Origin of the sequence: uncultured Vagococcus sp., assembly GCF_963518325.1 — a bacterium.
In the GTDB taxonomy this organism is placed as follows: domain Bacteria; phylum Bacillota; class Bacilli; order Lactobacillales; family Vagococcaceae; genus Vagococcus_D.
In genome coordinates, this window is record NZ_CAUQJB010000013.1 from 57,672 (window position 1) to 113,587 (window position 55,916).

At 41.3% G+C, this 55,916-nt stretch carries 51 protein-coding genes and 1 other annotated feature (1 of these 52 only partly in view); of the genes, 42 read left to right on the plus strand and 9 right to left on the minus strand.

The window, feature by feature from the left end; genetic code table 11:
- The 6 genes from RWN13_RS12250 to fumC all read left to right on the plus strand — a co-directional run.
- On the plus strand, window positions 1-243 hold the 3' portion of the coding sequence (locus tag RWN13_RS12250; RefSeq protein WP_314063910.1) for a substrate-binding domain-containing protein. 711 nt of this gene lie to the left of the window's left edge; the window shows 243 of its 954 coding nt (coding positions 712-954); its start codon lies off the left edge, out of view; the stop codon is at window positions 241-243.
- Between the two features lie 35 nt (window positions 244-278).
- Entirely contained in the window at window positions 279-1,817 is a 1,539-nt protein-coding gene (locus RWN13_RS12255) for a sugar ABC transporter ATP-binding protein (RefSeq protein ID WP_314063913.1), read from the plus strand.
- Window positions 1,818-2,831 (plus strand): ABC transporter permease, encoded by a 1,014-nt coding sequence (locus tag RWN13_RS12260; RefSeq protein ID WP_314063916.1) that lies wholly within the window; start codon window positions 1,818-1,820, stop codon window positions 2,829-2,831.
- A 97-nt stretch (window positions 2,832-2,928) separates the two neighbouring features.
- Window positions 2,929-3,321, plus strand: coding sequence for a tautomerase family protein (locus tag RWN13_RS12265; protein ID WP_314063919.1), 393 nt, complete (start codon window positions 2,929-2,931; stop codon window positions 3,319-3,321).
- A 490-nt stretch (window positions 3,322-3,811) separates the two neighbouring features.
- Complete coding sequence (locus tag RWN13_RS12270) at window positions 3,812-5,002, plus strand: malic enzyme-like NAD(P)-binding protein (RefSeq protein ID WP_314063922.1); 1,191 nt, start codon at window positions 3,812-3,814, stop codon at window positions 5,000-5,002.
- 2 nt (window positions 5,003-5,004) lie between these two features.
- The gene (fumC, locus tag RWN13_RS12275) at window positions 5,005-6,369 is read left to right on the plus strand and encodes a class II fumarate hydratase (protein WP_314063925.1); all 1,365 of its coding nucleotides are present in this window, start codon (window positions 5,005-5,007) and stop codon (window positions 6,367-6,369) included.
- A 64-nt stretch (window positions 6,370-6,433) separates the two neighbouring features.
- Here the strand turns inward: fumC and RWN13_RS12280 are convergent, their stop codons facing one another.
- The 5 genes from RWN13_RS12280 to RWN13_RS12300 all read right to left on the minus strand — a co-directional run bounded on the left by RWN13_RS12280 (window position 6,434) and on the right by RWN13_RS12300 (window position 10,156).
- Window positions 6,434-6,913, minus strand: coding sequence for a PTS glucose transporter subunit IIA (locus RWN13_RS12280; RefSeq protein WP_314063927.1), 480 nt, complete (start codon window positions 6,911-6,913; stop codon window positions 6,434-6,436).
- A 79-nt stretch (window positions 6,914-6,992) separates the two neighbouring features.
- Window positions 6,993-8,447: an N-acetylglucosamine-specific PTS transporter subunit IIBC gene (gene nagE / locus RWN13_RS12285; RefSeq protein WP_399553661.1), complete on the minus strand. Its 1,455-nt coding sequence runs from the start codon at window positions 8,445-8,447 to the stop codon at window positions 6,993-6,995.
- 89 nt (window positions 8,448-8,536) lie between these two features.
- Window positions 8,537-9,382 (minus strand): PRD domain-containing protein, encoded by an 846-nt coding sequence (locus RWN13_RS12290; RefSeq protein WP_314063929.1) that lies wholly within the window; start codon window positions 9,380-9,382, stop codon window positions 8,537-8,539.
- Window positions 9,383-9,722: 340 nt separating this feature from the next.
- Window positions 9,723-9,968 carry a GNAT family N-acetyltransferase gene (locus RWN13_RS12295; protein WP_314064036.1) on the minus strand — a complete coding sequence of 82 codons (246 nt, stop codon included), beginning with the start codon at window positions 9,966-9,968 and terminating at the stop codon, window positions 9,723-9,725.
- A complete protein-coding gene (locus RWN13_RS12300; RefSeq protein ID WP_314063932.1) occupies window positions 9,929-10,156 on the minus strand; it encodes a hypothetical protein in 228 nt (75 codons plus the stop codon). Before RWN13_RS12300 ends, RWN13_RS12295 begins: the two co-directional genes overlap by 40 nt.
- Before the next feature lie 133 nt (window positions 10,157-10,289).
- Here RWN13_RS12300 and RWN13_RS12305 point away from each other — a divergent pair, with 133 nt between their 5' ends.
- Both RWN13_RS12305 and murB read left to right on the plus strand, forming a co-directional pair.
- Window positions 10,290-11,219, plus strand: coding sequence for a TraB/GumN family protein (locus RWN13_RS12305; protein ID WP_314063933.1), 930 nt, complete (start codon window positions 10,290-10,292; stop codon window positions 11,217-11,219).
- A 162-nt stretch (window positions 11,220-11,381) separates the two neighbouring features.
- On the plus strand, window positions 11,382-12,287 hold the full coding sequence (gene murB, locus RWN13_RS12310; RefSeq protein ID WP_314063935.1) for a UDP-N-acetylmuramate dehydrogenase: 906 nt from the start codon (window positions 11,382-11,384) through the stop codon (window positions 12,285-12,287).
- Window positions 12,288-12,513: 226 nt separating this feature from the next.
- Here murB and chbG read toward each other — a convergent pair whose 3' ends face one another.
- The 3 genes from chbG to RWN13_RS12325 form a co-directional block, all read right to left on the minus strand.
- Window positions 12,514-13,278: a chitin disaccharide deacetylase gene (chbG, locus tag RWN13_RS12315; RefSeq protein ID WP_314063938.1), complete on the minus strand. Its 765-nt coding sequence runs from the start codon at window positions 13,276-13,278 to the stop codon at window positions 12,514-12,516.
- A gap of 177 nt (window positions 13,279-13,455) precedes the next feature.
- On the minus strand, window positions 13,456-14,064 hold the full coding sequence (locus RWN13_RS12320) for an ECF transporter S component (protein ID WP_314063941.1): 609 nt from the start codon (window positions 14,062-14,064) through the stop codon (window positions 13,456-13,458).
- Window positions 14,065-14,167: 103 nt separating this feature from the next.
- The gene (locus RWN13_RS12325) at window positions 14,168-15,172 is read right to left on the minus strand and encodes a YhdH/YhfP family quinone oxidoreductase (protein WP_314063943.1); all 1,005 of its coding nucleotides are present in this window, start codon (window positions 15,170-15,172) and stop codon (window positions 14,168-14,170) included.
- Window positions 15,173-15,412: 240 nt separating this feature from the next.
- On the opposite strand from RWN13_RS12325, the gene RWN13_RS12330 reads away from it, so the two are divergent.
- From RWN13_RS12330 to RWN13_RS12455, 26 genes are all read left to right on the plus strand, one after another.
- Window positions 15,413-15,955: an XRE family transcriptional regulator gene (locus tag RWN13_RS12330; protein WP_314063947.1), complete on the plus strand. Its 543-nt coding sequence runs from the start codon at window positions 15,413-15,415 to the stop codon at window positions 15,953-15,955.
- A 27-nt stretch (window positions 15,956-15,982) separates the two neighbouring features.
- Entirely contained in the window at window positions 15,983-17,074 is a 1,092-nt protein-coding gene (locus tag RWN13_RS12335) for an ABC transporter ATP-binding protein (RefSeq protein ID WP_314063951.1), read from the plus strand.
- Window positions 17,075-17,081: 7 nt separating this feature from the next.
- On the plus strand, window positions 17,082-17,894 hold the full coding sequence (locus RWN13_RS12340) for an ABC transporter permease (RefSeq protein ID WP_314063953.1): 813 nt from the start codon (window positions 17,082-17,084) through the stop codon (window positions 17,892-17,894).
- A complete protein-coding gene (locus RWN13_RS12345; protein WP_314063956.1) occupies window positions 17,891-18,718 on the plus strand; it encodes an ABC transporter permease in 828 nt (275 codons plus the stop codon). The genes RWN13_RS12340 and RWN13_RS12345 overlap by 4 nt, the downstream gene beginning before the upstream one ends.
- Window positions 18,715-19,788: an ABC transporter substrate-binding protein gene (locus RWN13_RS12350; RefSeq protein WP_314063959.1), complete on the plus strand. Its 1,074-nt coding sequence runs from the start codon at window positions 18,715-18,717 to the stop codon at window positions 19,786-19,788. The genes RWN13_RS12345 and RWN13_RS12350 overlap by 4 nt, the downstream gene beginning before the upstream one ends.
- A gap of 623 nt (window positions 19,789-20,411) precedes the next feature.
- Window positions 20,412-21,716 (plus strand): 2-hydroxycarboxylate transporter family protein, encoded by a 1,305-nt coding sequence (locus tag RWN13_RS12355; protein WP_314063961.1) that lies wholly within the window; start codon window positions 20,412-20,414, stop codon window positions 21,714-21,716.
- A gap of 71 nt (window positions 21,717-21,787) precedes the next feature.
- On the plus strand, window positions 21,788-22,690 hold the full coding sequence (locus RWN13_RS12360; protein WP_314063964.1) for a ribokinase: 903 nt from the start codon (window positions 21,788-21,790) through the stop codon (window positions 22,688-22,690).
- Entirely contained in the window at window positions 22,687-23,583 is an 897-nt protein-coding gene (locus RWN13_RS12365; RefSeq protein ID WP_314063967.1) for an ABC transporter permease subunit, read from the plus strand. The genes RWN13_RS12360 and RWN13_RS12365 overlap by 4 nt, the downstream gene beginning before the upstream one ends.
- A gap of 9 nt (window positions 23,584-23,592) precedes the next feature.
- On the plus strand, window positions 23,593-24,483 hold the full coding sequence (locus RWN13_RS12370; protein ID WP_314063969.1) for a carbohydrate ABC transporter permease: 891 nt from the start codon (window positions 23,593-23,595) through the stop codon (window positions 24,481-24,483).
- A 27-nt stretch (window positions 24,484-24,510) separates the two neighbouring features.
- The gene (locus RWN13_RS12375; RefSeq protein ID WP_314063971.1) at window positions 24,511-25,965 is read left to right on the plus strand and encodes an extracellular solute-binding protein; all 1,455 of its coding nucleotides are present in this window, start codon (window positions 24,511-24,513) and stop codon (window positions 25,963-25,965) included.
- 64 nt (window positions 25,966-26,029) lie between these two features.
- Entirely contained in the window at window positions 26,030-27,181 is a 1,152-nt protein-coding gene (locus RWN13_RS12380; protein WP_314063973.1) for an ADP-ribosylglycohydrolase family protein, read from the plus strand.
- 17 nt (window positions 27,182-27,198) lie between these two features.
- Window positions 27,199-29,301 (plus strand): ADP-ribosylglycohydrolase family protein, encoded by a 2,103-nt coding sequence (locus RWN13_RS12385; RefSeq protein ID WP_314063976.1) that lies wholly within the window; start codon window positions 27,199-27,201, stop codon window positions 29,299-29,301.
- A gap of 126 nt (window positions 29,302-29,427) precedes the next feature.
- Complete coding sequence (locus RWN13_RS12390; RefSeq protein ID WP_314063977.1) at window positions 29,428-30,405, plus strand: LacI family DNA-binding transcriptional regulator; 978 nt, start codon at window positions 29,428-29,430, stop codon at window positions 30,403-30,405.
- A gap of 332 nt (window positions 30,406-30,737) precedes the next feature.
- Entirely contained in the window at window positions 30,738-32,420 is a 1,683-nt protein-coding gene (locus RWN13_RS12395) for an extracellular solute-binding protein (RefSeq protein ID WP_314063979.1), read from the plus strand.
- Between the two features lie 19 nt (window positions 32,421-32,439).
- Entirely contained in the window at window positions 32,440-33,876 is a 1,437-nt protein-coding gene (locus tag RWN13_RS12400; protein WP_314063982.1) for an alpha-L-fucosidase, read from the plus strand.
- A gap of 1 nt (window position 33,877) precedes the next feature.
- Complete coding sequence (locus tag RWN13_RS12405; RefSeq protein ID WP_314063984.1) at window positions 33,878-35,551, plus strand: DUF4091 domain-containing protein; 1,674 nt, start codon at window positions 33,878-33,880, stop codon at window positions 35,549-35,551.
- A 206-nt stretch (window positions 35,552-35,757) separates the two neighbouring features.
- Entirely contained in the window at window positions 35,758-37,140 is a 1,383-nt protein-coding gene (locus RWN13_RS12410) for a metallophosphoesterase (RefSeq protein WP_314063986.1), read from the plus strand.
- A 47-nt stretch (window positions 37,141-37,187) separates the two neighbouring features.
- Window positions 37,188-37,426: a binding site (T-box leader), on the plus strand.
- A 79-nt stretch (window positions 37,427-37,505) separates the two neighbouring features.
- Window positions 37,506-39,152, plus strand: a complete 1,647-nt coding sequence (locus RWN13_RS12415; protein WP_314063988.1) for a peptide ABC transporter substrate-binding protein — start codon at window positions 37,506-37,508, stop codon at window positions 39,150-39,152.
- 30 nt (window positions 39,153-39,182) lie between these two features.
- Window positions 39,183-40,409 (plus strand): peptidase T, encoded by a 1,227-nt coding sequence (pepT, locus tag RWN13_RS12420; protein ID WP_314063990.1) that lies wholly within the window; start codon window positions 39,183-39,185, stop codon window positions 40,407-40,409.
- Window positions 40,410-40,563: 154 nt separating this feature from the next.
- Window positions 40,564-41,421, plus strand: coding sequence for a 4-(cytidine 5'-diphospho)-2-C-methyl-D-erythritol kinase (gene ispE, locus RWN13_RS12425; RefSeq protein WP_314063993.1), 858 nt, complete (start codon window positions 40,564-40,566; stop codon window positions 41,419-41,421).
- Window positions 41,422-41,661: 240 nt separating this feature from the next.
- The gene (locus RWN13_RS12430) at window positions 41,662-42,345 is read left to right on the plus strand and encodes a metal ABC transporter ATP-binding protein (protein ID WP_314063996.1); all 684 of its coding nucleotides are present in this window, start codon (window positions 41,662-41,664) and stop codon (window positions 42,343-42,345) included.
- A complete protein-coding gene (locus RWN13_RS12435; protein ID WP_314063999.1) occupies window positions 42,318-43,145 on the plus strand; it encodes a metal ABC transporter permease in 828 nt (275 codons plus the stop codon). The genes RWN13_RS12430 and RWN13_RS12435 overlap by 28 nt, the downstream gene beginning before the upstream one ends.
- A 230-nt stretch (window positions 43,146-43,375) precedes the next feature.
- The gene (purR, locus tag RWN13_RS12440) at window positions 43,376-44,191 is read left to right on the plus strand and encodes a pur operon repressor (protein ID WP_314064000.1); all 816 of its coding nucleotides are present in this window, start codon (window positions 43,376-43,378) and stop codon (window positions 44,189-44,191) included.
- Window positions 44,192-44,311: 120 nt separating this feature from the next.
- Entirely contained in the window at window positions 44,312-45,685 is a 1,374-nt protein-coding gene (glmU, locus tag RWN13_RS12445) for a bifunctional UDP-N-acetylglucosamine diphosphorylase/glucosamine-1-phosphate N-acetyltransferase GlmU (RefSeq protein WP_314064003.1), read from the plus strand.
- A 90-nt stretch (window positions 45,686-45,775) separates the two neighbouring features.
- Window positions 45,776-46,750 carry a ribose-phosphate diphosphokinase gene (locus RWN13_RS12450; protein WP_314064005.1) on the plus strand — a complete coding sequence of 325 codons (975 nt, stop codon included), beginning with the start codon at window positions 45,776-45,778 and terminating at the stop codon, window positions 46,748-46,750.
- Window positions 46,751-46,930: 180 nt separating this feature from the next.
- Entirely contained in the window at window positions 46,931-47,446 is a 516-nt protein-coding gene (locus RWN13_RS12455; RefSeq protein WP_314064007.1) for a helix-turn-helix transcriptional regulator, read from the plus strand.
- A 182-nt stretch (window positions 47,447-47,628) separates the two neighbouring features.
- Here RWN13_RS12455 and mscL read toward each other — a convergent pair whose 3' ends face one another.
- Window positions 47,629-48,090 (minus strand): large conductance mechanosensitive channel protein MscL, encoded by a 462-nt coding sequence (gene mscL / locus RWN13_RS12460; protein WP_314064010.1) that lies wholly within the window; start codon window positions 48,088-48,090, stop codon window positions 47,629-47,631.
- A 293-nt stretch (window positions 48,091-48,383) separates the two neighbouring features.
- Here mscL and yfmF point away from each other — a divergent pair, with 293 nt between their 5' ends.
- The 8 genes from yfmF to RWN13_RS12500 form a co-directional block, all read left to right on the plus strand.
- A complete protein-coding gene (yfmF, locus tag RWN13_RS12465; RefSeq protein ID WP_314064013.1) occupies window positions 48,384-49,646 on the plus strand; it encodes an EF-P 5-aminopentanol modification-associated protein YfmF in 1,263 nt (420 codons plus the stop codon).
- Window positions 49,646-50,944: an EF-P 5-aminopentanol modification-associated protein YfmH gene (gene yfmH, locus RWN13_RS12470; RefSeq protein ID WP_314064014.1), complete on the plus strand. Its 1,299-nt coding sequence runs from the start codon at window positions 49,646-49,648 to the stop codon at window positions 50,942-50,944. Before yfmF ends, yfmH begins: the two co-directional genes overlap by 1 nt.
- A gap of 252 nt (window positions 50,945-51,196) precedes the next feature.
- Complete coding sequence (locus RWN13_RS12475) at window positions 51,197-51,484, plus strand: SDR family oxidoreductase (RefSeq protein ID WP_314064039.1); 288 nt, start codon at window positions 51,197-51,199, stop codon at window positions 51,482-51,484.
- Between the two features lie 24 nt (window positions 51,485-51,508).
- A complete protein-coding gene (locus tag RWN13_RS12480; protein WP_314064016.1) occupies window positions 51,509-52,390 on the plus strand; it encodes a RodZ domain-containing protein in 882 nt (293 codons plus the stop codon).
- Window positions 52,391-52,427: 37 nt separating this feature from the next.
- Entirely contained in the window at window positions 52,428-53,006 is a 579-nt protein-coding gene (gene pgsA / locus RWN13_RS12485; RefSeq protein ID WP_314064019.1) for a CDP-diacylglycerol--glycerol-3-phosphate 3-phosphatidyltransferase, read from the plus strand.
- 166 nt (window positions 53,007-53,172) lie between these two features.
- Entirely contained in the window at window positions 53,173-54,426 is a 1,254-nt protein-coding gene (locus RWN13_RS12490) for a competence/damage-inducible protein A (protein ID WP_314064022.1), read from the plus strand.
- 176 nt (window positions 54,427-54,602) lie between these two features.
- On the plus strand, window positions 54,603-55,646 hold the full coding sequence (gene recA / locus RWN13_RS12495) for a recombinase RecA (RefSeq protein WP_314064025.1): 1,044 nt from the start codon (window positions 54,603-54,605) through the stop codon (window positions 55,644-55,646).
- 41 nt (window positions 55,647-55,687) lie between these two features.
- Window positions 55,688-55,916: hypothetical protein (locus tag RWN13_RS12500; protein WP_314064027.1), on the plus strand; the 229-nt coding region annotated here is incomplete at its 3' end.

Genomic DNA, 55,916 nt, shown 5'->3' on the forward strand with positions numbered 1-55,916 from the left:
CAGGCAGCCAAGAAAAATAACCGGTCCGATATTTTGATTACAGGCGTGGATGCCATTCCAGATGCGTTAGATGCCGTTGAAGCGGGTGATTTGGCAGCAACTGTCTTTCAGGATGCTGTTGGTCAAGGGTCAGGTGCGGTCAAACTAGTGGCAGCCTCTCTTAAAGGAGAAGCGCCTAAGGATCAAGTGACCTATGTGCCCTTTAAGCTAATTACCAGTGAGAACGTCAGTGAGTTTAAATAAGGCATGAAAGACAGGGGAGAAAAGAGGGCGGATGTATGAGTTACGATGACTACGTATTAGTATTAGAAGACATGAGTAAAGAGTTTCCCGGAGTCAAAGCGCTGGATCATGTCCAGTTAAAAATTAAGCCAGGTGAAGTTCATGCCTTAATGGGAGAAAATGGAGCAGGTAAATCCACCCTAATGAAGTGCATCATAGGCATGTATACGCCGACCTCAGGGAAAATTTGGTTTAACGGGGACTACATTACTAATTATTCGATCATTCAAGCTTTAACGATGGGCATTTCAATGATTCATCAGGAACTGAGCCCCGTTATGGAAAAAAGTGTGATGGAAAACATTTGGCTAGGACGGGAGCCTAAAAATAAAGTCGGCTTAATCGACCATAAAAAGATGTATCAAATGACCATGGATGTGCTAGAGCGAGTTAATGTTAAGATCGATCCTAAAAAGTTGATGAAAGAGCTGACGGTTGCCAACATGCAGATGATTGAAATGGCTAAGGCTATTTCATATGATGCAAAAGTAATCATCATGGATGAACCGACCTCGTCCTTAACTGAAAAAGAAATTAAGCAATTGTATAAAATTATTAGACAATTAAAAGAGGAAGGGCGCAGTATTATTTATATTTCCCATAAGTTGGATGAAATTCGCGAAGTTTGCGATCAATTAACGATTTTTCGAGATGGTAAATACATTACGCAACGAGGAGTAGCTGAGACGACCGAGCAGGAAATGATCAATTTAATGGTTGGTCGCGATATTGATCAGCTGTTTCCTAAAGGAAAAACTGAGATTGGTGAGGTTAAATTTTCTGTGGAGAATCTGTCCAATGGCAAAGATTTTTATGATATTAGCTTTGATGTGAGAGAAGGAGAAATTCTGGGCTTTGCCGGACTGGTTGGAGCTGGTCGTTCAGAAGTGATGGAAGCGATCTTTGGTGTCCGCAGTAAACTTTCAGGAAATATCCGTTTAAATGGCCAGCCCTTGGTCATTAAGTCAGCTGCTGATGCGGTTAAAAATAAGTTGGCTTTTTTAACGGAAGATCGCCGTAAAACAGGGATATTTCCGATGCTATCCGTCAGCTATAATATTGTGTCCAGCTCGATTGAGTCATTTAAGAATAAAGTAGGTTTGCTGAATAATAAACGGTTGGATGATGAAGCTATGCATTATATCGACACATTAAATGTGAAAACGCCGTCTTATAAAACAGCCATTCGTAATTTAAGTGGTGGCAATCAGCAAAAAGTGCTGATTGCCAAGTGGTTACTGACAAAACCTGATTTGCTAATTTTGGATGAGCCGACTCGAGGGATTGACGTGGGCGCAAAAGCCGAAATTCACCGCAATATCTCCACCATGGCCTATACGGGGAAAAGCATTATTATGGTCTCATCTGAGTTGCCGGAAATTTTAGGGATGAGTGATCGAATTGTCGTGATGCACGAAGGTCGAATTACAGGGATTTTGGACAATCGCAACTTAACCCAGGAAGAGATCATGCTTTATGCAAGTGGCATGAAAAATGATTTTGTAAAAAAAAGCTTAAGTGGAGGGCATAGATAAATGGAAGAACAGAATAACGTGCAGATGAAGCAACACTCACAGTTAAGACGCAAGGAATTTATACAAAAATATTTAATTATCTTTGTGTTAATTGCCATGTTTGCAGTGCTAACAGGCATGAATGGTAATTTTTTAACCTTAAATAATATTTTGAATTTACTGACCCAAACATCAATTTATGGTATTTTAGCTCTGGGATTATTTATTGCCTTAGTGTCTAAGGGCATTGATTTGTCAGTTGGCTCGACCTTAGCCTTTGCTGGAATTATGGTAGGGACGATTAGTCAGACAAAGGATGCCGTTGATAAAATTTTTCCCTCTCTAGGTCAATCCCCCTTGATCGTGACCATTGTCTTAGCTCTTGTGATTGGTGGGTTTATTGGGCTGATAAATGGCTCGCTGATTGCGTATACGGGGATCCCACCGTTTATCGCCACATTAGGGACACAAATCGCCGTTCGTGGGGCTGCGCTAATGATCTCCAACGGCAAACCGGTCAGTAATATTAACCCGCAAATTAATGTGTTAGGTGATCGGCTTTTTGGTTTTTTACCAGTCCCCGTTTTGATTTATATTGGGGTGATCATCTTTATGGCGGTGCTGATGAACTATACGTCATTTGGAAAAAGCATTTATGCCATTGGCGGTAACATTGAGGCCGCTGAAATCTCTGGTATTAAGGTCAAACGGAATATCGTTCTAGTGTACGTTATCTCAGGCGTTTTAGCTGGGATTTCTTCCCTGATTTATATCGGTCGGACAGGTGGCTCCATTCAACCAGCTGCAGGAACGATGTATGAAACAACAGCCATTGCTGCGGCTACGATTGGCGGAACCAGCCACAGCGGTGGAATTGGGACGGTCTGGGGTGTTGTGGTAGGGGCTTTGATTTTAGGTACCTTGACTAATGGCTTTACCTTATTAGGGATTGATGCCTATGTTCAACAAATTATTCAAGGGGGCATCATTATAGGTGCCGTTGTCTTAGACATGAGAAAAAATCGAAAAGCATAATTAACCGGCAAGGCGTCGTAAAAGAAGGGGAAAGTTGACTTCTTTTAAGGCGTTTCTTGTCTTTAGTGTCAGGATAAAAAATTAGGAGAGTGTTAGTATGCCAATGATTCATTTTGATGTGTATAGAGGGAGAACACCAGCCGAAATTAGCCAGTTGTTAGAAGTGGCTCATAAGGTATTTGTGGAGGTTTTGGAGATACCAGAGGGGGATCGTTATCAAGTGGTTCACCAACATGAACCTTATGAGATGGTGATTCAGGATACCGGTCTAGGCTTTACCCGCAGTCAACAAGTGGTGGTGATGTCCATCTTTAGTAAGGAACGAAGGGAAGATCAAAAGCAACGCCTGTATCGGGAGCTAGTTGAAGCGCTAGAAACGAGATGTGGCATTGCTCCGAATGATGTGATGATGTCCTTTTTTATTAATGGCGATGCTGATTGGAGTTTTGGCTTTGGTCGAGCTCAGTTTTTAACAGGTGAATTAACCTGAGGGACATCATTATAAAAGCTAATAGCATAAATTTAACAATAAACTGGTTTTAAAGTACTCAATAGTCGACTAAGTTGTTATAATAAGGTGGAAAGACATACCCTCTTCTTTCGAAGAGGGTTTTTAAGAATACAGGAAAGTATCTAACTTTCTCTATATTCTAATCGGTGTCTAGCTTAGCTCATCAACCTTTCAGAAAAAGACTAAAAAGTTTTAGTGACAAAAGCCTCTATGCTTAATGCTTTAGCCGTTATTCTTGCCAATTTATTGGCTTAGAAATAAGGGACATCGAAGAGCATTTAGCGATAGCGGACAAGGTCGCAACGCGTAGAGCCTTAACTCTTGCAGGTTTACCTGCTTAGAAGTTTAGGACAACGTAGCAACGCGTAGTAGCATCACGTAACTATTTCTCTATTTTCTTTCAAGGCTAATCGATTCGCTAAGCTTTTCTTATCGACAAAATTTATTGAGGCAAAGGGAGCTGGAATGAATGGATCTAAAGGCAGCAGCACTAAAGTTACACGCGGATAACAAAGGGAAAATCTCGATTGAGAGTAAAGTACCGGTTAAGACGAATGAGGATTTAGCACTAGCTTACACGCCGGGAGTGGCAGAACCTTGTAAAGTGATTTATGATAATCCTGAAGCAGTGTATGACTATACGGCTAAAGGCAATCTTGTTGGATTAATTTCCGATGGTTCAGCGGTATTGGGCTTAGGTAATATAGGACCAGAAGCAGCGATTCCAGTTATGGAAGGTAAATCAATTTTATTTAAAGAATTCGCCAATATTGACACAATGCCCCTTTGTTTAGCTACTCAGGATACAGCGGAAATCATTAAAACGGTTCAGTATTTAGCCCCGACTTTTGGTGGGATTAATCTGGAAGATATTTCCTCGCCTCGTTGTTTTGAAATTGAGAAAGTGCTAGATGAAACCTTGGATATTCCAGTCTTCCATGATGACCAACATGGCACGGCAATAGTTGTTGCGGCCGGAGTGATTAATGGCTTAAAGTTAGTTGGCAAGGAACTACCAGACGTTAAAGTGGTCTTAAATGGCCCAGGTGCAGCAGGTACGGCAATCATCAAGATGCTCTTGAATATGGGTGTGACAGAGGCCTTAATTTGTGATGAGCACGGTATTCTAGCCGTAGGTCGTCCGGAACCAATGGACCCTCACAAACAAGAGTTAGCCCAGGCCACTAATCCCGAGAATCGCCAAGGAGATTTGGCTAAAGCAATTCAGGGGGCAGACGTTTTTATTGGGGTGTCGGTTGCCAATGCCCTTTCGGCTGAGATGGTTAAAACCATGGCAGTTGACCCCATTGTGTTTGCTATGGCGAATCCAGTGCCAGAAATTATGTATGATGTGGCGAAAGAGGCGGGTGTTAAAGTCATGGGAACTGGCCGCTCAGATTTCCCTAATCAAATTAACAATGTGCTAGCATTCCCCGGTATTTTTAGAGGCGCTTTAGATGTACGGGCGACGACGATCAATAATCAGATGAAAATAGCGGCAGCTGAGGGGATTGCAGCCTTGATTTCAGCAGAAGACTTACGTGAAGATTACATTATTCCCAGTCCCTTTGACAAACGGGTGGTGGAACAAGTGGCTAATTATGTGGCGCAAGCAGCGATTGAAACCGGGGTTAATCGGTTACCTCAGAAGGGAAGATAGATATGACGACTTATCGAATTGAACGAGATTCAATGGGAGAAATCCGTGTGCCTAAGGACGCCTTATGGGGGGCTCAGACTCAAAGAAGTTTAGAAAATTTTTTAATCGGCCAAGAAAAAATGCCTCAAGAGCTAATTAACGGGTTAATCGCTTTGAAAAAAGCGTGTGCGCAAGCCAATTTTGCGGAAGGGAAATTAAGTAGCGAACAGTGTCAGGGAATTGTTGAAGCTTGTGAGACCTTACTGGCAACGGATAATTCGCTTCATTTTCCACTTTGCTTATGGCAAACGGGTAGTGGCACGCAAACCAATATGAATGTCAACGAAGTGATTGCTAATTTGGCTAGTCAGAAAGGGTATGGGGATATCCATCCTAACGATCAGGTTAACATGTCTCAGAGTTCAAATGATGTGTTTCCTACGGCTATGCATATTGCGGCGTACCATGAGTTGCAGCAACAGCTGATGCCAGAGTTGGCCAAGTGGGTCATTCTCTTAGGTCAAATGGAAGATCAATATCGTGACGTTCTAAAGATTGGCCGAACACATTTACAAGATGCGACTCCTTTGAGTTTTGGTCAAGAAATTAGTGGCTGGAAAACGATGATTGAGCGCAGTCTTAAGGCGATTGAGGAAAGTAGTCGCGGATTATTGTTATTAGCGATCGGTGGGACGGCTGTTGGCACAGGCATCAATGCATCGGCAGCCTTTGGTGAGTCCGTCAGTCAGCGGTTAGCAAAGGAGTATGGTCATTCATTTATCAGTGATCCGAACAAATTTTTTGCCTTAACCAGTCATCAGCCGATTTCCTATGTTCATGGAAGCTTGCGCAGTTTAGCCAGTGACTTAATGAAAATCGCCAACGATATTCGTTGGATGGCGAGTGGACCGCGATGTGGCATTGGGGAAATCAGTATTCCGAGTAATGAACCAGGCAGTTCCATTATGCCTGGGAAAGTGAATCCTACTCAAGCTGAAGCCCTAACGATGATTGTGGCTCAGGTCATGGGAAATGACACGACCATTCAAGTGGCGGCCAGTCAAGGGAACTTTGAGTTAAATGTCTTTAAGCCAGTGATCAGTTTTAATTATTTACAAACGGTGACATTATTAACAGATGGCATGCGCTCCTTTAGAGAAAAATGCTTAAGTGGCTTAATTCCTAATCAGGAAAAGATGTCGCAACTATTGACTGAATCCTTAATGTTAGTGACGGCTCTTAGTCCTCATATCGGTTATGAGAAAAGCGCAGAAATCGCCAAAAAAGCTGCAGCAGAGGAGGCCACATTGACGGAATCTGCTTTGGCTTTAGGGTACGCTACAGCTGAAGAATTGGCTGACTGGCTGGATCCTCGTAAGATGTTATAAAAAAAAGACCGAGTCGCGTAAGAAATTCTTACTCCGACTCGGTTTAAATATAAAATCTGTTCTCTTAGACTTCGACCGTTAAGGCTTCTTCTGATGCTTTGACGGTTCTTTCGGTGACCTCAGAGATTTTTTTAACAGCGTCCATGTTGGTGATCACAACAATAACCGTTGACGTTGTGTCTGTTTTAGCTAATTCCTCTAAATCCATGTTGGCTATTTTTGTTTCAGGTGTAACAGTTTGACCTTCAGAGACGAAGATTTCAAAAGGTGCGCCTTTCAATTCAACTGTATCAATTCCCATATGAACTAAAATTTCTAAGCCGCTATCAGTGGTCATTGTGATGGCATGTTTAGTTGGAAATACACTAACAATTTTTCCTTTTACTGGAGCAAATATTTCAGACGATGTGGGTTGTACTCCGTAGCCGTCTCCTAACATTTTTTCTGAGAAGACATTGTCTTCGACTTTGTTAATAGGAATTAAGTTTCCTTCAGCTACTGCGTGAAAGGTTGTTTTGTTATCTTTTTTTAAGAATTTAAACATGGTTGTTCCTCCGATATGTTATAGAATAGTATAAGTTCAATTATACCATAGATTCCAGTTGTTGAAAGTAATTATCCAATTACTTCTTAAGTTTACTCATTTCATCTGCCACAAATTGAACTTCTGTGCCAACAATGACTTGAATGTTTTGGTCATCGATTTTTTTGACGCCAGGGACATTTGTTGACTTGATCTTGGCTTCGTCAACCTTATCCATGTCTTTCACCACTAGACGTAAACGGGTCGTACAGTTGTCAATTGAGACGATGTTATCGTTGCCGCCTAAACCATCAAAAATACGCGTCGCCATTGCAGTAAATTTATTACCACCATCAGCAATTTGTTCTTCGATTTCTTCTTCAAGAGTGGTTTCTTCACGACCAGGGGTCATCAAGTTAAATTTCTTAATAGCGAAATCAAAGGTAAAGAAGTAAAGAGCTGCCATGACAAGACCTTGAACCAGTAGCATCCATGGTTGGTTGGCAATAGGGTTACGCAAGCTTAGGACGAAATCCACAAGACCAGCGCTGAAAGCAAAACCAGCTGTCCAGTGGAAGAGAGCTGAGATTAACAGTGAAATACCTGTTAGAGCAGCATGCAAAACATATAAAGGCCAAGCTACGAACATAAATGAGAACTCTAAAGGTTCAGTAATACCTGTAAAGAAAGCCGCGAAACCAGCTGCAATCATCAATGAAGCTGTTGCTTTTTTCTTTTCAGGACGAGCGTTACGGTAAATCGCATAACCACCAGCAGGTAAACCAAACATCATCACTGGGAAGAAACCAGCTTGATACATACCAGTGACACCTTTTGTGCCTTCGCCAGAAAGGAAGTTACCAATATCATTAATGCCAGCAACGTCAAACCAGAAAACAGAGTTTAAGGCGTGATGTAGACCAGTTGGAATCAATAGACGGTTAAAGAAGCCATATAGACCAGCTCCGATTGCCCCCATACTGGAAATACCAGTACCAAATGAGACTAAACCAGCATAAACAACGGGCCAGATAAATAATAAAATAACTGAGACAACCAACATGGCCAAGGAAGTCATAATTGGCACCAGACGTTTGCCACTAAAGAATGACAAAGCCATCGGCAATTGAACATGGCTGAAACGGTTATACATCGAAGAAGCGACTAAACCAGATAAAATACCGATAAAGGCATTATCGATTTTACTGAAGGCCACGTTAACTTCTTCAAGGGGAATCCCTTTCATAGCGCCAACAGTGCCAGACGCTAGCAAGGTTGTGACAACCAGAAAGGCCACCAAACCACTAAGAGCAGCTGCCCCATCTTTGTCTTTTGACATGCCCAAGGCTAAACCAACTGCGAACAAAACTGGCAAGTGATCAATAATTGCGCCACCCGCTTTAACTAAGAATACCGAAACAAAGTTTGGATCGCCCATCCCTGTCATAATATTTGGGTCAATCCAATAACCAATCCCCATCATGATCGCTGCAGCAGGTAGCACCGCTACCGGAAGCATTAACGATCTTCCCATTCTTTGTAAGTATGTTTTCATAATACTTACCTCCTTATAAAATTTTTTATAGTTCAAGCTCCCATTATAATGATCAAAAAATAAGGACAAAGAGCTGAATATACATCATTTTAGTCAAGATTGCGTCCGAGTTGATCAGATAAGCGTTCGATATGCAAAGTGATATAACCTAACTCCTCTCCTGGGATGGTTAAGCCATAATCAACTTTGGTCATTCGGGCAACTTTTTCGGCAACCGTATAACTACGTTGATACTTGGTTTTGACTAACTGAAAAACGTCGTCGTCCATGGAGTGGAATTTACTTTGGTAAACCCGTTCCACAACGTAACGCAAATGGACCACTAGGCGCGAATAATTCAGGCCCATGCTCATTTTAGTGAAGTCCACATCAAGTTCTTCAGCTATGGTTGTCACCATGGCTGAGATGATAGTGACCTCGCGGATACTTTTGTTGGTAGTCGATTGGCCAGAACTGGCACTGTGGAAATGAATGGCAATATAAGCCGCTTCATCAATGGTAAAGTCCAAGGCAAATTTTTCTCGTAAATAATTGACAGCCCACTCAGCAGCTCGGAATTCATCAGGATAAAGAATCTGAATTTCATTTAGCAATTTATTCTGAATGATGATGCCATCGCGAATCCGATCAATGGCAAAGGCGATGTGATCGGCTAAAATAGAGTGAATATGCTCGTTGAATTTGGTGTTCAACATCTCTTCTGCTTTGTCGATGATTTCCTCGGAAGCGATGAAGTATTCAGGGTCGATGCTTTGCAGCAATTGTTCCATCTTACTTTTAGTTTCCGTTGCCACATATTCTCGCTCAATTTGATTTCGTGGGACGATGTCATTTTGCTTTTTACTAAAGCCAATCCCTTTCCCAGTCACAATCTTATCTTGCCCATTATCTGAGACCAACACGGCGTTTTGATTAAATACTTTGATTATTTTCATCTTTTTCCCCCTGTTTAATTAAAAATAGGCATGGAAAAAGATGACGCAAGTATCTACGCGTATCCTTTTTCCATGCCTAGTATTATCTAGTCACATGAACATTCATATTTCGATTTCTAATATATCATACATGGTGATGGAAAAAAACGCAACCAAAAAGTTTGTTTAAATCAAAAATTGAATAAACCGTTCCTTAATTAAGTCTAAATGTCTCTTCTTTTTCCAAATTGTGGATAACTTTTAGTTTTAAACAGCAGATTGTGGATAAACCTGTGGATATGTGTATAAGTCGAAAGTTTGTTCGCCGAACAGGGGATAACCCCTTTCTAGATAGTCGTCGTTAAACTGATAAGTCCTTCTTCCACAGAAAAGTCATTTTTTCATAAAATGCCTGAGCGGAGAAACTTTGACGAGTCGTTAAAATAATCGCAGAACGTTGATGAAATCGACCTTCTTCTTTAATGTAAGCCGTTAAATTCGAACCGATGCTTTGCCAATGACAGTCACGATCTATGAAAAATTGATCGATGTCAGACTCCATGCCCCTTAGCCACGGCTTCGTAAAACCAGGGCTGATGCCAATAATTCTGTTCCCCTCTTTGCCACGTAACCAACAAAATAGTTGTTGATAACAGGGTTGTGGAAAAACTGGTACATGACTTTAGCTGATTCCCAGGATTCATTCCATGGTGGTTGTGCATAAACTTTTTGAGAGAGGCGCCCACAATCTGGAATCATGGAGGCATCTAGTGACTGAAAGGTGAGTTCTTTCATGTTAGTCACGTCCTTTTTTAGTTTTTGACACAATCAAGCGACTAAAATCCAATCATGAGGAGTTAATCACAAGTCGATATGGTATTATAATAGCATAATAAAAAAACGAGCTTATAATGGAAGGAAGTTAAAGATGAACCGACAAAAACAATGGCACTGGTTATGGCTACTCAGTCTAGTGGTTATTTTATTAATAGGCTGTCAAAGTAAACCCGCTACAATTAATTCAACTACCTCTTCGACACAAGAGGAAGTATCAGTGGATTGGCCTTTTTATGAAATTTCCAAGGATAATCAAGTGGTGGGGCATGTTTTAGGCACGATGCATATAGGCAAAAAAGAAATGTACCCATTTCCAGACACTATTTTGGAACCTTTGCAGAACAGCCGTGTATTGTTGACGGAGGTTAAAATGGCTGATTTGGAAGCGCCGGATATGACGTTAATGATGGCGGTGATGGCAGGGGAGCAACCTATTACCGATGGTATGAATGAGGAGAGTTTGGCTCTTTTCCGTCAGCGCTTAAAAGAATACGGATTTGAGGAAGAGGCAGTTAAGAATCTCAATCGTTTGGGTGTCGATCAATTTTTACAAACAAAATATATGTCACCTACAGCGACAACCTATGGCGTTGACATGCAACTATATGGCAAAGCCAAACAGATATCAACCCTTAAAAATGAAGGACTGGAAACAATCGAGGAACAGTTTGACCTGCTGTTAGAGACGTATAAGGAACCGGCTGATGTGAACGAGTGGGTAGCACTAATACCAACTCTTAAAGAAGGCAAAGAATCAACGGATGAGTTGGTCAAAGATTATATTGCAGGAGATGTTTTTAAGTATTTTGAAGCTGAGGCGAAAGATAGCCAGATGAATGCCGCCCAACAGGCCATCCTAATTGATCAGCGAAATGCCAACTGGCTGAAGGTCATTCCTAAAAAGTTAGCAGAACCAGGAGTGTTTATAGCGGTTGGTGCGGGACATTTACCTACGGAAAAAGGTGTGTTGCATCTACTGGAAGAGGCAGGTTATCAAACGACAAAAGTCTCTTTTAACTAGTTAGATAGATAGTTGCTGTTGATTAATCATCACTCTTGCGGTCTAATTAGTTAACACAATGGATAATAAAAATAAGACTTTTATAAAATTACGTCGAGACTGGTCTTTTCCTAGTCTCTCATGATAGAATATAAAAGATAGTGAATTGAAAGGACTAGAGTCGTGAATAGAGAAAAAATTATGGCAGATTTGCCAACAATAAATATGCTGTTTGAAGAGCCACTTTCTAATTACACGTTTACTAAGACTGGCGGACCTGTTGATGTCTTGTTGTTTCCCAAAACAAAGGAAGAAGTTAAAGTCATTGTGGATTATTGCTTGACTGAAGATCATCCTTGGTTAGTTTTAGGAAATGCCAGCAACTTAATCGTTCGTGACGGCGGAATCGCCGGCTTTGTTTTAATGTTAACAGAGATGAAAGAGATCGCTATAGAAGGTCAAAGGATTGTCGTCGAAGCAGGGGCAAAATTAATCGATACCACTTATTTTGCTTTAGAGCAAGGCCTCAGTGGACTTGAATTTGCCTGTGGTATTCCTGGAAGTATCGGTGGTGCGATCTATATGAATGCTGGAGCTTATGGTGGTGAGGTCGTAGATGTCTTTGAATCGGTGGATGTTATTTGGGAAGATGGTCGTTTTGAACGTCTAACTAGAGAGCAGATGGACTTCTCTTATCGCCACAGCCTCATGCAGCATCGCAAGGGCGTTGTTCTCGAAGTGACCTTTGCTTTAGTGCCTGGGGATAAAGAGCTGATTTCAGCTAGAATGAAAGAGCTGACGGCATTACGAGAAGCCAAGCAGCCTTTGGAATACCCCTCATGTGGCAGCGTCTTTAAACGTCCAGAAGGCCATTTCACTGGGAAACTGATTCAGGATGCCGGTCTTCAAGGTTTGATTTGGGGCGGCGCACAAATCTCCACCAAACACGCTGGTTTTATCGTTAATATTGACCATGCGACAGCAACCGATTATGTGGAATTGATTCAGCATATTCAAGGAGTTATCTTTGAACAGTTCCAAGTGAAATTGGAAGCCGAAGTTCGGATTATCGGACGGGAAAAAGCCTAAAAAACAAGCTGGGACATAAAGTCGTTTTGCTCCGAGCAATCTCGAAGAACCCAAACAATCGGCTTTTTCGATTGCTCGGGTTTTGAGAAATTGCCGAGAGAGCAGACTTTTGGAGCGCGTCTATCGCATAATGTTCGTAAAAATATCGGAGGCTGGGATTATTATCCCAGCCTCCGATATTTTTACTATTGTGGAATAAACACGCTTCAAAAGTCTGTTCGTTCGTTTATAAATCCTTGAAACTGATTAACTCAATGCCTAGCCGCTCAATTTCGGCTTTGGTTTCATCAGAGTTTAGGACCTCAACTTCGGTGATGCGCTCATTTAAATAAGAGGTGCGTTTAAGTAATTCAGGATCCAGATAAGCTGGATGGCACATGATTTCCCATGTTTCGTCAATCATAGGTAAGGACTCAAAAAAATTAACAGCCACTTTCTCTTCGTAAAAGTCACTTGAAAAATAATCGGCGCGCTTTAACTCTTTTAGACTGTCCTCAGCCGCGGCTGTTTCGGCTGCTGTCCAGCCCCAACATGGATGGAAACGGACACCTAAGCCATATTCGTGTGCTAGTTGCGTATAGATGGGAAAGACTAATGGCAACATATGCAAATGATGGTGGGAGTCGATATGACTTGGTTTGATGCCATTTTCAATGGCTGTCTCCAATTGGTTTTTCCATTCAGCGTAAATTTCATTTGTGGGGACACTTGTGGCACTTGTCCAGTGCTCATAAGTGTGGAACTCCCCATTACCTTGAATCAAACCAGGAACCTTTTCAGCACCTAAGGTAGGTCGTCCTAAGTCAATGGTCAAATGGATGCCAATATCCAAGGTTGGGTGTTCTTTTGCCAATTCATAAGCATGTTGGCTACCAGGCATAGTGGTTAATAATGTGGTAGCGGTCACAATCCCGTCTTTAAAACTGTCGACGATTCCGTGATTGACGCCTTTTGAATAGCCGAAGTCATCGGCATTAACGATTAATTTCATGTAAGAGTGCTCCTCTGTTTAATGGATTGTTAGAACGTGGCTGGGATAATCATCCCAGCCACTTATTTTTTTAAAAATCGAGTAATCGAAACTTGTGCAATGCTCGGAGGATGTCTTTATCTGTGACGAGTTGTCGAAGAAACAAAACGACTTTATGTCCTAGCTTCGTTAGTTGTCTTAGATACGTGTGTCCGGGTTTAGTTTGGTTGCTGCAAAGATGGCTCTGACAATTAGCGGTGTAATAATGACAGCCGCAATGATTTCAGGAATCCCGTTGGTGCCAACGACAACCAGTAAGACAGAAAATAAACCAGTTGAGGTCGTGCCATAAGCTTCAGCAACAGGAGCTGTGTAAAGTAAACCCATTAAGCCAAGAACCAAAACCGTATTGGTTAAGGTGCCAAGAGCTGCTGCCACAATGGTCGGCAGATAAAACTGTTTGGTGCGTTTGTACAGGACGGTGAAAACCACGCCGGCTACCAGCCCCACCAGCACCCGAGGTAAAACGGACACAATTGGGTTCGTAAAAATCAAGGTATCCAAAGGTGTCGTTGGCGCGGTCCAAGCTCTAATCATGGTCATAAGGCCCCAAACTAAGCCGATAAACATGCCATCTTTAGTGCCCAAGGTAACGGCTGCCACTATTACCGTAATATGGATGATCGTTAAGCTGGTTGCCAGAAGCGGTATATATCCGAGAAAAGGTACCATGGTTTGGACGATAATGATGGCGATTAATATACCCCGAATGGTTAAACGATAAGCTTTGCTTTTAGTATCTGTCATTTGTTTCTCCCCATTTCTTCAAAACCTTTATCAAAGTATTGTTTATATAATATGAAGAGCAGAGCCTAAAGTCAAGTTTAAAAATCGCAAAGTCTCAAGATGACTATGGGGCAATTCGGACCAGATTCCGTCCGGTCATGGTTCCTGCTAATAATTGCTGGAAGGCAACGGGTAATTCCTCAAGAACAATTTCGTTTTTAGCAAACTGTTGAATAGTAGCTGGCATCATATCTGTTGCCAGACGATTCCAAATATACAAGCGGTGTTCGTTGGATATGTTAACGGAATCAATGCCCAGAATATTAACACCTCGCAAAATATAAGGCAGTACCGTTGAAGAAAAGGCAATCCCTCCAGCATTTCCACAAAGGGAAATACTGCCATCGTACGCAATTTGCGGAATGATAGTTTCCAATTGACGGCCGCCAACGGTGTCCAAAACAAAATTGTAGACTTGCTTCATTAAAGGGCGTTGTTTATCTGGTGAAATTTCTTCAGCCGTCACCACGGCCTTAACACCAAGTTCTGTAAAATAGGCTGCTGACTGTTCTTTTTTTCGTGAAAGGGCAGTGATATTGTGGTAACCAAGGCTTTTTAATATTCCAATAGCCAGACTGCCAACACCCCCAGAAGCGCCTGTCACCAGAATTTCAGCTTCTTTGTGCTGGCGTAACCCTTGCTTTTCAAGGGCATTTACTGATAAGGCCGCCGTTAGCCCTGCTGTTCCGAAAATCATTGCTTCTTTTAACCCCAATCCAATTGGTAAGGGAATGACCCATTCGGCAGGAACCCGCGCGATTTCACTATAGCCACCTGAGTGACTGACTCCCAGACCGTAACCGGTCACAATCACCTCTTGCCCCACTTTAAATTCAGACGGACCTGGGTCAATAATTGTGCCACTTAAGTCGATCCCGGGGATAATTGGATAGTGACGTACGACACCAGAGGCTTCTTGACTGGCTAGTGCATCTTTAAAATTAACACTGGAATAGGCCACTTTAATTAAAAGATCGCCTGCTGATAATTCGTCGAGATGGGTCTGGCGATAGCGAGGGATCAGCTCACCCTCATGTTTTTCTAACCATAAAGCATTAAAATTTTCCATTATTAAGCTCCTTTAGCAGAAAGAGTGCGAGTTAGACTCACACCTGTCAGTTGCTAGATTTATTTGACATACTTTCAGTATAGGAAAGATATTAAAAAAAAGCGACTAAATTCTAGTTTTTTTCTTGAAATTTTCCTTAGATGCCTGTATACTTGCTCTTGTTTGTAAACACGAAGTTTACTTATATCAAACTTTTATCTTTTGAGTTTACTTATACTATACTTTCGAAAGAGGTTCAACATGGATATTGGCAGTAAAATCAAAAATTTACGGATACAAAAAAATTTGACTCAAGAAGAACTTGGTGAACGGACTGACTTGACGAAAGGTTACATCAGTCAGCTTGAACGCAATTTAAGTTCACCTTCCATGGACTCTTTTTTTAATATCTTGGAAGTGCTAGGGACAACACCTCGAGACTTTTTCAATGAAGAAGCCAAAGATCAGAAAGTGGTCTATGATGAGAGTGACCGTACCATTTATTTTGATGAAGACAAACAGTACCAAGTGGAGTGGTTAGTTCCAGATTCCAATGAAAATGAGATGGAACCAATTTTTTTAACTATGGAAAAAGCTGGGGAATTCAAAGAATTTGCCCCATCATTGTCAGATACCTTCGCTTATGTGCTAGAGGGGGACGTTTGTGTGGAAATTGGCTTACGTCGTTATTTTGCCAAAGAAGGCGAAACCATCTATTACCGGGCAACTGATAGTCATCAAATAAAGAACAATCATTCAGGCCAAAGCCGTCTGTTAATCGTGGCAACAGATTCATATTTATAAGCAAAGAGATAGGAAAGGTTGGGAGACATGGCACAACATATTATTACATTCGACAACGTTCAAAAGACATACGACGACACGGTGGTCTTAAAAAATGTCAGTTTTGAAATAGAACAAGGAAAATTTTATACCTTATTAGGTCCGTCAGGCTGTGGCAAAACGACGATTCTGCGCTTGATTGCTGGCTTTATTGAAGCGGATCAAGGTGATATTCGTTTGGAAGGGAAACGTGTTAACGACACCCCAGCCAATAAACGAAAAGTAAATACCGTTTTTCAGGACTATGCCTTATTTCCCCATTTAAATGTCTTTGACAATGTGGCATTTGGCTTGACCATTAAAAAAATGCCTAAAAAAGACATTGAAACGAAGGTCAAAGAGGTCTTACGAATGGTTCAATTATCAGGCTTTGAAGATCGGGAAATCAGTGAGATGTCAGGTGGTCAACGTCAGCGTGTAGCCATTGCTCGCGCTCTTGCCAATGAGCCAGAGGTCTTACTGCTAGATGAACCCTTGTCAGCTCTCGATTTAAAACTACGGACGGACATGCAGTATGAATTAAGAGAACTGCAACAGCGCCTAGGGATTACCTTTATTTTTGTCACTCATGATCAGGAAGAAGCACTGGCAATGAGTGATGAGATTTTTGTTTTAAACAAAGGCGAAATCATCCAAAGCGGCACGCCGGTGGATATTTACGATGAGCCAATTAACCGTTTTGTGGCAGATTTTATTGGTGAAAGTAACATTGTTGACGGCTTGATGGTGGAAGATAATGTGGTTCAGTTTGTTGGCCATCGTTTTGAATGTGTTGATGGTGGCATGCGTCCCAATGAACCGATTGAAGTGATGATTCGACCGGAAGATATGACCCTGACAACAGTTGAAAAAGGGAAACTGATCATGAAGGTTGACAGCCAGTTATTCCGTGGCGTTCATTACGAAATCGTTGGGTATGATGGGGAAGGCAATGAGTGGGTGGTTCATTCTACTCGTAAAGCCGTAGAAGGCACAGAAGTCGGCTTGTTCTTTGAGCCAGAAGATATTCATGTCATGCGTTTTAATGAATCAGAAGAGGACTTTGATGCTCGTTTAGAGAGTTACGAAGAGGAGGTCTAAATCAATCATGACATCTACTAGAAGGATTTATTCCATTCCTTATGTTTTGTGGCTCGGATTATTTGTGATTGCACCGGTAATGTTGATTATCTATCAATCTTTTAAAGGGATTGACGGCACTTACACGTTGGAAAATTATCGAATTTATTTTTCATCGTCGACCTATTTGATGATGACTCTTAACTCTGTCTTGTACGCGTTTATTATCACGGCCATGGTCTTATTAATTAGTTATCCAGCCGCATATTTTTTAAATCAGCTAAAACATAAACAACTGTGGTTAATGCTGATTATTTTACCGACATGGGTTAATTTGCTGTTAAAAGCTTACGCTTTTATTGGGATTTTTAGTGCTCATGGTAGCGTTAATCAGTTTCTAGATTTTGTGGGAATCGGTAGCAAACAGATATTGTTCACGGATTTTAGTTTCATTTTTGTGGCAGCGTATATTGAAATTCCCTTTATGATTATGCCGATATTTAACGCCTTGGAGGAAATGAACCCTTCTTTGATTAGCGCCAGCCGGGATTTAGGAGCCAACTCCTTTGACACCTTCCGCAGAGTGATTTTTCCCTTATCGATGAACGGAGTTAAAAGTGGGGTTCAAGCCGTCTTTATTCCGTCCCTAAGTCTTTTTATGCTAACGCGTTTAATCGGCGGCAATCGGGTGATTACCTTGGGAACGGCGATTGAGGAACACTTTTTAGTGACCCAAAACTGGGGCATGGGGTCAACCATTGGTGTCATTTTAATTATTGCCATGGTGCTGATCATGTTAATTACCGGTGAGAAGAAGAAAAAAGGAGGACGTGCAAAATGAAGAAAAAATTTGTATGGTCTCGTCTTTATTTAGTCTTTGTTTTTGTGTTACTGTATGTCCCGATATTTTATCTGATCTTTTACTCGTTTAATGCCGGTGGTAGTATGACGAGTTTTACCGGCTTTACCCTAGAGCATTACGCGGCGGTTTTTGAGGATAAACGGTTGATTGGGATTGTGTTAAACACTTTTATGTTGGCCTTCTTATCTGCGTTAATTGCCACGACAATTGGAACATTTGGGGCAATGATGATTTATTATACCCGCAAGCGCAAAAGCCGTAACGCTCTAATGAGTTTAAACAACATTTTAATGGTCTCGCCAGATGTGATTATTGGGGCTAGTTTCTTGATCTTCTTTACTATGTTGGGGTTAAGCTTAGGTTTTTCATCGGTGCTATTGTCTCATGTGGCTTTTAGTATCCCGATTGTGGTGTTGATGGTCTTACCAAAATTACAGGAGATGAACGATTCCATGATTGATGCTGCGCGAGATTTAGGGGCAAACAACTGGACGGTTATTCGCAAGGTGATTTTACCTTTTATTACACCAGGGATTATTGCTGGTTATTTTATGGCCTTTACTTATTCCCTAGATGATTTTGCAGTGACTTTTTTCGTGACAGGGAACGGCTTCTCAACCTTATCAGTGGAAATCTATTCTCGTGCTCGCCAAGGGGTGAGTTTGGAAATAAATGCCTTAAGCGCCTTGCTGTTCTTGTTCTCACTGTTTCTAGTGATTGGTTATTATTTTATTAGTCAGGGCAATCTTTCCAAGGGTCAAAAACGGCAACGAAAAGAGCATACGGCGGTGAGTGAGCTATGAGAAACTTAAAACCATTGCTTATCGGTATTATGGCCATCGTAGTGATTCTTTTTGTGGCTAACCGCCAACTGGAAAAAGCTCAGGGTTTTTCTGGCGGTAATACCTTAACAATCTATAACTGGGGCGATTATATCGATCCGGCTTTACTAAAGAAGTTTGAAAAAGAAACAGGTTATAAGGTCAGCTACGAAACCTTTGATTCCAATGAAGCGATGTTTACTAAGATTCAACAAGGCGGCACAGCTTACGACTTAACGATTCCCAGTGAGTACATGATTCAGAAGATGATGAAGGAAAAGATGTTAATCAAGTTAGATTACGATAAAATCAAAGGCATTGAAAACATTGATCCTCGTTTTATGGATATGGAATTCGACCCGGAAAATCGTTATTCAATTCCGTATTTCTGGGGTACTTTGGGGATTATCTATAACGATAAATTCATCGATGAATCAAAGATTCAAGAATGGGATGATCTATGGCGGCCGGAATTGAAAAATAACTTAATGTTGATTGACGGTGCTCGTGAAGTTATGGGGCTGTCTTTAAACAGTAATGATCACTCGCTTAATAGTAAGGACATGGCTGAGTTGACAGAGGCAGCAGATAAGCTCAAGGGATTAACGCCGAATGTTAAAGCGATTGTGGCAGACGAAATTAAGATGTACATGATCAATGAAGAAAGTGCGGCGGCTGTCTCCTTTTCAGGCGAGGCGGCGGAGATGCTAGACAATAATGAGCATCTTCACTACGTTATTCCCAGCCAAGGAACCAATCTATGGTTTGATAATATCGTGATTCCTAAAACAGCTAAAAATGTTGAAGGTGCCTACGCTTTTATTAATTTTATGTTGGAACCAGAAAATGCCGCTCAAAACGCGGAGTATATTGGCTATTCGACCCCTAATGAAAAAGCAATGTCACTGTTGCCAGATGAGATAACGGAAGATGAACAGTTTTATCCAAGCGATGAAACCATGGCAAATTTGGAAGTGTATGAGGATCTGGGCCCTGAGTTTTTGGGGATTTACAATGATTTGTTTTTGGAGTTTAAGATGCATCGGAAGTAGTGGAGGACTCAGTGGAAATGGTGGTAAGTCAACAATTTCATAGAAGCATAAGCTGTATTTCCTTTGAAAATAATATTTTTTTTCGTATGAATTACCCAACAGCAAAAAATAACATCGCTAGAGAGGAAATCCTCATTTTAAATTAAATGGTTCAGGCAGAGACGTCTAGGTTAAGGGCGTCTTTTTGCTTGCTTGAAAAGGAGACGTAAGGTTGTTATTATGATTGAACGAAAAACATAGGCCAGTCCCCAGCCTATTAATCCCATCTCAAGGAAGAATCCTACTGAGTTACTAAAATTGAAAAGCTGAGATAGACTTAATATTGAGCACTAAAACTAATGATAAATAAGAGGTGTTTAAGAGTGAAGTCGGAATGTTAGGAAAGACGGTTAAGTGTGGCTATAAAAGGGGTTTGAGAGTTGCATATTCAAGGTGACAGGTAGGCATAGAGTTCTTTTTTTTGTATCTAAGTCAAAGAAAGGGGTTGCAACTAATTTAAATTAATGCTATGATATGTGTAATCGGTTACACCTGTTAAGAAATATCAGCAGTCGTAGCCATTTTAATTACCTTTTTATGTAACCCGTTACATATTGATTACATAAAAGAATGGAGTGGTATTTGTGGAAAAACATCCCGTAAGGCTAAAGGAAAAAATATCTCGCTATAAAATTGGCATTATTCCGTTACCCATCTATTTATTACTTAGTTTCTTTTATGTTCTTTTGACGTATTTAGATGCAATCCCAGATGATATGCTTGGGGCCTTAGGTGTCATGATTGTGTTTGCTTTTTTGCTCGAACATATTGGTAAAAATATTCCAGTGTTAAAATCATTAGGAGGAAAAGTGCTGGTTGTGACTTTTTTTCCAGCCTATATGGTGTATAAAAGTTGGCTACCTCAAGGCTCGATAGACGTGATTACCAACTTTATGACTAACAATAATTTTTTAACCTTTTTTATTACGTGTATCGTCGTAGGAAGTATTGCTAGCATGAATAAAACCACCCTTATTAAAGCAACATCACGGATTATTGTGGCTTTAGTGCTGTCTGCAGGTGGCGCAACATTGGTCGGACTGCTAGTGGCTAAGCTGTTAGGAATTGATCTATTTTATGCGTACTTCTTTATTGTTGTCCCAGTAATGGCAGGAGGGGTTGGAGAAGGTGCATTGCCCTTATCAATCGGTTATTCTGCGGTGTTGAACATGACGCAACCAGAAGCCTTTGGGAAAATAATTCCTTGTGTCTTTATGGGTGGGCTTATAGCTGTTATTTTATCAAGTGCCTTAAATAAACTGGGTCAAGATAAACCCCATCTTTCAGGCAATGGCTCCTTATTAGATAGTGATCATTTGGATTCCTTGTCTGATAGCCGAAAAGAGTCATCCTTTATTAATTTGGAAAAGGCAATTGTAGCAGGTGTATTCGCAATAGCCTTGTATTTTGTTTCCATGTTTTTACACCAAGTCATGACATTACCGGCGCCGATTATTCTTTTACTGTTGGTGATGGCACTAAAAGTCTTAGGTTTTATTTCAGAAGACTTGATTGAAGGTGGTGTCGGGTTATATAAATTTACCATTTCAGCAATTACGCCAATTCTATTGTTTGGTGTGGGAGTGGCATTAACTCCCTGGGAAGATATTGTCTCAGTGTTTACGAATGTGCCCTTGCTGATTGTCTTGGTTGCTACGGTCTGTACAGTAGTGTTGATTAGTTTCTTTGTGGCAAAATTTACAGGGCTCCATCCTGTTGACACGGCTATTGTCATCTCTTGTTGTAGCGGTCAAGGAGGAACAGGAGCATTGGCCATCTTGGCTGCAGGGAACCGCATGATTTTGATGCCATTTGCTCAAGTCGCAGTTCGCCTAGGTGGGGCGATTACCGTCACGATCGCTTTAACTATATTAAAATTTATTGTCTAAAAGATAAACCGCCAGTCGTTGTTAAGCTGTTGGACTGCCGGTAAACGCTCATAAGAAAGAGGAGAATTAGGATGAAAAAAATAGCGGTTGTAGGGAGTATTAATATGGATCTGGTTGTAGAATCAGACAGCCTACCAAAAAAAGGAGAGACAATTTTAGGCAATAATTTCTTCTCTGGTCCAGGAGGAAAGGGGGCTAATCAGGCTGTAGCAGCTGCTAGATTGGGAGGAGATGTCGCGTTCTTTGGAAGTTTGGGGAAAGATTATTTTGGGTCAGAACTCGAAAAAAATTTAACTGATGAACGGGTTAAACCTTATATCAGGTATGATGAAAATCAAAGTACAGGAGTGGCGTTGATTAACGTTTACGATGATGATAACAGTATCATTGTCGTGTCAGGCGCTAATAATATCTACACTGAAGGTTATTTGGCTCAACTTAAAGGAGAGTTAATTCAATTTGATATTGTCTTATTTCAACTGGAAATCAATGATTCTCTCGTTTTTGAATTAATTGATTATTTATCAAATCACCATAAGATCATTATTTTAAATCCTGCACCAGCAAAAAAAATTGCACCGAGCATCATTGATAAAATCACTTATTTAACACCGAATGAGCATGAGTGTCAAATCATATTTGATTCCCAAGAATCTATCGAAACCTTAGTGCAAAGGCATCCGGAAAAGTTAATTGTGACATGTGGTGAAAAAGGGGTTTGTTATTACGACGGGCAAGTACAAGTGGTTCCTTCCATGGATGTGGCAAATATTGTCGACACCACTGGAGCTGGTGATACTTTTTCGGGAGCTTTTGCTTACGGTATTGGAAGAGGGGATACATTAATCAAAGCTATTCAATTTGCTAATGTGGCTGCGGGGTTGTCGATTACTAAAAAAGGTGCTCAAGCAGGTATGCCACAATTGTCAGAGGTTGAGAAAGAGACATTAGAATCGAGAGTGAGGAAACCATGAAAAAGAATTTAGACTTTATCAGACGAAATTGGATACTCTACGCCTTTATGTTGCCCGTTATGATCTACTTTATTATTTTTAGAATCGTCCCATTAATTGGGATGAAGCTAGCTTTTGAGGATTATCGTATTATTGGTGATAATGTCTGGGTGGGAATGAAGCATTTTCAGACACTGTTTAGTTCGCCGGCGTTTATCTCGGTTTTAAAAAATACGATTATTATTAGTTCAATGAAGATTTTATTTTTCTTTCCAGTTCCCATTGTGATTTCGTTTTTACTCAACAGTATGACCTTTATTAAAACGAGAAAAGCCGTACAATCGATTATTTACCTTCCCCACTTCTTATCCTGGGTTGTGATTGCCGGGATTTGGATCAGCATTTTAAATCCTGAATCGGGTGGTGTTAATCAGCTTCTTAATTTTTTTCAACTACCAAGTGTTGATTTTATGACAAGCAAAGGAGCAATTCGTTGGGTCTTAGTTTTCTCTGAAATGTGGCGGAGCGCAGGGTGGGATTCGATTATTTACTTGGCAGCAATTATGAAAATCAGCCCCGCTCTTTATGAAGCCGCATACATGGATGGTGCTTCAAGTATTCAGCAAGCCTGGTTTATTACCTTACCAGCGCTTAGAACCACTATCATCACTGTATTTATCTTGAATTTGGGATTCTTTATGAATGCCGGCTTCGATCAGGTCTTTAACTTAATGAATGACTCTGTTATTAGTGTCATTGATATTCTGGATACGTATGTCTATCGAATTGGCTTGCAAAATGGTCAATACTCAATTGCTACAGCTGCCAGTTTATTTAAAGGTGTAATTGGGATGTTCTTGATTATCTCCACCCATTTTGTGTCTAAAAAAATCTCAGGGAAAGGCGTTTGGTAGGTGAATGCAATGAAAGTTAAGAAGAAAAAACAAACGGGCCTCAATTGGGTTAATATGCTTTTCCTGGTTATTATTTCTCTAACCATGTTAATTCCCGTCCTTAATATCCTAGCCCAATCTCTAACAAGCCCAGAAGAAATGGCGAATCTATCAGGGTTAAGCATTTTGCCAAAAGGATTCACATTAATGAATTACAAAATCCTGTTTGCCAATCCAAATATTATGAAAAGTATTGGAATATCGGTATTCTTGACAGTATTTGGCACAATTATCAGTTTGGTATTTACCGCAATTGCGGCCTATATTTTGACACGACCGAAATTTGTTGGAAAAAATCTCTTCATGATTTTCCTGATTATTATGATGGTCTTTGAGCCAGGTTTAATTCAAGAATATTTTGTTGTAAGAGATCTTGGGCTCTTGGACTCACTTGCCTCAATCATCTTATATAAAACGATTGATGTGTATTATTTAATTATTCTAATGCGTTTCTTTGAGGAAATTCCGGAATCGATTATTGAATCGGCTGAAATTGATGGGGCCTCTCATATTAGTATTTTCACTAAAATAGTCTTACCGCTGTCTAAATCCGCGATGGCCACCATGGGGTTGTTTTACGGTGTTTTTCGCTGGAATGAGTACTTTCGTGCTTCAATATATATTACGAGCCCAAGTAAATGGCCCTTGCAAGTCTTGATGCGCCAATTTGTCGTGTTGAACGATACGTCATCAATGATGAATACGGCAGGTGCCTTACCTGCAGAAGTACTGAAGTCAATTAATTTTGAGTCACTTAAATCAAGTACGATTATTGTTTCAATCATTCCGTTGCTTCTTTTGTATCCGATTATTTTAAAACATTATACCAAAGGGACACTTGAAGGCGGAGTTAAGGAATAAAAAATATCCTTTGAAAGGGGAATTGTGATGAGAAAGAACGTTAAAATCTTAGTAGCAGCAAGTATGTTAGGTCTAGTATTAGCAGGGTGTGGCAACAAGAAAGAAGAGGCTGCTAAGGGTGGTGGGAAAAGTAATGTTATCCGTATTGCTTACAAAGATGAAAATAGCTCCAATCCTAATACCAAAAAATATTTTGACCAACTCAGTCAGTTAATGAAAGAAAAAGAGAATGTCGATGTGGAATTTGAGGTAATTGATTTACCAAGTGAAGGGTATGGAGAAAAGCTTAATCTCCAATTAGCTAGTGGGGATATTCCTGATCTGATTTACTTCCAAGGAGGGGATACAACTGTAGCCGAACAAGGACTACTGGAGGACTTAACACCTTATATTAAAGACTCTAAATACATCAAAGGAATAATGGAGCCGCAAAATACTAAACGAATGGAAAACTATCCTTATCTCTTGTGGATTAAAGCTTTGTCCGCTTCAGTGCCAGTCGTGAAGAAAGATATCTTTGAGCAAACAAAATCAGGTCCAGCATTAATGGCAGATCCGTCTATTGCCAATTACGAAGCTTTCTTCAAAGAATTAGTTGGCAAAAAAGGTTCAGATGGTAAAGAAGTCAAGTACGCCGTGACCACATCAGGCAATACATTGGAACTTGATAACATGTTTGATATGGCATTTGGCAATACTCAAACATGGTTAAAAACAGCAGATGGATACCAATATAAACGGGTCTCTGCGAATGAAAAAGAGAAGATTACCTTCTATAAAAAACTCTATGATGAAAAATTATTGGACTCACAATTTATTACCAAAAAGTGGGATACGAAAGAAAATGCCTTTTATGAAGGGGAAGCTGGATTAATTTCAGGAACATCGGGGAAAGTCATTGACATGTATAACGATAAAGTAGAACAATTAAACGAAACTGAGCTAGTTGTACTGCCGCCTGCAAAAGGAGAAGGTCAAGGATATGGCGCCGTTGATCTGTCAAAAGAAAATCGTGGTTTAGCGATTTCCAGCCAATCATCGAATAAAGAACTAGCCTTTAAAGTATTGGATTTCTTGGGAAGTCCAGAAGGTCAATTATTAGATCGTCTTGGTTTTGAAGAGGAACATTATAAAATAGTCGATGGCAAAATTACCATCACCGAAGAAGGTAGTCAGTGGTACGCTAAATTTTGGGAACCTCGCAAGCTAGAAGTAGGCAAAGAATTGACTGAGCCAGCTTTAAGTCCCGTTGCGGAAGACTCTCTTGATAAAGTGGCTGAATTTTATCAAGAAGATAACGCCTTTATTATTCCGGATGAATTAGTTGCGAAATGGGATGCGACTGAAAACTTATACCGGGAATACGTGGCAGATATGATTACAGGTAAAAAAGACCTTTCAGAATTTGATCAATTCGTCTCAGAATGGGAAAAATCAGGCGGTTCTGAGATAACGGAGTATGCCAACAAAACATTAAAATAGTCATTCAGGCATTGATTAATGGTTTATCAATAATCAAACCGATACTAGGAAAAGGAGCAATGAAATGCTGTCATTTGAAGATAAAGTAGCAGGAGTGTTTTATGGAACGGCTTATGGGGATGCTTTAGGTGCGACGATTGAGAAATTGACCGCTCAAGAGATTGAGGAACGTTATGGCTACGTCACGGATATCCGCAATCGCTGGTATAAAGAAAGCTGGCCTGCTAGCGAGCGTAATCATCGTATGCGCGGCAATGGGATTATTACCGATGACACATTGATGACCATGGCGTTGATGGATGTCTACATAGAATTGGCACGGCACGTAGACGCCTATGATATGGGCTCGGAGTTTGTCAAACAAGTGGTTTATACCAAGCGCTATATCCCGGAATTTGGACGGGAAGCAACTATTCAAGAGCGTTTATTTTATCCAGAGCAGTACATATTTATGCGACATGTCTTAGCGAATTGTGAGCCTCGTGAAGGTGGTATTGGGAATATGATCAACTGTGGTGCGGCCATGTATATCGCCCCTATTGGGATTGTCAATGCAGGTAACCCTAAAGCAGCTTATAACGAAGCCATACTATTTGCACAAGGTCACCAAGCTAGTTATGGCTTGGAAGCTGCGGCTGTTTTAGCGGCTTGTGTGGCCAAAGCCTTTGAAGAAGAAGTTACCATCGAAGAGATTGTCGAGGTGGCTTTAAATTTAGCTAAAGATGGCACGAAAGCGGCTATTTCCGCCATTGTCGCCAAAGCCAGAGGTTTGCAGGACCAAAGAGACAATCGTTCATTAGTTATTGCCGAGTTTCAACGGATTATGAAAGAATTTTCACCGATGGAAGATGACGTTCATCGAAAAGTGGAGAAATTAGGACAACCGTCCAATCATTACACCCCATCTCGTTTATTTAGTATTGAGGAATTGCCTATGGCCCTGGGATATTTAGTGCTCCATCAAGGTGAGTTTAAGAAGGCTGTCCAAGACGGTGTAAATTCAGGCCGCGATACCGATTCGATTGGTGTGATGGTGGGAGTTATTGCCGGGGCGATGCACGGAAAGCGGATAATCTCAGAAAACGATTGTCAATTGTTAGGAGATGCTAATAAGATTGCCTTTGATCAGTATGTGACCGACTTTTCTCAAGTGGCCAAACAGATTATTCAAGAGGATATCGAACAGAATAAACAGCAAGAAAAATTGCTTAGATAAGGATGGATTAAACGATTATGGAACAAGTAAAATTAGTCGAAAAGATGTATGCAGGTTTTCTAGGAATGTGTGCTGGAATACGTTTAGGAGCACCAGTTGAGCCGACGTGTTGGACCTTTGAACGAATTAAAGAAGTATACGGTACGATTGATCACTATACAAAATCCTATAAAAATTTTGCAGCAGATGATGATTCCAATGGACCTGTTTTCTTTATTAGAGCACTCAAAGATTATGCACAAAATCGTGAGATGACCGCAGAAGATGTTGGCAATGCTTGGTTGGATTTTGCCCGTGAAGGCATTGGGATGTTTTGGTGGGGGGGTGATCAAGTCAGTACTGAACACACAGCCTTTCTTAATCTAAAAAAAGGAATGAAAGCACCAGAATCAGGTTCTGTGGCTGTTAACGGGGAAATTATGGCGGAGCAGATCGGTGGTCAAATCTTCATTGATACTTGGGGCATGTTGTTTCCAAATGATCCTGAGAAAGCCGCTGATTATGCCGAAAAAGCCGCAAGTGTTTCCCATGATCGTAATGGCTTATATGGAGCCCGTTTTATGGCTGCCTGCGTCTCGGCGGCATTTTCAGCGGAGACGATTACTGAGATTATCGAAAAAGGAATGTCGGTTATTCCAGGCGACAGTCTCTATATGGACTTAATTCAAGAGGTCTTGGCATTTTATCATCAAGAGCCACATGATTTTGAGAAATGCCGCCAATTTCTTGAAGACAATTGGGGCTATGATAAATACACAGGCGTATGTCACATCATTCCGAATGCTGGGATTTGTGTGCTAGCTCTGTTGTACGGAGAAGGGGACTTAGCCAGAACCATTGAAATTGCGACTATGTGCGCTTGGGATACGGATTGTAATGCAGGAAATGTGGGGACTATTTTAGGTGTCTTTAACGGTCTTGCAGGTGTTCCAAGAAAATATCGGGAACCAATCAATGATTTCATTGTTACATCAAGTGTCGTTGGGAGTTTGAATATGTTGGATGTTCCAACGTTTATTAAAGAATTGGCTGTTATGAGCTTCACATATAACAAACAAGAAATTCCTGAATTCTTGCAGGGAGAGCCGAAACAAGGACAAATTAACTTTGATTTTGAACTGGCAGGTAGCACTCATGGCTTCAGGACAGACAATGCTTTCAAGACGGAGTTGCAACATGCCAATAATCAGGGGGATAATAGTCAGGGCTCACTGGAAATTCTGTTAGATCGGATGGTTGACTCGGATGCTAGTCATATTTTTTACAAACCGTTCTACCGTCGTTCCGATTTCAGTGATGAACGTTATAAACCAACCTTTGCGCCTCAAGTTTTGAGTGGGCAGGTCCTAGAGTTTTCAACCATGCTGACAAAATGGCAGGGGGAAGATTTAGTGATTCAACCATACATCAGAGAGACCTATGGGAAAACCCGTTTATACGGTGAGCAAGTCACGGTAACAACAGATACATGGGAAACTCATCGTTTCGTTGTACCAGACTTAGCAGGGACGTTTGTGGATGAAATTGGCTTTAAGCTTGTGACGAATTCACCTATCGCCAATCGTTTGTTTGGGCGTTTGTACTTGGATAATTTTAAAGTCAGTGGTGAGGCTGCGTATACCATTGATTTTGCTAAACAAGCGATTGAGTTTCTGTGCGTTACGCCGTTTTCTCATAATCTGGGTGAGTGGGCTTTGGAAAATAATAAAATGTTAGCTAAATCGTCCGAAGGCTGTTCAGCTTATACTGGCAACTATTATGCTAAAGATTGTGTAGTGGCGACGACGCTGCGCCCTTTAGCAGGAGAGTCACACATGCTCCATCTCCAATCAAAAGGGATTCAGCGAGGTTATTATTTAGGGTTTAATGGTCAAGGAAAGGTTCAGCTCCTTAACAATCATTTTGGTCAGCACTTGATTCAGGAAGTGCCTTATGAGTGGGAGTTGGGCAAAGAATATCAGATCACAGTTGAAGCAAAAGGCAGTCAACTTACACTGACGATTGACGGCAAACAGGTCTTAACTGCGACAGACGACACCCACTCAGAGGGAATGTTTGGTTATGTTAGTTTAACTGCTGGTGAATGTGAAATCGGCAACTTCGAAATCATAGAAGGTTAAATAGGAGTGGAGAATTGACTAAAGTTGATTCTCCAGTTAATTATAGGTAAGATAAGAGAGAGAAATTCTCATAAACGTTTCAAATGAAGGGACGACTCAAAGAACGTATGGAAAGAGGAGAAATCAATGGCAACCATTAAAGATGTCGCAAAGCTAGCCAATGTATCTGTCGCAACAGTCTCCAGATATATGAATAGTAACGGTTATGTCAGTGAAAAGGCAGCTAAGCAAGTGGCTAAGGCGATTGAAACCTTGGATTATCAGCCAAATGAAGTAGCTAGATCGCTATTTCAAAAAAAATCAAAGCTTATTGGGCTACTTATTCCAGATATTACCAACCCTTTCTTTCCATTGTTGGCTAAAGGAATTGAAGATGGTCTCAATGACTTGGGCTACACCTTGATTTTAGGAAATGTTGAAGAGAATGAGCGCAAACAAGAATCGTATTTATCAACCTTTATCAACAATCAGGTAGCTGGAGTCATCTCCGCCTCTTTTGTTAGAAAACCATTACTAAAGGGGATTCCCTACGTCGTAGTTGATAGAATCAGCCAACGAGATAAGTATTCAGTAGCTTCTGATGATTTTTTAGGAGGAAAGCTGGCAGCCGAAGCGGTTTTGGAGACCGGCTTCAAGCGAGTGACTGTCATGGTTGGTCCCCGGGAATTACCGGGTAGTGAAAAACGTTTAGCGGGTATTGAGCATGTTTTTTTAGAGCATGGTGTCTCGTATCAGTTGTTTGAAACCAAAACATTTGAATTTGGTAGTGGCACACTGATTGCTCAGGAATTGTTCGAAAAATTTCCTGAAACGGATACGGTGATTGCTTCCAATGATGTTTTCGCCTTATCAGTTATTCATGAGGCTAGGAAACGAGGGCTGAGTGTTCCTGAGGATTTACAGATTATTGGGTATGATGATATTCCGTTTAGCGCCATGACCTATCCGCAGTTAACTACGATTTCTCAACCTGCCTATGAATTGGGGATTCAGGCAGCAAATCTGCTTCACAAAGTAATCGAAGATGAGACGTACCACAAAGAAAACATCGTGTTGCCAGTACAATTTGTTGAACGACAGACCTTAAGAAAAAAAAATAAGTAATCATACTCTGCCTTTGGTTCAAATCAAAGGCAGATTTTTATTTTTAAAGGAAAAGCATCCCCTATCATCTGTCCATTTACTGATAAAGGAAGTGACAAAAAATGTCATTAGCAGAATTGTAAGCGTAGTCAAATGTTGCTAAAATAGGTACCAAATTAGAAAATAAAGAGATGAAAGTCTCTCAGTGACTCGGTCTGGATAAATGGGTTGAACATAAAATAACCATTTGTTCGTTAATCTAGGTTATTTTATTATTTCTTCAATCCTTTTTTTGGAATAGATGGCTAATTAAAAGAAGTGTTTGGACAGGAAGTTATGAAAGGAGAATAAGGATGAGAGGGAAAAAAAGAGTGTGGGCGTTACTGTTTGTCTTAGTGAGTATGGGGTTAGTTTCTTGTGGAAAGCAAGCCGAAAAAAGTGAGGAAAAACCGAAGGACGCACCAGATACTTGGATAGCGGATCGGAAAATGACAGGGTTGATTTTTATGAGTGGTGGAGATGCTGAAACCAAATTAAATCCAGAGGTAATGGCAGAAATAAAAAAAAGAACAGGGATTGAACTGACATTGGAGTCATCATCTGCCAGCTCTTCCATAGAAGGGCTCACTGCGGGCTTGGCAGCCGGGGATTTACCTGATTTTGTCGCTTATTATTTAAATCACAGTGGTCGTCCAGAAATGCCAGTGCTATTAAAGGCTGCTAGAGAAGGAATGTTTACAGATTTAACACCATTGCTGAAAGAAACCACTATTTACAGTAAGTATTTTGAAGAAGGGTATTTACCTCGTGATACTAAGGACAATATTATGTTCCCAAAAGAATTTAATGGCAAATCATATGTTGTTCATATGGAGATTCCAAGATATCCGGGAACGGTTAAGAAAAAGTATGTTGGAGGCGTGTTTATTTTACAAGAGCTTGTGGATCAGTTAGGAATAAAACCAGAAGAAATAACCACGTCGGCTCAAGTTCATCAATTATTGCAGGACATTAAATCGTTAGGCTTAAAAGATAGCAATGGTCGCGAAATAACGCCTTTAGGCCCAACTATCTGGGGTGGATCAGAGCGTAACACTGTTTATAACGATTTGGCTTGGGGCAGTAGTGATGAACACTTTTTGGAAAATGAGGCTGGGAAATTAACCCATGAAAGTCAAACAGATTATCCAGAAAAACGCATTGCGTATGTTCGTGAATTATTAGCAGAAGGGTTAATGCATAAAGAGTTCTACACGATGGAAGAAAATAAGGCGACGGAAGGCATTATCAATAAGTCTTTCGGTGTAATTGCGGATATCCACAATTACATGCCACAAAATAATGATTTAAAATATGTACCCTTAGGTCCGTTAAACACTCCTAAAGGACCTTATCGAATGGAGCTGGCCTATAAGAGTGGTTATAATGGTTGGTCTATTCCTGCAACAACGAAAAATCCTGAAGATATTGTCAAATTCGCTGATTTTTTAGCAAGCCGTGAAGGCAAGCTGCTCACCACTTATGGCATAGAAGGCCGAGATTATGAATTGGATAAAGCTGGTAATCCCATTATCAAAGAAGAGGTTAAACAATTGTTAAATGAAAAACCTGAAGAAGCTAAAAAATTGGGCTTTGGAGGTGTTGGAAATCGCTGGGCTGAAATTCTTGGGAATACAGATATCGCGTTTGAAGAAGATTTTGGGGAAACTGAGTGGGGGGCTAAAGAAGAGGAAGCCAGCGCCGCTCAAAAATTAATCGAAATGTCTCATTTTGATGAAAAATTCGCACAAGCAGAGGTGCTGGATGGGTTATCACCAAAAACCTATCTATCTGAATGGGACAAAGATGGCAAATTGAAAATTGCTTTTGACAGCTATAATGATAATATTTTGCGGGCCTACTATGCTAAAAATGAGGATGAAGTGAAAAAAATCTTAAAAGAGACACGAGAGCTATTAAAAAATGCTAACTTGGAAGATTATATTGCGTATGTTGAAAAGAAAGTAAACGATGAAAATTTAGTGTTGAGATATTAACAGGTAAGGAGTGAGTCGATTGAGGCAACGTCGTCAGGAGGTAGCGCAAGTTAGGCCATCAGCTAGGCAGCTGGCGTGGCAGCAAACAGAATTTTATGCTTTCTTTCATTTTGGGATCAACACATATACAAATAAAGAGTGGGGAGACGGCACGGAAAGCCCCAGTTTATTTAATCCGGTGGCGTTTGATGCTCAACAATGGATACATGCTGTCAAGCAAGGGGAAATGAAAGGTGTGATGTTAACGTGTAAACACCATGATGGTTTTTGTTTATGGCCAAGTCAGTACACAGAGCACTCAGTTAAAAATAGCCCGTGGAAAAAGGGGCAAGGGGATGTCGTTAAGGAAGTAGCTCAAGCTTGCCAGCAAGCCGGTATTAAATTCGGTATCTATCTGTCTCCTTGGGATCAGCATGAAGAGTCTTATGGTCATGGTGAGAGGTATAATCGATTTTTTATGAATCAGTTACGGGAATTATTAACGAATTATGGCGATATTTTTTCAGTTTGGTTTGATGGTGCCAATGGAGAAGGGGTTGATGGGAAAAGGCAAGTGTATGATTGGCAAGGTTATTATCGTCTTATTAGAGAACTGCAACCGTTAGCGGTTATAAGTGTAGTGGGCCCCGATGTTCGCTGGATTGGTAATGAGGCTGGCAAAACTCGAAAATCGGAATGGAGTGTTGTGCCGAAATATTTACAAGATGCAGAAAAAATTCATGAAGCCTCACAACACGAAGATAGTCCAGCTTTTCGAAAACGTCGCAACTCCTCTGATGAGGTGCTTGGTGATTGGTCTGTCGTGGTCAAGGCGGAGCCCCTAAGTTGGTTTCCAGCTGAGGTCAATACTTCTATTCGGCCGGGATGGTTTTATCATCCAGAAGAAAACAACCAAGTGAAATCCTTAGCTGATTTAATGAGGATATATTTAGCGTCAGTGGGAGGGAATGCTTCCTTCTTGTTAAATTTAGCACCTGATAAAAAAGGACGGCTACCCCAACTTGATTGCGAACGGTTAGAGGAACTTGGTGAAGAAATTCGCCAGTTGTCTCAGGAAAATATGGTAGTAACTGCCGATTTGAGCAGTAGTGTTACGCTAGGAGCTGATTATTCAATTGAGAGGGTCAAGAAAAAAGACGGCCTTTATTGGAGCAGTCTTGAGGGTCAGGAAGAAGCGGTCATTAAGATTCAATGGCAATCAGAACAATGCTTTAACATGGTTGAATTGCAGGAGCATCTTCCTTTAGGACAACGAATCGAAGCTTTTACATTGGAAGTCTTTCTAAATAATCAGTGGCATGCTGTGTATCAGGGGACGGTTGTTGGCTATCGGAAGATTTGTTGTTTTGAGTCAGTTAGGAGTGCCAAATTAAGAGTCACAATCGATCAGTCTCGTTGGTGTCCAACTCTTAGTTATATAAGCGTTCGCCATTACGACATACCAAGGAGGGCGTAGGGTGCAAATTAAATTAATCAGTTCCTTAGACAAAGTTTTTGTTGAAGGGCCGATCGAACAGTTGGAGATAGACTCAGGGGAAATTTTCCTTGATGAACTGTATGGCTTTCAAGTGGCTGTCCAAGGCTGTGAGGGAATCTCGGTGGAGATTAGTTCACCGACCATTCCTGTTCTAAGTCTTTATGAGGTGAAACAAATTCCATCAGGGCTGCCAGTTCGTGAGAACCATGACGAGGATATTCTAAAAGGCGTTCCCGGTTTTTACCCGGATGCTTTAATTCCGGTCAGATCGCCGGTTAAATTACAAGGAACTAAGGCCCAATGGCACAGTATTTGGGTTGAAGTGCAGCTAAAGGATCAGGCCATGGTAGGAAGACATCAAATAGAAATTCAGGTAACAAATTACGGCATCTATCAAAAAATCCCCGTTGAAACAGCTACCGCTAAGTTTGTTTTGGATGTAATAAATGCCAGACTGCCAAAGCAAGAACTGATTCATACAGAATGGTTTCATACTGATAGTCTAATGTCTTATTATGGGATAGAAGCTTTCAGTCCTTCATATTGGGAGTGGGTGGAAAAGTTTTTAGTGATGGCGGTTAATCACAGTGTGAATATGGTTCTGACGCCATTGTTTACACCACCTTTGGATACGGAAATTGGTGGTGAGCGACCAACTGTTCAACTAGTTGGCGTTACTAAAAAAGGCAGTAACTATGACTTTGATTTCAGCCAACTTGATCATTGGTCGCATATTTGCCGTAAAGTTGGGGTGACTTATTTGGAGATGTCCCATCTGTTCACTCAGTGGGGAGCTAAAGCGGCACCTAAAATAGTTGCGACCAGTGAAGGAGAGTGCCTTCAACTGTTTGGCTGGAAGACAGATGCCGGCGGCGAAGCGTATCGGAATTTTTTAGCGCAATTTGTGCCTGCACTGATTGATTGGTTAGAGGAACATGATTGGTTGGCAACGACTTTCTTTCATGTATCAGATGAACCTGGAATGGGAGATCTTGAATCCTATCGTAAAGCCAGCGTTTATTTGCGTCAACTAGTAGGGGATATTCCAGTAATTGATGCGCTCTCCGATTATGATTTTTATCAGGAAGGGTTAGTTGACATTCCTATTCCTGCAAATAGTGCCGTTCAACCGTTTATCAATCAGCAGATTAGTCCGTTGTGGACCTATTACTGTGTGTCACAAAATCAAAGCGTGTCCAATCGTTTTTTTGATATGCCCTCTTCTCGAAATCGAATTTTAGGATACCAATTGTATAAATTTGATATTCAAGGTTTTTTACACTGGGGCTATAATTTCTATTTTACGCAATTTGCCAAAAGGCCAGTTAATCCTTTTTTAGAAACAGATGCTGGTGGGGTCTTTCCATCTGGTGATTCTTTTTTAGTCTATCCAGGTGAGGATCAACCTCTTGCCTCCATTCGGTTAAAGGTGCTTAATGAAGCCATGCAGGACATTCGGATACTGAATTTATTGGAATCGTGGATTGGCAAAAAAGCGGTTATTGCGTTGCTAGAAACCGATATCTCCCCTTTGAAGTTTGATTCTTATCCCAAAGAGGCCTACTGGCAAATTGAGATGCGCCAAAAAATAAATCTAACGATTAAGAAATATTTGGGAGGTCAGGGTGATGAAATCAACCGTCAAGGTCGGTAGCCAAAGAGTACTGTGACTGAACTAAATTGGAGTATTTAAGGCGGCGATGACTAGTGACATCTAAAAATAGCTTGTAGAAGAGATGAACAGTTGTGCGACAAGAGCATCGATGAATTCCAGGAAACGTAAGTGCCGCAGCAAGGGATGGTCACTTAGAAGTTAGCACCGAATTTATGCTATAATGTGAACTATCAGAAAACAAGTAGGTGAACAGCATAGGGAAAAAAGCATATCTATTAGGTGCCGTAGGGGTTTTGTTAATTGTTGGCATATTTAGTTATTTAATCATTGGGAATAACACTCAGGAAAAGGCTCTTGAAACATCGGAAATCCCCTCACAACCCATCACCAAAACCGATAAATTGTGGGTGATTTCCGATGTTCATTACCTGTCGGACAAACTGCACGATCAAGGAGAGCAGTTTCAATTTATAAAAAAAACTTCCGCAGGCAAAGACTTAGATTATCCGCGAGAACGTCTGGAAGCACTTCTTTGGCAAATTGAAAAAGAACGGCCAAAAGGACTGATTGTCAGCGGTGATTTGACACTAAACGGCGAAAAATTAAGTGCCGAAGAACTAGCAGGTTATTTTAAACGAGCGGAAGAGTTAGGCACACAAGTCTATGTGATTCCTGGTAATCATGACATCTCAGATGGCTGGGCTCGTCGTTACAAAGGAGATCAGATGGAACGTACGGATCAAATTTTACCAGGTGAGTTTGCCGACATTTTTGCAGATATGGGCTATGATGAGGCTTTTTCTCGAGACGATGACTCATTAAGCTATGCCGTTCGTCCATTTAATGATGTGATGCTGGTTATGATTGATACAAATAAATACATTAACGATGTCAGTGGCTCAAGCCCGCAAACCAGTGGGAAATTGCGGACTAAAACGTATGAATGGTTGGAGACAATCTTTGCTCAAGCCAAGAAAGAAAAAGCCATGGTGATTCCCGTGATGCACCATAATTTGACCGATCACAACAGTCAGGTTAATAAAGGGTTTACCATCGATCAAGCAGGAAATGTGCAGGATTTTTTATTTAAACATCAGATGAATCTCGTCCTAACGGGTCATATTCATACGCAAGATATTGCATCGATCGTCAAAGGTAATCAGACTATTTACGATATTGCCACGGGCAGTTTTGCGACTCTCTCTAATCCAATTGGGGAAATCAGTATTGAGGACAAGGTTCTGACGTATCAAAAGAAACAACTTCTAATGGATGACTGGGCCCAAGCAACTGATCAAAAGGACCCGCAATTACTGGACTATTCAGGTTATTCTCAAAAGTTATTTAACGACGATGGAATCGGCATGGCTTACCGTCAAATGTATGAAGAAGGCTGGTACGATGAAAAAACCGCTGATTTAGTAGCCGATTTTATCGGCCAGATGAACGTTCGTTATTTTGATGGTGAAGACTATTATGATCAAGAGGAAATGGCGGCGATTGAAGCTGATGAAGGCTATCAATTGCTAAAAAAACAGCCCGATAGTTTTTTGCTAGCGTATGTGGAGTCGATTTTAATTGATCAAGACGTAGATGATACCCATGTGGAAATTCCGATTGGTTATTGACAAGTGATTCAATTCAAATTATAATAATTTTAATCGTAATTTAATAATTGAATGCAACGAAGAGGAAAGTATTTTTCAGGAATCATTTAAAGAGAGCTCCAGCTGGTGTGAAGGAGCAGTGAGATGGAAAAGAAAATGGCCTTAGAGCATGATCAGTCGAACACATTTAGACTGGCACAGGAGCGCCTGTTACAGCGCCACAGCATAGTTGGTTTGTGCTTGAGGATTATTGAAAGATAATCAAATGAAGGTGGTACCACGAAAGTTAACAGCTCTCGTCCTTTATCCTAGTTTTGGGATAGAGGACGGGAGTTTTTTGATTTTAAAAAATGAAGATGTCAATTTTGACAGTAGGGGGAAATAGGATGAAAACAACTGTAAAAAAATGGGGCTTAGTGATTAGCCTTTTAGGAGCCGTCACACTGGCTGCCTGCGGTAACAAGGAAGAAAGTACGAGTAGTTCAAAGGGAGCGGAAAAAGTTGAACAAGCCATTGCCATTAGCTTGCCGGCGGAACTGGTAACCTTGGATACCACCCAAACAACAGATAAAAATACCTTTACAATTGCCCAGCATTTATTTGAAGGCTTGTACCGTTTAGACGATAAAAGTGTGCCAGTACCTGGTTTAGCTGAAGAGGCAGAAATTAGTGAGGACGGACTCACTTACAACTTTAAACTCCGTGAGGATGCTAAATGGAGCAATGGTGATCCGATTACCGCCGATGATTTTGTGTTTGCCTGGAAACGATTGGTTGATCCTGCATCAGGAGCCCCAAATGCCTACTTATTGGACAACATAAAAAACAGTAAAGAAATTCGCTTAGGTGAAAAAGCAGTCGATGAGATTGGTATTTCCGCTCCAACGAAAGATGAATTTAAAGTGGAACTAATTAACCCTCAAGCGTCGTTTTTGACCTTGATTTCGATAGTCTGGTTAGCGCCTCAGCAAGAAGCATATGTAACTGAACAAGGGGATGACTATGCTTCAGATGGGGACCACCTTTTAGCCAGTGGACCTTTTACCATTACGGATTGGGAACTGGGTAGCGATACGTGGACGTTAAACCCTAACCCAGAATATTATGATAAAGATCAAGTGAAGCTACAAGAAATTAAAGGGACGACGGTTAAAGAAGAGAATACGGGAATTAATTTGTTCTCAGCCGGAGACTTGGATTTAACGCGTATTAGTGGGGCCTATGTGGCAGAGAATGCTAACGATGATGCTTTTGTTTCCCATTCGGATATCTCTAATTTCTTCTTGGACTTTAATAAAAAAGAAGGCACGCCATTGGCCAATGTCAACTTGCGTAAGGCGATAGCCTATGCTATTGACAAAGAACCCTTAACAGCCAGCACCTTAAACGATGGCGCTAAACCACTGAATGGTCTGGTCCCAGAAAATCTCTTCGTCAATCAGAAAACTCAAACCGATTTCCGTAAATACAGTGGTGACTATGCCACATTCGATCAGGAAAAGGCCAAAAAATTCTGGAAAGAAGCTCAAAAAGAAGTGGGCGATCAAGTGGAATTGACGTTTTTAGTCTCAGATGATGACAACGGTAAAAAAGTCTCTGAATACATCCAAAGCCAAATTGAAGAAACCCTTGAAGGCGTTAAGATCAACATCACGCCACAACCTAAAAATAACGTCAACCAGTCTCGTCGGGACAAGGACTATGAATTATCTTTTTCTGGCTGGAATGCGGGAGACAACAACTTGGGTATGTTCTTTATTTTATATGAGACAGATTCGGCTTATAACTACGGCAGCTATTCCAATCTTAACTATGATAAACTGGCAGTAGCAGCTAAAACAACCAATGCCAATGATGTGGATAAACAATTTGCGGACTACAAAGCAGCGGAACAAATTTTATTAGAAGAAGATGCCGCTCAAGTTCCCTTGTATCAAAGTGCCTCAAATTACTTAATCAATCCAAAGATTAAAGACGTGGCTTACCCCACTTATGGTAATTATTTTGGCTTACGTAATGCTTACGTTGAGTAGGTAATTTTTTCATAGAAAGAGGGAGAGTCAGTGAGTTTATTAGAACGGTTTATCACCTACACAAAAATCAACACCCGCTCAGATGGGACAAGTCAAACAGTACCAACTACTTACAGTCAGGTGGTATTTGCCAAACAACTGGCCGCAGATTTACGGGAACTGGGCTTGTCCGAAGTGGAATATTTAGAAAAAAACAGCTTTGTGACAGCCACATTGCCTGCTAATGGGCCTTCAGTAGGACCTGTGTTAGGTCTGATTGCTCATGTAGATACGGCGGATTATTCAGCAGAATCCATTTCACCACAAGTTCATGAGAATTACGACGGCCAGGATGTGGTGTTACATCCGGAAAAAGGATTGGTTTTGTCAGTGTCAGATTTTCCTAATTTGAAAAATTATGTGGGACAAACGTTGATTACCACTGATGGCACCACCTTACTAGGAGCGGATGATAAAGCGGGGATCGTGGAGATTATTGGAGCAGTCGAGTATTTCTTGAACAATCCTGAGATTCCTCATGGCGAGATTCGCTTAGCCTTTGGACCTGATGAAGAGATTGGTCGGGGAGCCGACTTGTTTGACGCGGAGCATTTTCGTGCCAAGTATGCTTATACGATTGACAGTGGCACAGTAGGCCATTTGGAATACGAGACTTTTAACGCGGCTCAGGCGGTCATTACCATTGACGGCGTGAGTGTTCATCCGGGAACGGCAAAAGGCAGTTTGATTAATGCTAATAAACTAGGTAAACAGTTGGATGATCGCTTGCCACAAGCTGAAGTGCCAGAGGAAACTGAAGGTTATGAAGGGTTTTATTTGTTGCACAACTTCACAGGAACGATTGACAAGGCGGAGCTGGTCTATATTATTCGCGACCATGATACAGCGAAATTTAAGGCCCGCAAACAATTTTTAGTGGATCAGGTCGCAGCGATTAATGCCACCTTGGATAAACCCCGTCTGCAAATTGAGTTAACGGATCAATATTACAATATGGGAGACATCATCAAAGCGGATTTCTATCCAGTGGAACTTGCTTTGAAAGCCATGGAAAAACAAGGAATCACTCCAATTGTCACGCCTTTTAGAGGCGGAACTGACGGGTCGAAAATATCCTTTAAAGGCATCCCAACGCCTAATATCTTTACAGGTGGTGAAAACTTCCATGGCCAATACGAATTTATTACGCTTGAAGCCATGGAAAAGACCGTGGAGACACTTGTAGAGCTGATTAAATTAAATACAACAGGATTTTAAAAGAGCTGACAAGGAGACTTGTCAGCTCTCTTTTAATGGACACCAGTAGCAAGAGCTCATTTTTTTCTGTTAATCACGACCCTCTAGCGTTTCTATTTTCAGCCTAATAAGGTATAATATGAAAGATTATGACTGGAAAAGTTAGGTGAAAAGCATGGAGATAATTGAAAAGGCGCCAGCCAAGATAAATTTGGGGCTGGATGCGTTATATAAAAGAGACGACGGCTATCATGAGTTAAAAATGATTATGTCGAGTGTGGATCTGGCCGATAAATTAGTCTTTCGTGAACTGCCACAAGATGAGATTATCATTGAAACAGATAGCAGTTTTTTACCTGTGGATAAGCGAAATCATATTTATCAAGCCGCTCAAGTACTGAAACAAGCCTGCCAGATTGAGAAGGGCGTTTATGTCAATGTCCGCAAACGAATTCCCGTAGCTGCAGGCTTAGCCGGAGGCAGCAGTGATGCGGCAGCCACGTTAAGAGGGTTGAATCGCTTGTGGAATCTGGGCTTAAGTTTAGATGAATTAGCGGTTTTAGGGGTGGAGGTAGGTTCCGATGTGCCTTATTGCGTTCGTGGTAATACGGCAGTCGTCAGCGGTCGAGGAGATCTCTTAAAGCCCTTGCCAGCCATGCCCCAGTGCTGGGTTGTGATGGTGAAGCCCCGAATCAGCGTGTCCACACGAACGGTTTTTGGTAGTTTATCCTTTAGTGATATTCATCATCCAGATATCGATGCCATTGAAGCGGCAGTGGTGGCTCAGGATTATCATGAGATGGTCAAACATCTGGGGAATTCGTTGGAGTCAGTGACCATTCAGAAACATCCAATCGTGCAACAGATCAAGGATAAGATGATGAAATTTGGTGCCGATGCAGCTTTAATGAGTGGCAGTGGCCCAACGGTCTTTGCCTTGTGTGAAAAATACTCACGAGCTCAGCGAGTAAGCAACGGCTTGAAAGGTTTTTGCCAAGATGTCCATATTGTCAGGACCTTGAAGCAAGAGTAAATACATAAGAAGGCTGGAGAAACTGCTCCAGTCTTTTTTGAATAGCCAAACGCTAGAGTGTAAAAAAGTTTTTTTTACTTGACGAAGGGAGCTAGAAGGTGGTATTCTACTTATTGTCTTCAAAACGGAATCCTTACGTTTTATATTTGGATAAAAAAGTAAAGTATGACCTTATACATATGCTAGATATACGTCAAGTTCTTAAGGGACTAAAAAATAAGCTCGAGGAAGGAGCCCCAAGTGAATCATTACATCGATGTTAGTCATTTAACTTTTTATTATGGCGAAGAGCCAGTGCTACAAGATATATCTTATTACGTTGACCCAGGAGAGTTTGTGATTTTAACAGGGGAAAACGGCGCAGCCAAATCCACCTTGATTCGTAATACCCTGGGATTGTTGCAACCAGCCGAAGGAAGCGTCAAGGTGGCGAAAAAAAATACCCAAGGAGAACCATTGAGTATCGGGTATATTCCTCAACAAGTGGCTTCTTTTAATGCCGGCTTTCCAAGTACGGTTTTGGAATTGGTGCAATCAGGTCGTTTTCAACGGGGGAAATGGTTTAAACGATTTTCTGATAAAGACCACCAGCATGTGGAAAAAGCGTTAAAATCAGTTGGTATGTGGGAGATGCGCGATCGTCGGATTGGTGAATTATCTGGTGGACAAAAGCAACGAATTTGTTTAGCTCGAATATTTGCAACGGATCCTGATTTATTTGTGTTAGATGAGCCTACCACTGGGATGGATGAAGGCTCTCGTGGGGATTTTTATGAGCTATTGCGTCACAATGCTCATGATCACGGCAAAGCCATCTTGATGATTACTCACGATCACGAAGATATTAAACAATACGCAGATCGTCATATTCGGTTAGTCAGAAAGGAGGACTCAGAATGGAGATGTTTTCATATGAGTTCATGAGAAGAGCCCTCTTAGCGGCGAGTTTTATGGCAGTGATTGCCCCGATGTTAGGTGTCTTTTTAGTCGTTAGGCGACAGTCTTTACTAGCAGACACCTTATCTCACGTCTCCTTAGCAGGTATCGCATTGGGCTTTTTTATCAATATTAATCCCACGGTGACGACACTGGTTGTCGTTGTGATTGCCGCAGTTATTTTGGAATACTTGCGAATGATTTACAGCACCTATTCCGAAGTGTCCACCGCCATATTGATGTCTGGTGGTCTAGCGACTGCTTTGGTGCTGATGAATGCCAATAAAGGCAATTCGTCTATGCGGATTCAACAATATTTGTTCGGGTCAATTGTGACCATTAGCTGGGATCAAGTGATTATTCTGGGAGTGCTCTTAATGGCTCTTGTGGTCCTCTTTGTGCTCTTTAAACGACCAATGTATGTCTTAACCTTCGATGAAGATACGGCTCATGTAGACGGCTTGCCTGTCCGCTGGATGTCTTTGTTGTTTAATGTAATTACCGGAGTGGCAATTACCGTGATGATTCCCATTGCAGGTGCTTTGCTAGTCTCGGCCATCATGGTCTTGCCGGCAGCGATTGCCATGCGGATTGGGCGTAGTTTTAATCGAGTCTTGTTGATTAGCGTAGTGATCGGGTTAATCGGGATGTTGTCAGGTCTGGTCAGTTCCTATCAAGTTGACACACCGCCAGGGGCAACTATCACGTTGATTTTTATCCTAATGTTCCTAATTGTTATGGTCTTAAAAAAGGTTTTAGTCAAAAAGAAAGTGACTTCTGGCAAATAAATTAAAAAAAACTCTTTGTTGTTGAGAAAAAATCGACAATAAAGAGTTTTTTTCGCGAATAAACCTGATATTAGTTCAAATTTAGAGTAACAGTGAACGTTTTCAGTTTGAAATTGAGCATAAAATTAGGATTGACGAACGTTTTATAAGAAAATAGAGAAAAGACTAGGATTTTCCCGAAATTAATCATATAATATGATGTGAATAATAAAGTAGAAGAGGTGACAGTTATGAAAGTTAGAAGAAGTGAGCGATTGATCGACATGACACAGTATTTATTGGAACATCCGCATACATTAATTTCTTTAACTTTTTTTGCAAAAAGATACAGTTCAGCTAAATCGTCAATTAGCGAGGATTTAGGGATTATTAAACGGACATTCAAAACTAGAGGGACGGGAATCTTAGAGACGATCCCAGGTGCAGCTGGTGGGGTTCGGTTTATTCCGGAAATTTCACCGGAACAGGCAAAAGAAATTATTGACGGGCTGTGTGAACGTCTATCAGAGCAAGATCGTTTGCTTCCAGGTGGCTATGTCTACTTATCTGATTTACTTGGTGAACCAGATTTATTAAGACAAGTCGGCCAAATTATTGCCTCTAAATATAAAGATCAAAAAATTGACGCAGTCATGACTGTTGCGACCAAAGGGGTTCCAATTGCTCAAGCCGTTTCCTATCACTTGAACGCGCCCTTTGTAATCGTTCGTCGGGATTCAAAAATTACTGAAGGCTCAACAGTTAGTGTTAATTACGTCTCTGGTTCGTCTCAACGAATCGAAAAGATGGAACTGTCCAAACGTAGTTTAAAACGAGGCTCTCGGGTGTTAGTCGTCGATGACTTTATGAAGGGTGGCGGCACGGTTAATGGTATGAAGGGCTTGATTGAAGAATTTGAAGCGGAACTAGTTGGCATTACCGTCTTTGCTGAATCAACTTTTAGCGGTCGCCGAGTCATTGATGAATACAATTCATTATTATGTGTCAAAGATGTTGACACCCATACCAAAACAATTAAGGTTGTCCCAGGAACCTATTTTGAGTAAAATAGAGAGTGATAACTAGCTAAGATTAGCTGACTAGACCAATTATGATTGGTCTGGTTGTGCCAGCTAGTCACTAACAAAGGTTAAGACTAAAACACTCAAAATGAGGGGGAAATAAATGTGAATAAACGATATGCTATTATTTTAGCTGCAGGCCAAGGGTCACGGATGAAATCAAAAACTTATAAAGTGCTACATCAAATCGCCGGTAAATCCATGGTGGAACACGTTCTGGGTAATGTTGAAAAACTAATGCCGGAAATGGTTGTGACGGTGGTTGGTTTTGGCGCGGAAGACGTTAAGGCCAAGTTAGGCGAACGTTCGGCATTTGCTCTACAAGCGGAACAACTGGGAACGGGGCACGCTGTCTTAATGACCAAGGAACAATTGGCAGATAAGAAAGGCACGACTTTGGTTATCTGTGGTGACACGCCGTTGATTACGGCTGAAACTTTGGATGCCTTATTTGCGGAGCACGAAAAAACAGGGGCCAAAGCGACGATTTTAACAGCCCATGCGGAAGTTCCTTTTGGCTACGGACGGATTATTCGTGGAGGCAACAGCCAAGTCGAGAAGATTGTAGAAGAAAAAGATGCTTCACCAGAGGAACGCTTAACGCAAGAAATTAACACGGGTACTTTTTGCTTTGATAATGAAGCCCTATTTGGAGCCTTGACTCAAGTTGGCAACAACAATGCTCAAGGTGAATATTATCTGCCAGATGTGATTGGTATCCTTCAGTCACAAGGAGAGGTTATTTCTGCATACAAGATGGCGGATTTAAAGGATTCTATCGGTATTAACGATCGCTTAGCCTTGGCGGAAGCAACGGCTACTATGCGCCGTCGGATAAATCGGGGGCATATGATAAATGGCGTGACCTTTATCGATCCGGAAACGACTTATATTGATGCAGATGTGGTTATTGGTAACGATACACTAATCGAAGCAGGTGTTCAATTAAAAGGGACAACCACCATTGGCTCCGGTTGTTTTATCGGCGCCCACAGTGAAATCATCGACAGTGTGATTGGCGATGACGTGACGGTGCGTTCCTCACATATTGAAGGTGCCCAAGTTGGTCCTAAAAGTGACGTCGGCCCATTTGGACGCCTGCGCCCAGGTGCCGTGCTCCATGAGCATGTCCACGTTGGTAACTTTGTGGAAATAAAAAATGCCTCACTAGGTGAAGACACGAAAGTGGGTCACTTAACCTATGTTGGGGATGCAACCCTTGGGAAGAACGTCAACGTAGGGTGTGGAACGGTTTTTGTGAACTATGACGGCAAAGCCAAACATCACTCAACCATTGGTGACGATGTTTTCTTAGGCTGTCAAACTGGAATCGTCTCGCCTGTTAATGTGGGCGACCGAGCATTTACGGCAGCTGGCTCGACCATTACGGAAGATGTCCCAGATGATTCACTGGCAATTGGCCGAGCGCGCCAAGTAAATAAAGCGGATTATGCAAAAAAATTACCTTATTCGCAATAATTTCACCCTTTACCCTTGATTTTCATCAGGAAAATGACTACTATTTATAAGGAAGCAAATAATTTCTCAAAAAAGAAAGCGGAGGTCCTCATGTCGAAACATTACTTTGATCCAAGACTGAAAATATTTTCACTCAACTCTAACAAGAAGTTAGCAGAAAAAATTGCAGACGCTGTCGGAGTCGAGCTAGGCAAATCATCAGTAAGTCAATTTAGTGATGGCGAAATTCAAATTAACATTGAAGAAAGTATTCGTGGTGATCATGTTTACTTAATTCAGTCAACTAGCTACCCAGTCAATGATAATTTAATGGAACTGTTAATTATGATTGATGCCTTAAAGAGAGCTAGTGCCAAAACGATTAACGTGGTGATGCCTTACTACGGTTATGCACGTCAAGATCGTAAAGCTCGTTCTCGTGAACCGATTACAGCTAAGTTAGTAGCAAACATGCTAACAGCAGCTGGCGCAACTCGCGTTCTAACCTTAGATTTGCACGCGGTTCAAATTCAAGGATTCTTTGATATTCCTGTTGACCATTTAATGGCAGCACCGCTTTTAGCTGATTATTTTATCACTCACGGTTACGTGGGGGATGACACGGTGGTTGTTTCACCTGACCATGGTGGCGTGACCCGTGCCCGTAAGTTAGCAGAATTCCTAAAGGCGCCAATTGCGATTATCGACAAACGTCGTCCAAAAGCAAATGTGGCAGAAGTGATGAATATCATTGGAAATGTTGACGGCAAAAAATGTATTATTATCGATGACATGATCGACACTGCAGGAACCATTACCCTTGCAGCTAAAGCGCTGAAAGAAGCTGGCGCAGTGGAAGTTTTAGCAAGCTGTACTCATCCAGTTTTATCTGGACCAGCTATGGAACGCCTGCAAGATTCACCAATTGAAAAAGTCATTGTGACTGACTCAATTTACTTACCTGAGGAAAACCGTATTGAGAAAATTGAAGAAGTAAGTGTTGGTGCGTTGATTGGCGATGCCATTAAACGTATCCACGAAAATAAACCAGTTAGCCCCTTGTTTGAACAAAAACACACGAGCTAATTACAATTGTCAGGCCAAGGTCTGGGCGTAAAAAGAACCATGGAAATGAGATAACTTCTCGCTTCCATGGTTCTTTTAGGTTGGAAAGGGTGTTAAATTAAGGATAGAAAGAACTTTCTATTGCAATGTTGCTTTGACTATTGTTAAATTAAGCCATCAGTGAAATGAGGTGCCGATTAAATGATTATTAGCGATGTGTTGAAAAATGAACGAGAAAAAAAGCGGGTCACTCAACAACAAGTAGCAACTGAACTTCTAGTCTCACAAAAAACCATTTCTAACTGGGAGTCAGGGAGAACGTTACCTGACATTGAAAATACCATTCGCTTGGCCCAGTATTACCAGTTGTCTTTAGACGATCTCTTGTTAGAAGGCTCCGACATTGTAAAAGAGATGCAGACACAAAAGAAAATAGCGGAGTTGAGCCAACTCTATTTTTGGGGGCCAGTCGTAACAGGGATATTATTGATTATTCTAATGTACTTGTCTCCAGAAATGACTAATTTAGCGAATGTCACAGTCATTGGATTAGCCTCATTGACGAATGGTTTGTCACTCTGGTATTTTAGACGAAAACTATACCAATTGCGAGGAAAAGAAGAAAAATTAAGAAAAGAATTAATGCAAGCCAAAAAGATGTTCCTCGTCTTTACCGTTTTATTAGGACTGCTTGTAATTTACCTCCTAAGCCTTTAAAAACAAGCTGGGACATAAAGTCGTTTTGCTCCGAGCAATCTCGAAGAACCGGTCCAAGCGAATCGGCTATTTCGATTGCTCGGGTTTTGAGAAATTGCCGAGAGAGCAGACTTTTGGAGCGCGTCTATCGCATAATGTTCGTAAAAATATCAGAGGCTGGGACTATTGTCCCAGCCTCTTGCTTATTCGATAGGTTCTTTTGGTTGCTCCAAGGTAGTTTTAGTAACAGCTTGGCCGTTTTGTTGGGCCAGTAAATCACGAATTTCAGTGAGTAATTTTTCGGTTTGTTCAAACTCATCTTCTAAATCAACCTCTTCCACAGGTTTAATCACTGCTTCCCGAGCTTTGTTAATAGCTTTGACAATCATAAAGACGACAAATGCTGTAATTAAAAAGGTAATAACAGCTCCAATTACTTTCCCATAATCGAATGGCACTCCATAAACGTCTATTGACATGCCTTCAATAGCTTTTGTTCCATCTTTATTGCCAGTAATTAGTAAAAAAACAAGTGCGATAATTGGTGTAATAAGTCCGTCTACTAATGATGCCACAATTGCCGTAAAAGCTCCCCCGATGACAACCCCTACTGCCAAGTCTAAAACGTTGCCGCGCATAATGAATTCCTTAAATTCTTTTACCATAACTAAACCCCTCTCAATGTTTATAAGTTAATTATACAAAAGATGATAAGAAAACCAAAGAAATAGGCATTTAATTGATTATTTGTCCAGATATATTTCGAAATATGAACAAAGGTAAGAGTGTCATAATGGTCAAACTTATGCTATTATTAGTAATGAAACTGTAATTAGATAATTCGATTTTTCATGCTAAAATTAGTAAGGAAATCATTAAGATGGCAATAGACCTTTGCCATCGTATTTTTAATCTACTATTATATAAAGAGAGACTAGCGGAAAGTAGGAATAAATAAATGAGCATTGCCTTGAAACAAGGAGTTAATTTACATGTCATCCCCACTGATAAATACAAAACCATTCGTGTGATGATTCGTTTTGCGGCTCCCTTATTAGCGGAGACGATTAGCAAACGAACACTACTTAGCAGTCTTCTGGAAACCAACAGTCAAGCCTATCCAACCCAAACCAAATTAAGTGAAAAGTTGGCCGATTTATATGGTGCAAGCTTTGGGATTAACGTCAATAAAAAAGGTGACAGTCATTATATGAGTGTTATTTTAAACGTGGTCAACGACAAGTTTTTACCCAATGACGAAACGGTTTTACCAGAAGCAATTGCCTTTTTAAATGAAATTATTTTTCATCCAAATGCTACTGATAGTCAATTCGATCAAGCCACATTTACGCGAGAACAAGAGAATTTAAACGAATACATCACGTCGATTTATGACGATAAACAAAGCTATGCAGCTCTGGCCTTGCAAGCTCTATATTTTGGTCAAGCGGACCAGCAAAAGGTGCCAAGCTTCGGAACTGTTGAAGGGGTCTCTGCCGAGACGGCTGAGACTATTAAAGCCTATTACGACACCATGTTGCAAACCGATGACATAGACATTATCGTGATTGGTGATGTGGAAGAAGAGGCCATTAGCCAGTTGTTCCAAGCCTGGTCATTTAAAGATCGACCAGCCTACGAACAACCCTTCTATAAACAAGCCTTAGTGCCGGAAGTCTTAACGAAAATTGATGTTCAGCCTGTTATTCAATCCAAATTAAATCTGGCGTACCAGACGGATATTTATTACCATAAAGACGCTTATTTTGCCTTGCAAGTCTTTAACGGCTTATTCGGTGGTTTTCCTCATTCCAAGTTATTTATGAATGTTCGGGAAAAGGAGAGTATGGCTTATTACGCCTCTAGCTCAATCGACACCTTCCGTGGACTGTTAACGGTGCAAACGGGAATTGACGGAGCCAATAAAGAGCGGGTGCTAACCCTTGTGGAAGAACAACTAGCAAGCTTAATCGCCGGCGATATCGAATCAGATGCCTTAGGGCAAACAAAGGAAATGTTGAAGAATCAATATTTACTTTCCTTGGATAACCCTAGCGCGGTGACAGAAGCGGCCTATATTGACAGTAAATTTCCTCATTCGCAAATGACGGACGATCAGTGGTTAGCGGCTGTTGAGGCAGTCAGTTTAGTCGATGTTCAGCACGTAGCAGCAAAACTTAAACTTCAAGCTGTCTACTTTATGGAAGGAGGGCAAGCTTAATGGAAAGAATTGATTATCCGGTTTTAGACGAAACCTTATACACGGAAACCTTGGCCAATGGCTTACGAGTGACCTTGTTGCCAAAAGTGGGGTTTAATAAGACTTACGGGTTGTTTACCACGAATTATGGTTCCATCGACAATCAGTTTATTCCGATTGGAGAGACGGAATTCACGGAAGTCCCAGATGGGATTGCCCATTTTCTAGAGCATAAAATGTTTGAAAAAGAAAACGGCGATGTCTTTCAAATATTTGGCAAACAAGGGGCATCAGCTAACGCTTTTACCAGCTTTACCCGGACCAGCTATCTGTTCTCAAGTACGGGTCAAGTAGCTAAAAACATGGAGACCTTATTGGATTTTGTTCAAGGACCTTATTTTACTAAAGAGACTGTGGATAAAGAAAAAGGCATTATCGGCCAAGAAATTCAAATGTATCAGGACGATGCCAACTGGCGCTTGTTTTTCGGAATCATCAGCAATCTTTACCCCAAACATCCCTTGCACATCGATATTGCAGGGACGATTGAGAGTATCGGAGAGATTACGGCTGAAGATTTGTATCTCTGTTACAACACATTCTATCACCCGAGTAACATGAATTTATTGGTAGTTGGTAAAATGGACCCAGAAGAGATGATGGCTTTAATTCGTGAGAATCAAGGTGCTAAAGAGTTTCCTGCGGCAGCTCCGATTGAGCGTCGTTTCCCAGTGGAAGATGGGTCAGATATCATCAAAGAATCCCAGTTGAAGATGCCTGTTAGCCGACCGAAAGGAATTGTCGGTATTAAAGGAATCGGGGCATTGCCAACAGATGGGTTGGAGTTGCTACGCTATAAAACGTCGGCTAGTTTGTTGATGGAATTACTCTTTGGTGATACCTCGGCTAATCAGTTAGCGATGTACGATGAAGGGTTAATCGATGATAGTTTTGGTTATGAATTTAATTTGGATCGTGAATTTTATTTTGCCGATTTTGGTGGCGACAGCAGTCGACCAGAAGAAATGGTGGCACGAATTCGTGAGATTTTATTAACGGCTCAAGACAGTCCTGAAATTACCGCTGACAACCTAACCTTATTGAAGAAACAAATGCTAGGGAAGTATTTACAATCGTTAAATTCCTTGGAATACATTGCCAACCAGTTTAGTCAAATGCAGTTTGGAGACGCAACGCTCTTCGATATGGCGGAAGTAATTGAAAGCATTGAGTTAAGTGATATTCGCGGTGTGATTGATCATTTTATTAAAGAAGAGGCCATGAGTAATTTTTATATGTATCCCACTGAGGATAAGTAGATGTAATATGCTTTAATTTTAGGGGCAAGTGGCGAAATGGGCAAGCCTGTGCCTGGACATTAGCCGCATCGGGCTGGTCCCTTTATTGCCATTATCATCAACAACCGCAAAGAGTAAAAAACTTGACGAATGCCCTTCAAAAAGAGTATCCTAAACAAGATTTTTTCTCTCTTTCTTGTGACATGAGACAGCCATCGGAGTTACCAACCTTGGTTGCACAATTGTTTTAAGTAGACGCCTTAGTTTTTGCCAGTGGTTTACAGTGCTGTAAAAGGCTGGCAGCAAGCCTTTGCTAAAGCCTATGCTCAAGAGGTGGCAACTTTGGGAATGATGGTTAACGCAGTAGCCCCAGGTGGGGTCAACACCCAAATGAATCAAGTGTGGAACCAAGAAGAACGAGCCAAGTTGGTTGAGGAGATCCCTGTCGGACGATTGGCGGGACCGAGAGAAGTGGCAGAACTCGTTGGCTTTTTAGTCAGTGAGAAAAGTGGCTATCTAACAGAAACAACCATTCCGATTTCAGGTGGTTGGAAAGTTTAACAATACAGAAAAAAAGGTGAGCAAGTGGAATCTATTGGAGAAATATTAAAAAAAGCAAGATTAGCTAAAGGGCTAACCATCGATGAACTGCAACAAATAACTAAAATTCAAAAACGCTATCTTGAAGCAATAGAAGAAAATGACTACGACCAGGTCCCTGGAACATTCTACGCTCGCTCATTTATTAAGCAATATGCCAATGAGGTCGGCGTTGACGGAGATTACTTGGTCAATCGTTTTGATGGTAAGCCAACCAAGAATATCAAAGCACCGGAAACCGTCCGTGGTTCCCGCTCTGAACTCTACCAAGGGAAACATGGGAGTTCTCGCAAAGGCGGCATCGAAGGCATGATTCCGATGGTGTTGCTGTTTATTGTTGCGGCTCTGATCATCGGTGGGATTGGTTATTTAACCTTGAGGGAAAATGATAAGAAAAGCATGATTGAGAAGCCTAAGGAAGTCGAAGTGGATCAAGGAAGCAGTGAAAGTAAACCTGCCAGCCAGTCAACCGCTTCAAGCGCCTCGGCTGAAAGCTCGACCACAGAAAGTAAAAAAGAAGAGATGGCAATTGTTTTTGATAGTGAGACCGGTGGCGAAGTGGCCATGACCATTAACCAAGCAAAAAGCCCTTTAAAGTTTGAATTTGAAGGCATCAACGATGCCTGTTGGATTGGGATTATCGTCGATGGCAATTACATTTACGATTACACCCTGAATCCAGGCGAAAATGCTTCGACAGAATTAACAGCTGACCAGGCGACGGCCACCTTAGTATTAGGCGCTTCTGGTAATGTTAAAGTCAAAGTGAACGGTCAGGAATTGAATTTCAATCCTAATAACACCGGCTCAATCAAACGCAACATTAATTTAACGATTAATTACGGCGCAACAGCTGAAAATCAATAAAAGGTGTCACAAGTAGAAAGTGGAAGGTGTGAGTGGTTTGAATTTACCTAATAAATTAACGGTTATCCGCATTTGTATGATCCCTATTTTTATTATCGTAGTAGGAATAGACTTTGGGTGGGGGGATATTTCGATAGCGGGAACAACTGTTGCGGTCAACCAGTTTGTCGGCATGCTGATTTTTGCAGTGGCCAGTTTAACAGATTGGCTTGATGGTAAAATTGCCCGTTCTCAAGGCTTAGTGACAAACTTTGGTAAATTTGCTGATCCATTGGCAGATAAAATGCTAGTAATGACCGCTTTTATCATGCTAGTCGCTCAAGATAAAGCACCGGCTTGGGTTGTGGCGATTATCGTCTGTCGTGAATTAGCCGTGACTGGTTTACGGTTATTGCTAGTGGAAGACGGGGAAGTCATGGCGGCAGCTTGGCCAGGAAAAGTTAAAACAGCGACTCAAATGTTTGCGATTATTTTTATCATGTTAAATAACGCGCCATTTGAAGCAATTGGGTTTCCATTGGCAGAAATATTATTGTACGCTTGCCTAGTCTTTACGATTTATTCAGGAGTGGATTATTTCATTAAAAATGCCCATGTCTTTAAAGGCTCGATGTAAATAGTAGCCATGTTAAGTCTCTTGCCAACTTGGTGGAGGCTTTTTTTTGTGGGAAAGCGGTCGACTGGAAAGTGGCAAAAGAGGGGCCCGAGAAAAAAATATGATATAATTAAACGGAAATAGCCAAAAAATGCGAATACTATATTATGGACGAAAGAGTGATTATGTGAAAGCTGAAATTATTGCCGTGGGAACAGAATTATTATTGGGTCAAGTTGTTAATACCAATGCCACCTTTCTCTCAGAGGAGTTAGCCGCATTAGGGTTTGAAGTCTATTATCAAACAGTCGTAGGCGACAACCCCGCCCGCCTAGAAGAACTGTTGCAACTGGCTGAAACTCGTAGTCAGTTAATCGTCCTCTGTGGTGGTTTAGGTCCAACAGACGATGATTTAACCCGTGATGTAGTAGCGAAGCACGTGAATGAAGCCTTGATAACGGACGAAGAAGCCATGGCGAAAATCGAAAATCATATCAATCGGGCTGGCCATCCCATGACAGAAAATAACCGACGTCAAGCGCTGTCGATTGAACACGGCCGGGTGATTCAAAATCCCAATGGCTTAGCGGCAGGGACTCTTTACCAAAATGGTCAGGTAACCTTTCTCTTATTGCCAGGACCTCCGGGAGAATTGATTCCCATGTTTCGTCAAAATGCTCGCCCACTTTTGGCTGAACTACTGCCTCAACAAGACTTGCTGAGCTCGCGGGTGATGCGTTTCTTTGGAATTGGCGAATCGCGATTGGTGACGGTATTAGCTGACTTAATCGATGGTCAAACCAATCCGACGATTGCCCCTTACGCCCAACCAAATGAAGTTACCTTGCGCCTGACAGCCAAAGCCGCCAATGAAGAGGAAGCTCAGTCGATGTTAGATGAACTTGAAGGAAGTGTCATGGCCCTTGTGGGGGATTATTTTTATGGCTATGGCGATGGTAATTCTCTTGTAGCCGAGACGGTTAAGGAATTAAAACGTGTGGGACTAACCGTGACTAGCGCCGAGAGTCTGACAGCAGGATTGTTCCAAAGTACCTTGGGAAGTGTGCCCGGTGTTTCGGATGTTTACAAGGGTGGTTTTGTGACTTACAGTAATCAAGCCAAGGAAGACTTGCTGGGAATTCCGAATGGGCTAATTGCCGAACACGGTGTGGTGAGTCGGGAAGTCGCCATGGCGATGGCAGAAGAAGCCCGTTTGGCCATGGACAGTGACTACAGCATTTCCTTTACTGGGGTTGCAGGACCTGACGAGTTGGAAGGTCAACCTGCTGGGACTGTGTGGATCGGTGTGGCATCAAAAGATTCAGGGGTCTACGCCAAATTATTCCAGTTTAACCGTGACCGTAACTACATAAGACACAGCGCCGTCATGGCGGGATTGGACCTGTTGCGCAAACAAATTTTAGGAGAAAAGCTGCAATAACAAGCTTCATTATAAGTCGTTGAAAAATAAAGCGAACAAACATTCGCTTTTTGCTTGATTTTTGTGGCAAAAGCAAGTATGATTAATGAAACGCTGCTAAAACTGACAGTTTGGTTTTAACAGCAAGACTTACATGTAGTGGTAAAAAAGTGTAAACAAACTAGGAGGTTTATATATTGGCAGACGATCGTAAAGTAGCATTAGATGCTGCGTTAAAAAAGATAGAAAAAAACTTTGGTAAAGGCTCAATCATGAAATTGGGTGAAAAAATCGATACCCAAATCTCAACAGTTCCAAGTGGTTCATTAGCTCTGGACGTGGCCTTGGGTGTAGGTGGCTATCCACGTGGACGGATTATTGAAGTCTACGGTCCAGAAAGTTCAGGTAAAACAACGGTTGCCTTACATGCGATTGCAGAAGTGCAACGAGCTGGTGGAACGGCAGCCTTTATTGATGCGGAGCATGCCTTGGATCCCAAATACGCTCACAACTTAGGCGTTAACATCGACGAATTATTATTATCACAACCAGATACAGGTGAGCAAGGCTTAGAAATTGCAGATGCCTTAGTCTCAAGTGGTGCCATTGATATCGTCGTTGTCGATTCAGTTGCGGCCTTAGTTCCCCGTGCGGAAATTGATGGCGAAATGGGTGACGCTCATGTGGGCTTACAAGCTCGTTTGATGTCACAAGCCCTACGTAAACTATCAGGTTCAATCAATAAGACAAAAACAATTGCCTTGTTTATCAACCAAATTCGTGAAAAAGTTGGCGTGATGTTTGGTAACCCGGAGATCACACCAGGTGGACGTGCTCTTAAATTCTACGCAACTGTCCGTTTAGAAGTGCGTCGTGCTGAGCAATTAAAAATCGGAACGGATATCATTGGTAACCGGACCAAAATTAAAGTCGTTAAAAATAAAGTAGCGCCGCCCTTTAAAGTGGCTGAAGTTGATTTAATGTATGGTGAAGGAATTTCCCGTGAAGGTGAGTTGCTTGATATGGCCGCTGATCGCGACATCGTTGACAAGAGTGGTTCGTGGTATTCTTACAAGGAAGAACGGATTGGTCAAGGTCGTGAAAATGCGAAGAAATACATTAAAGAGCACCCAGAAATGTACGAAGAAATCTCCCTTCGTGTTAGAAATGAATACGGGATCGGTGAAGCCGTAGACGTTCCAGACGAAGTAGGCGAAGTCCCATTGGATTTAGAAGAATAACCTAACGAAGTCCCTCATTGAAATATATGGGGGGCTTTTTTTTGGATTGCCTGTGGACCGCTAGGCAATCCCGAGGCTTGTGGTGTTGGAAGTCTGATGGGTGTCTTGTTAAAGCGAGGCGTGTAGATGGGACTGCCTGTGGACCGCTAGGCAATCGAGGCTTGTGGTGTTGGAAGTCTGATGGCTGTCTTGTTAAAGCGGGGCGTGTAGATGGGATTGTTTGTGGACCGCTAGGCAATCCCGAGGCTTGTGGTGTTGGAAGTCTGATGG

Coding starts and splice junctions, on each gene's coding strand:
- RWN13_RS12255 (WP_314063913.1), top strand. CDS start 279: ATGAGTTACGATGACTACGTATTAGTATTAGAAGACATGAGTAAAGAG.
- RWN13_RS12260 (WP_314063916.1), top strand. CDS start 1,818: ATGGAAGAACAGAATAACGTGCAGATGAAGCAACACTCACAGTTAAGA.
- RWN13_RS12265 (WP_314063919.1), top strand. CDS start 2,929: ATGCCAATGATTCATTTTGATGTGTATAGAGGGAGAACACCAGCCGAA.
- RWN13_RS12270 (WP_314063922.1), top strand. CDS start 3,812: ATGGATCTAAAGGCAGCAGCACTAAAGTTACACGCGGATAACAAAGGG.
- fumC (WP_314063925.1), top strand. CDS start 5,005: ATGACGACTTATCGAATTGAACGAGATTCAATGGGAGAAATCCGTGTG.
- RWN13_RS12280 (WP_314063927.1), bottom strand. CDS start 6,913: ATGTTTAAATTCTTAAAAAAAGATAACAAAACAACCTTTCACGCAGTA.
- nagE (WP_399553661.1), bottom strand. CDS start 8,447: ATGAAAACATACTTACAAAGAATGGGAAGATCGTTAATGCTTCCGGTA.
- RWN13_RS12290 (WP_314063929.1), bottom strand. CDS start 9,382: ATGAAAATAATCAAAGTATTTAATCAAAACGCCGTGTTGGTCTCAGAT.
- RWN13_RS12300 (WP_314063932.1), bottom strand. CDS start 10,156: ATGAAAGAACTCACCTTTCAGTCACTAGATGCCTCCATGATTCCAGAT.
- RWN13_RS12305 (WP_314063933.1), top strand. CDS start 10,290: ATGAACCGACAAAAACAATGGCACTGGTTATGGCTACTCAGTCTAGTG.
- chbG (WP_314063938.1), bottom strand. CDS start 13,278: ATGAAATTAATCGTTAATGCCGATGACTTCGGCTATTCAAAAGGCGTC.
- RWN13_RS12320 (WP_314063941.1), bottom strand. CDS start 14,064: ATGACAGATACTAAAAGCAAAGCTTATCGTTTAACCATTCGGGGTATA.
- RWN13_RS12325 (WP_314063943.1), bottom strand. CDS start 15,172: ATGGAAAATTTTAATGCTTTATGGTTAGAAAAACATGAGGGTGAGCTG.
- RWN13_RS12330 (WP_314063947.1), top strand. CDS start 15,413: ATGGATATTGGCAGTAAAATCAAAAATTTACGGATACAAAAAAATTTG.
- RWN13_RS12335 (WP_314063951.1), top strand. CDS start 15,983: ATGGCACAACATATTATTACATTCGACAACGTTCAAAAGACATACGAC.
- RWN13_RS12340 (WP_314063953.1), top strand. CDS start 17,082: ATGACATCTACTAGAAGGATTTATTCCATTCCTTATGTTTTGTGGCTC.
- RWN13_RS12345 (WP_314063956.1), top strand. CDS start 17,891: ATGAAGAAAAAATTTGTATGGTCTCGTCTTTATTTAGTCTTTGTTTTT.
- RWN13_RS12350 (WP_314063959.1), top strand. CDS start 18,715: ATGAGAAACTTAAAACCATTGCTTATCGGTATTATGGCCATCGTAGTG.
- RWN13_RS12360 (WP_314063964.1), top strand. CDS start 21,788: ATGAAAAAAATAGCGGTTGTAGGGAGTATTAATATGGATCTGGTTGTA.
- RWN13_RS12365 (WP_314063967.1), top strand. CDS start 22,687: ATGAAAAAGAATTTAGACTTTATCAGACGAAATTGGATACTCTACGCC.
- RWN13_RS12370 (WP_314063969.1), top strand. CDS start 23,593: ATGAAAGTTAAGAAGAAAAAACAAACGGGCCTCAATTGGGTTAATATG.
- RWN13_RS12375 (WP_314063971.1), top strand. CDS start 24,511: ATGAGAAAGAACGTTAAAATCTTAGTAGCAGCAAGTATGTTAGGTCTA.
- RWN13_RS12380 (WP_314063973.1), top strand. CDS start 26,030: ATGCTGTCATTTGAAGATAAAGTAGCAGGAGTGTTTTATGGAACGGCT.
- RWN13_RS12385 (WP_314063976.1), top strand. CDS start 27,199: ATGGAACAAGTAAAATTAGTCGAAAAGATGTATGCAGGTTTTCTAGGA.
- RWN13_RS12390 (WP_314063977.1), top strand. CDS start 29,428: ATGGCAACCATTAAAGATGTCGCAAAGCTAGCCAATGTATCTGTCGCA.
- RWN13_RS12395 (WP_314063979.1), top strand. CDS start 30,738: ATGAGAGGGAAAAAAAGAGTGTGGGCGTTACTGTTTGTCTTAGTGAGT.
- RWN13_RS12415 (WP_314063988.1), top strand. CDS start 37,506: ATGAAAACAACTGTAAAAAAATGGGGCTTAGTGATTAGCCTTTTAGGA.
- ispE (WP_314063993.1), top strand. CDS start 40,564: ATGGAGATAATTGAAAAGGCGCCAGCCAAGATAAATTTGGGGCTGGAT.
- RWN13_RS12435 (WP_314063999.1), top strand. CDS start 42,318: ATGGAGATGTTTTCATATGAGTTCATGAGAAGAGCCCTCTTAGCGGCG.
- purR (WP_314064000.1), top strand. CDS start 43,376: ATGAAAGTTAGAAGAAGTGAGCGATTGATCGACATGACACAGTATTTA.
- RWN13_RS12450 (WP_314064005.1), top strand. CDS start 45,776: ATGTCGAAACATTACTTTGATCCAAGACTGAAAATATTTTCACTCAAC.
- RWN13_RS12455 (WP_314064007.1), top strand. CDS start 46,931: ATGATTATTAGCGATGTGTTGAAAAATGAACGAGAAAAAAAGCGGGTC.
- mscL (WP_314064010.1), bottom strand. CDS start 48,090: ATGGTAAAAGAATTTAAGGAATTCATTATGCGCGGCAACGTTTTAGAC.
- yfmF (WP_314064013.1), top strand. CDS start 48,384: ATGAGCATTGCCTTGAAACAAGGAGTTAATTTACATGTCATCCCCACT.
- yfmH (WP_314064014.1), top strand. CDS start 49,646: ATGGAAAGAATTGATTATCCGGTTTTAGACGAAACCTTATACACGGAA.